The organism is Gordonia marina (assembly GCF_052036135.1).
In the GTDB taxonomy this organism is placed as follows: Bacteria; Actinomycetota; Actinomycetes; order Mycobacteriales; family Mycobacteriaceae; genus Gordonia.
On the sequence record NZ_JBPSDN010000034.1, the window covers coordinates 1 to 48,273 of the forward strand.

Annotated in this window: 38 protein-coding genes, 1 tRNA gene, 2 pseudogenes and 1 riboswitch; of the genes and pseudogenes, 25 read left to right on the forward strand and 16 right to left on the reverse strand. The window is 70.4% G+C overall.

Annotated elements, in window-relative coordinates:
* From ACSEEN_RS17380 to ACSEEN_RS17425, 10 genes and pseudogenes are all read left to right on the forward strand, one after another.
* Positions 1-120: pseudogene (locus ACSEEN_RS17380) on the forward strand (IS30 family transposase); the annotation flags it as partial.
* A gap of 639 nt (positions 121-759) precedes the next feature.
* Positions 760-1,533 (forward strand): peptidoglycan-binding protein, encoded by a 774-nt coding sequence (locus tag ACSEEN_RS17385; RefSeq protein ID WP_440713862.1) that lies wholly within the window; start codon positions 760-762, stop codon positions 1,531-1,533.
* Positions 1,534-1,592: 59 nt separating this feature from the next.
* On the forward strand, positions 1,593-2,501 hold the full coding sequence (locus ACSEEN_RS17390) for a peptidoglycan-binding domain-containing protein (RefSeq protein ID WP_440713863.1): 909 nt from the start codon (positions 1,593-1,595) through the stop codon (positions 2,499-2,501).
* Positions 2,502-2,519: 18 nt separating this feature from the next.
* A complete protein-coding gene (locus ACSEEN_RS17395; protein ID WP_440713864.1) occupies positions 2,520-3,374 on the forward strand; it encodes a hypothetical protein in 855 nt (284 codons plus the stop codon).
* Between the two features lie 16 nt (positions 3,375-3,390).
* Positions 3,391-5,412 (forward strand): DUF6603 domain-containing protein, encoded by a 2,022-nt coding sequence (locus tag ACSEEN_RS17400; protein ID WP_440713865.1) that lies wholly within the window; start codon positions 3,391-3,393, stop codon positions 5,410-5,412.
* Positions 5,412-9,170 (forward strand): hypothetical protein, encoded by a 3,759-nt coding sequence (locus ACSEEN_RS17405; RefSeq protein WP_440713866.1) that lies wholly within the window; start codon positions 5,412-5,414, stop codon positions 9,168-9,170. Before ACSEEN_RS17400 ends, ACSEEN_RS17405 begins: the two co-directional genes overlap by 1 nt.
* A gap of 25 nt (positions 9,171-9,195) precedes the next feature.
* Positions 9,196-13,887: a hypothetical protein gene (locus tag ACSEEN_RS17410; protein WP_440713867.1), complete on the forward strand. Its 4,692-nt coding sequence runs from the start codon at positions 9,196-9,198 to the stop codon at positions 13,885-13,887.
* Positions 13,887-15,620 (forward strand): hypothetical protein, encoded by a 1,734-nt coding sequence (locus ACSEEN_RS17415; RefSeq protein WP_440713868.1) that lies wholly within the window; start codon positions 13,887-13,889, stop codon positions 15,618-15,620. The genes ACSEEN_RS17410 and ACSEEN_RS17415 overlap by 1 nt, the downstream gene beginning before the upstream one ends.
* 17 nt (positions 15,621-15,637) lie before the next feature.
* Positions 15,638-16,558 carry a hypothetical protein gene (locus ACSEEN_RS17420; RefSeq protein ID WP_440713869.1) on the forward strand — a complete coding sequence of 307 codons (921 nt, stop codon included), beginning with the start codon at positions 15,638-15,640 and terminating at the stop codon, positions 16,556-16,558.
* A gap of 52 nt (positions 16,559-16,610) precedes the next feature.
* Positions 16,611-16,724, forward strand: a riboswitch (TPP riboswitch).
* Between the two features lie 86 nt (positions 16,725-16,810).
* Positions 16,811-17,587: a 3-oxoacyl-ACP reductase gene (locus tag ACSEEN_RS17425; protein WP_371306789.1), complete on the forward strand. Its 777-nt coding sequence runs from the start codon at positions 16,811-16,813 to the stop codon at positions 17,585-17,587.
* Between the two features lie 7 nt (positions 17,588-17,594).
* On the opposite strand, the gene ACSEEN_RS17430 is transcribed toward ACSEEN_RS17425, so the two are convergent.
* Positions 17,595-18,326, reverse strand: a complete 732-nt coding sequence (locus tag ACSEEN_RS17430) for a hypothetical protein (protein ID WP_440713870.1) — start codon at positions 18,324-18,326, stop codon at positions 17,595-17,597.
* Positions 18,327-18,421: 95 nt separating this feature from the next.
* Between ACSEEN_RS17430 and ACSEEN_RS17435 the strand changes: the two genes are divergently transcribed.
* Complete coding sequence (locus tag ACSEEN_RS17435; RefSeq protein ID WP_247864163.1) at positions 18,422-19,321, forward strand: VOC family protein; 900 nt, start codon at positions 18,422-18,424, stop codon at positions 19,319-19,321.
* Positions 19,322-19,392: 71 nt separating this feature from the next.
* Here the strand turns inward: ACSEEN_RS17435 and ACSEEN_RS17440 are convergent, their stop codons facing one another.
* Together ACSEEN_RS17440 and ACSEEN_RS17445 are read right to left on the reverse strand one after the other, a co-directional pair.
* The gene (locus tag ACSEEN_RS17440; protein ID WP_247864162.1) at positions 19,393-21,045 is read right to left on the reverse strand and encodes an MDR family MFS transporter; all 1,653 of its coding nucleotides are present in this window, start codon (positions 21,043-21,045) and stop codon (positions 19,393-19,395) included.
* Entirely contained in the window at positions 21,042-21,668 is a 627-nt protein-coding gene (locus ACSEEN_RS17445; protein WP_247864161.1) for a TetR/AcrR family transcriptional regulator, read from the reverse strand. The genes ACSEEN_RS17440 and ACSEEN_RS17445 overlap by 4 nt, the downstream gene beginning before the upstream one ends.
* A 49-nt stretch (positions 21,669-21,717) precedes the next feature.
* Here ACSEEN_RS17445 and ACSEEN_RS17450 point away from each other — a divergent pair, with 49 nt between their 5' ends.
* Together ACSEEN_RS17450 and ACSEEN_RS17455 are read left to right on the forward strand one after the other, a co-directional pair.
* The gene (locus ACSEEN_RS17450; RefSeq protein WP_440713871.1) at positions 21,718-22,269 is read left to right on the forward strand and encodes an MOSC domain-containing protein; all 552 of its coding nucleotides are present in this window, start codon (positions 21,718-21,720) and stop codon (positions 22,267-22,269) included.
* Positions 22,270-22,347: 78 nt separating this feature from the next.
* A complete protein-coding gene (locus tag ACSEEN_RS17455; protein ID WP_371306784.1) occupies positions 22,348-23,265 on the forward strand; it encodes a hypothetical protein in 918 nt (305 codons plus the stop codon).
* Between the two features lie 35 nt (positions 23,266-23,300).
* On the opposite strand, the gene ACSEEN_RS17460 is transcribed toward ACSEEN_RS17455, so the two are convergent.
* Entirely contained in the window at positions 23,301-23,891 is a 591-nt protein-coding gene (locus ACSEEN_RS17460) for a TetR/AcrR family transcriptional regulator (RefSeq protein ID WP_371306783.1), read from the reverse strand.
* Positions 23,892-23,972: 81 nt separating this feature from the next.
* On the opposite strand from ACSEEN_RS17460, the gene ACSEEN_RS17465 reads away from it, so the two are divergent.
* The 3 genes from ACSEEN_RS17465 to ACSEEN_RS17475 all read left to right on the forward strand — a co-directional run bounded on the left by ACSEEN_RS17465 (position 23,973) and on the right by ACSEEN_RS17475 (position 26,384).
* Complete coding sequence (locus ACSEEN_RS17465) at positions 23,973-24,752, forward strand: SDR family NAD(P)-dependent oxidoreductase (protein ID WP_440713872.1); 780 nt, start codon at positions 23,973-23,975, stop codon at positions 24,750-24,752.
* Positions 24,749-25,246 carry an SRPBCC family protein gene (locus tag ACSEEN_RS17470; RefSeq protein WP_440713873.1) on the forward strand — a complete coding sequence of 166 codons (498 nt, stop codon included), beginning with the start codon at positions 24,749-24,751 and terminating at the stop codon, positions 25,244-25,246. Before ACSEEN_RS17465 ends, ACSEEN_RS17470 begins: the two co-directional genes overlap by 4 nt.
* Before the next feature lie 124 nt (positions 25,247-25,370).
* Positions 25,371-26,384 (forward strand): DNA topoisomerase IB, encoded by a 1,014-nt coding sequence (locus ACSEEN_RS17475; RefSeq protein WP_371306780.1) that lies wholly within the window; start codon positions 25,371-25,373, stop codon positions 26,382-26,384.
* Between the two features lie 109 nt (positions 26,385-26,493).
* Here the strand turns inward: ACSEEN_RS17475 and ACSEEN_RS17480 are convergent.
* From ACSEEN_RS17480 to ACSEEN_RS17490, 3 genes are all read right to left on the reverse strand, one after another.
* Positions 26,494-26,566: transfer RNA gene (locus tag ACSEEN_RS17480), tRNA-Asn, on the reverse strand.
* Between the two features lie 84 nt (positions 26,567-26,650).
* Positions 26,651-27,343, reverse strand: a complete 693-nt coding sequence (locus ACSEEN_RS17485; protein ID WP_247864154.1) for a GntR family transcriptional regulator — start codon at positions 27,341-27,343, stop codon at positions 26,651-26,653.
* A complete protein-coding gene (locus ACSEEN_RS17490; protein ID WP_247864153.1) occupies positions 27,333-28,472 on the reverse strand; it encodes an acyl-CoA dehydrogenase family protein in 1,140 nt (379 codons plus the stop codon). The genes ACSEEN_RS17485 and ACSEEN_RS17490 overlap by 11 nt, the downstream gene beginning before the upstream one ends.
* A 130-nt stretch (positions 28,473-28,602) precedes the next feature.
* Here ACSEEN_RS17490 and ACSEEN_RS17495 point away from each other — a divergent pair, with 130 nt between their 5' ends.
* Complete coding sequence (locus ACSEEN_RS17495) at positions 28,603-29,418, forward strand: hypothetical protein (protein ID WP_440713874.1); 816 nt, start codon at positions 28,603-28,605, stop codon at positions 29,416-29,418.
* A 233-nt stretch (positions 29,419-29,651) separates the two neighbouring features.
* On the opposite strand, the gene ACSEEN_RS17500 is transcribed toward ACSEEN_RS17495, so the two are convergent.
* Positions 29,652-30,845, reverse strand: coding sequence for a TetR/AcrR family transcriptional regulator (locus ACSEEN_RS17500; RefSeq protein WP_440713875.1), 1,194 nt, complete (start codon positions 30,843-30,845; stop codon positions 29,652-29,654).
* A gap of 170 nt (positions 30,846-31,015) precedes the next feature.
* On the opposite strand from ACSEEN_RS17500, the gene ACSEEN_RS17505 reads away from it, so the two are divergent.
* The 7 genes from ACSEEN_RS17505 to ACSEEN_RS17535 all read left to right on the forward strand — a co-directional run bounded on the left by ACSEEN_RS17505 (position 31,016) and on the right by ACSEEN_RS17535 (position 38,403).
* Positions 31,016-31,816 (forward strand): enoyl-CoA hydratase-related protein, encoded by an 801-nt coding sequence (locus tag ACSEEN_RS17505; protein ID WP_298444567.1) that lies wholly within the window; start codon positions 31,016-31,018, stop codon positions 31,814-31,816.
* 46 nt (positions 31,817-31,862) lie between these two features.
* The gene (gene fadD5 / locus ACSEEN_RS17510; protein ID WP_371306775.1) at positions 31,863-33,458 is read left to right on the forward strand and encodes a fatty-acid--CoA ligase FadD5; all 1,596 of its coding nucleotides are present in this window, start codon (positions 31,863-31,865) and stop codon (positions 33,456-33,458) included.
* A gap of 130 nt (positions 33,459-33,588) precedes the next feature.
* Entirely contained in the window at positions 33,589-34,725 is a 1,137-nt protein-coding gene (locus ACSEEN_RS17515; RefSeq protein WP_247864149.1) for an NDMA-dependent alcohol dehydrogenase, read from the forward strand.
* Positions 34,726-34,892: 167 nt separating this feature from the next.
* Complete coding sequence (locus ACSEEN_RS17520; protein WP_247864148.1) at positions 34,893-35,855, forward strand: hypothetical protein; 963 nt, start codon at positions 34,893-34,895, stop codon at positions 35,853-35,855.
* A 26-nt stretch (positions 35,856-35,881) separates the two neighbouring features.
* Positions 35,882-36,694: a serine hydrolase domain-containing protein gene (locus ACSEEN_RS17525; protein WP_440713876.1), complete on the forward strand. Its 813-nt coding sequence runs from the start codon at positions 35,882-35,884 to the stop codon at positions 36,692-36,694.
* A 107-nt stretch (positions 36,695-36,801) separates the two neighbouring features.
* Entirely contained in the window at positions 36,802-37,869 is a 1,068-nt protein-coding gene (locus ACSEEN_RS17530; RefSeq protein WP_440713877.1) for a baeRF3 domain-containing protein, read from the forward strand.
* Between the two features lie 111 nt (positions 37,870-37,980).
* Positions 37,981-38,403, forward strand: a complete 423-nt coding sequence (locus ACSEEN_RS17535; RefSeq protein ID WP_247864145.1) for a hypothetical protein — start codon at positions 37,981-37,983, stop codon at positions 38,401-38,403.
* Between the two features lie 40 nt (positions 38,404-38,443).
* On the opposite strand, the gene ACSEEN_RS17540 is transcribed toward ACSEEN_RS17535, so the two are convergent.
* From ACSEEN_RS17540 to ACSEEN_RS17570, 7 genes are all read right to left on the reverse strand, one after another.
* Positions 38,444-38,962, reverse strand: coding sequence for a DUF3145 domain-containing protein (locus ACSEEN_RS17540; RefSeq protein WP_247864144.1), 519 nt, complete (start codon positions 38,960-38,962; stop codon positions 38,444-38,446).
* A 522-nt stretch (positions 38,963-39,484) separates the two neighbouring features.
* The gene (locus ACSEEN_RS17545) at positions 39,485-40,753 is read right to left on the reverse strand and encodes a KasA/KasB family beta-ketoacyl-ACP synthase (RefSeq protein WP_440713878.1); all 1,269 of its coding nucleotides are present in this window, start codon (positions 40,751-40,753) and stop codon (positions 39,485-39,487) included.
* Position 40,754: 1 nt separating this feature from the next.
* Positions 40,755-41,057, reverse strand: a complete 303-nt coding sequence (gene acpM, locus ACSEEN_RS17550) for a meromycolate extension acyl carrier protein AcpM (protein WP_440713879.1) — start codon at positions 41,055-41,057, stop codon at positions 40,755-40,757.
* Between the two features lie 110 nt (positions 41,058-41,167).
* On the reverse strand, positions 41,168-42,079 hold the full coding sequence (locus ACSEEN_RS17555) for an ACP S-malonyltransferase (RefSeq protein WP_440713880.1): 912 nt from the start codon (positions 42,077-42,079) through the stop codon (positions 41,168-41,170).
* Between the two features lie 206 nt (positions 42,080-42,285).
* Complete coding sequence (locus ACSEEN_RS17560; protein WP_247864139.1) at positions 42,286-43,551, reverse strand: PucR family transcriptional regulator; 1,266 nt, start codon at positions 43,549-43,551, stop codon at positions 42,286-42,288.
* Positions 43,552-43,626: 75 nt separating this feature from the next.
* A complete protein-coding gene (locus ACSEEN_RS17565) occupies positions 43,627-45,627 on the reverse strand; it encodes a protein kinase domain-containing protein (protein WP_298445440.1) in 2,001 nt (666 codons plus the stop codon).
* A gap of 66 nt (positions 45,628-45,693) precedes the next feature.
* On the reverse strand, positions 45,694-47,748 hold the full coding sequence (locus ACSEEN_RS17570; RefSeq protein WP_440713881.1) for a DUF222 domain-containing protein: 2,055 nt from the start codon (positions 47,746-47,748) through the stop codon (positions 45,694-45,696).
* Here ACSEEN_RS17570 and ACSEEN_RS17575 point away from each other — a divergent pair.
* Positions 47,747-47,962 carry a hypothetical protein gene (locus ACSEEN_RS17575; RefSeq protein ID WP_440713882.1) on the forward strand — a complete coding sequence of 72 codons (216 nt, stop codon included), beginning with the start codon at positions 47,747-47,749 and terminating at the stop codon, positions 47,960-47,962. The genes ACSEEN_RS17570 and ACSEEN_RS17575 overlap by 2 nt on opposite strands.
* Positions 47,963-48,167: 205 nt before the next feature.
* Here the strand turns inward: ACSEEN_RS17575 and ACSEEN_RS17580 are convergent.
* A pseudogene (locus tag ACSEEN_RS17580) lies at positions 48,168-48,273 on the reverse strand (IS982 family transposase); the annotation flags it as partial.

Genomic DNA, 48,273 nt, shown 5'->3' on the forward strand with positions numbered 1-48,273 from the left:
CTGTACCTCGAAGCGATCGCCCGCGAGCTCAACGAGCGGCCACGGCAGTGCCTGGGCTTCTACACTCCACGGGAAGTCTTCGAACGCCTACTGAAGGACAACGTTGCTTCCACGAGTTGACACCGCCGTCGTCCAGAGTTCGCGGAGCTGCCCGGGCAGCGCCCGATCACTCCAAACGCGCTCAACCTCGTCCCTGTCTAGCGGAGGATCGATACGCGTCACTGCAACGTACGGGTGACCTTTCACTATTTCATATTCGACTTCACGCGGGTACGAGTCGATGATCTCCACAATTGAACTACTATTCGATTCCAAAGTACCTAGGCCGATCTGTGAACAGGTGGTGATCGTCGACTATATCGGCGCTCACCGGGAAGAGTTCTCCGGTAGTCCCGATCTGCCCGTGTACCAGCACGGTATAGCGATCGGCGTGTTCTGAGCTGATCGACGTCGTCCGGACCCGGTCGTGGACCGGCAGGGCCGAGACCGAGCGCGAGACCGCGTTGCCGGCACTGGCACAACACCGAGCGTCTGCGCGCCGCAATCGGCTGCACCGGGCTGATGGGCGAGGGTGATCTCGACTCCGCTCGACCGGCGTGTACCTCGACCGGTATGTCGGCGGGCCGCCGACAACGCCACTCGATGCGCGGGGCCCGATGCCGCTGAAGATCGGGTAGTGCACTACTCGATCCGCCGGGGCCGGGGGATCCAACACTTGAACCAGACACGGCGACCACGCCAGGTTCGAGGAGGAATCTCATGCCCGCTTTCGAGATGCAGTTGTCGAATCCGATCCGCACGGGCGGCCGGACCCAGAACTACGGGGGTCCGGGCGTCGGCGGACACAGCTTCGCCGCCGAGTGGTACATCGGCTACGGGATGGACCTGGGCGCGCCGGGCGGGACGCCGGTGTACGCGGCGTTCGACGGGCACGTCACGCGGTTCAACACCGGGAACATCGATAAGACCTCCGGCAAGTTCTTCGGCGCGGAACTGTTCGTCCGCTCGCCCGACGACCGGATGGGCGGCTTCTACACGCACTTCCGGGAGGTACCCGCGGAGGTGAAGCCCGGCGCGACGATCTCTCGCGGCCAGTACCTCGGGACGCTGGTGCCGGTCGCGGGCTCCCCGCACGTCCACCTCGCGCTGGTCGAGATCATCGGCACCAAATACCAGGGCGTCAACCTGTACTCGTGGTTCGACCGGACGGTGGGGTCCGATGCGGAGTGCACGGTGACCTTTCACCAGGACGGATCGGCGCCGTCGATCGACGGAGAGGGTTCCGGCCCGTCGTCGGGTCCGACGCCGTCGTCGATCATCGACCTGCGGACCGTGCTGGGTGTGCAGCTGGCGCTCGTCGCGCTCGGCTACGACCCCGGGACGCCCGACGGCATCCCGGGCCCGCGGACGACCGCGGCGGTGCGCGCGTTCCAGTCCGGCGCCGGGCTCACCGCCGACGGCGTGGCCGGCCCCAACACCCGTGCCGCGCTGAGCGCGGCGCTCAGCGCCCGCGGCATCACCAGCCAGTCGTAGCAGCCCGACACAAGCGGCCGTCGCCGCGCAGAACCACCGAATTCCAGGAGGACCCCGAAATGGCTTCATTGCAGAGCAAGATCTTCGCCGGCGACCAGGATCTGGCCCGGGTGCTGGACGGTTCGCTCCGGCTCGCCGCGAAAGGCACCCCGCCGTCGCCGGCACCGGTGTTGTCGAGCGGCCCCGCCGTGACGAAGGTTCAGCAGGCGCTGATCGCCCTCGGCTATCCGATGCCGAAGTACGGCGCCGACGGCGGCTTCGGGGGTGAGACCGGCAGCGCCGTCGCCGCATTCAAACGGGACTGGCACCTGTCGCCCGCCGACCCGGTGGTGGGCCCCGGAACGATGGGTGCACTCGACCGGGAGATGGTCGCCTACGAGAAGTCGTCGCCGACGCCCGGACCGGTGAATCCGGTCAAGCCCGACGGCCCGACACCGTCCGGCACGTCGAAGACGAGCCATCTCTCCGACCAGTTCTTCACCGACCTCAAAGCGCTGTGCGCCGAGATGAACTGCTCTCCGGTCGACCTGCTCGGCGTGATGAACAGCGAGAGCGGGGTGAAGCCGTGGGCGCAGCATCCGACGTCGAAGGCCACCGGGCTGATCCAGTTCATGCCGGACCGACTCAAGGAGTACCAGTTCGCCGGAGGACCGGACGAGTTCAAGAAGCTGAGCGCGGTGGCCCAGCTCCCGTACGTGCGGCGCTACTACTGGGGCTACCGGAAGTACCTGACGTCGGCCGGCCGGATGTACCAGGCGACCTTCCTCCCGGCGACGCTCGCCGGTACCGACGAAGACGCCGCGATCTGCGGAAAGGCGGGCCCGTACGCGTGGGCGTACACGGCGAACCCGGGTCTCGACACCAACAAGGACGGCGTGATCACCGCCCGCGATCTCAGCGACCGGATCGGCAGCCTGCAGCGCGGGCCGTACTGGGACGAGCTGATGCAGCGGCTCGCCCGGGCCTGAGCGATACGGAGCCGACCGATGAACGCCACGCCGATCGAACGCCCCGAAGACCTGGGTGCGGTGGTGACCGACCTGCTGTCGTCGATCGCCGGGCAGGCGGCGCAGGCCCCCGACCGGGTCGCCGAACTGTTCGACGCGGCACGACAGGACGCCGAGAAGACCGCAGGCGACACCCTCCAGGCACTGCGCGACGCGGTGGAGCATCCGGACTGGGTGTCGTTGCTGATCCTGATTCTGGTGAAGGTCGCCGAACTCGACCCCGAGCACATGCGGGTCGAGGTGATCGACGGCGGCGACGTCGCCGGGACCGCCTGGGCGCGGGCCATCGGCATCACCTACACGCCGGACGACGTCGGGCCGGGCGGGGGGAGTGCCACGCTCGCGGTGGCGTTGCGCGAGACCTCGACTTCCCAAGCGGCGCAGGGGATCATCCTGCGTACCAGCGCGCAGATGACCGCCGGCGTGCCGCACACTGAGGCCCTGAGCGTCACGTGCAGCAGCACCGGAAAGGCGGAGTTCCGGTGGCCGTTCGGCGGTGCCCTCGCGGTGCCGGACCCCGGCGGAGACCTCACGGCGTCGATCTCCTGGACACCGCTGACCGATCCGATCAAGGCACCGCCGGACGTCGCGCACCTGCTCGTCGGCCCGCTTTCGGCCCGCGTCGCCCTGACGGCGGGCCCGGACGGCCCCGCGTACGCGGTGACGCTGGGCATCGGCGACGACCAGCACAGCGGAGTTCACGCCGACGTCGACCCGTCGGCGCTCCTGGGACCGTTCGGCTCGATGGTGAACATCGCGGCGGTCGACTACTCGCCGTCGCTGGAACTCGCGTCGCAACACTCGCCGAGGTTCTCCCTCGGCGCCGCCCACTGACGAGGAGAGACCGATCATGAGCGGATCACACGCACACGCCGAACTCGAACTGGGCGGCAGTGTCGCCGGGACGTCGTCGTCGCTGGAGGTGGCCCTGGTGGTCGGGGCCGAGGTGAACGAGATACCGGGGATCACCTTCGCCGTCGACCGGATGGGCGCGAAGGCGGTGCTGCTGCTGGTGCTCGACGACGACGGACCGCGGCTCGACGCCCGCGCCGAACCGATCTACCCGTCCGGGGCGCTGGCCTCGATCGCGCTGCCGCCGGTCACCGGTGGCGGCTACTTCAGCCACGACGGCGACACGTGGAGCGGGGCGCTCTCCGCCGACCTCGGCCCGCTCAGTGTCGACGGCTTCGGCATCCTGACCCTGCCCCACGACGGGGCCCCCTCGGTCCTGGTGATGCTGACCGGCACGTTCACCCCGCCGATTCAGCTGTCCTTCGGCTTCACCCTCGTCGGGGTCGGCGGCATCGTCGGCATCAACCGGCGCGCCGACCGCAACGCCCTGGAACAGGCGCTGCACGCCGGCGTCCTGGGCGACCTGATGTTCCCGCGCCACGCGGTGGCCGATGCGCCGCGACTCCTCCCGGCCCTGGGCACCTGCTTCCCGCCGTCGCCGGGCTCGACCGTCGTCGGGCCGATGCTCAAACTCGGCTGGGGCACCCCGACTCTCGTCTCCGCGTCGGTCGCCGTGCTGATCAGCGACGCGAACGTCTACCTCCTCGGCAAGGTCGCCATCACGCTGCCGCACGAGGACCTGGCGCTCATCGACCTGCGGGCCACGATCCTCGGCTCCATCACCGGCGCCGGCCTGTCGATCCAGGCCAGTCTCGCCGGTTCCAGCATCGTCGGACTCGCCGTCACCGGCGACCTGTCGCTGCGCATCCGCGGCGGCGACGACCCGCTCTTCGAACTGTCCGCCGGCGGATTCCACCCGCAGTACCGCGAACCCGGCCGCCCGGAACTGGCGCGGATCGGCGCGGAACTCTCACCCGGCCCGTTCCTGCGTGTCCGCCTCGGCGCGTACCTCGCGGTGACGTCCAACTCGGTCCAGTTCGGTGCCGCCGCCGACCTGCATGCCGGAATCGGCGGCTTCGGGATCTCCGGCGGATTCAGCTTCGACGCGCTGATGACGCTGAGCCCCTTCGCCTTCACCGCCGATCTCGAAGCGCACGTCAGCATCGATTGCGCGGACTTCAGCGTCGGCAGCGTCACGCTGTCCGGGCACTTCTCCGGGCCGGCGCCCTGGCGTATCCGCGGCCGCGCCAGCGTTCACGTGCTGTTCTGGAAGGTCACCGTCACCCTCCCGGAGATCACCTGGGGGTCGTCGACCGCCGACGCCCTGCCGCCCGGGCGCGACCCGCTCGCGGCCCTGCGCGACCAGGTCGGGGTGCCCGCGAACTGGACCGATCTGAGCACCTCCCAGCCCGAACTGGTGCAACGACGGCCCCGGCCCGCCGAGGCGGCGCTGCTGCATCCGATGACGACGCTGAACTTCCGGCAGAACGCGGTCCCGCTGGGCACGCCGATCACCCGGATGGACGGGCTACCGCTGCCCGAGGAGACCGTGCTGAACGCGCAGACCGCCGGTGACACGACGGTGAGCCACGGCAAGTTCGCGCCCGGCCAATTCCTGGCGCTCGACGACGACAAGCAGTTGACCAGTGCCGGATACGCGACCTACCCGGACGGCTTCGTGCTCAACCATCAGGAAGCGCGGACCGGGACGATGGTGGCGCGCGACGTCAGCACCGTCGAGACCGAGGTGCACGGCCTGCCGTCCGGCCTGCTGGCCTTCGACATGGTGGCGGTCGGCGTCGCTCTCCCGACCCGGCTCGCCGAGTCGGCCGGCACCTACCTGACCGTGCGGGATCCGGCGCAGTCGACGATCGCGAACAAGCACGATCTGGCGGCGGCAGAGCACCTCGCCACCGCGGTCACGACCCGCGACACGGCGAGCCTCGGTGCCGCACTGACCACGATGCCGTTCACCGCCGCAGCCCGGCTGCAGGTGGTCCCGATCTGGGAGACGCTGTGATGGAGACCTATTCGACGCTGCAATTCGGGTCGTGGTCCCGGCGTGGACTGGGCGCCGCCACGGATGCCGGGATCACCGCGAGCGGGGTGAACCGCCGGGTGCAGATGGCGGTCACCGTCTCCGCGCACGCCGGCCCGAGCGACCGCACCGATGTCGCGCAGTCGCCGTCGTTCGCGCTGCTCGGCCCGGCCGACGTGATCGGAGTGGCGCCCGGCCAGATCGTCCGCCGCACACCCGAGGAGGGGGATCAGCGCCAGGAGCCCAACTATCTCGCGGCCATCGAGTTCGCCCACCCGGACATGCCGTGGCTGCTCAGCCTGGCGCCGACCGGGCCCGCCGACGCGCTGACGCCCTGGCTGATGCTGATCGTGCTGCCGCGCGACCGGTTCGGGCCGATCGGGCCTGCACCCGTCGACGCCCCGTGCCGCCGGATGATCACCCTGCCGTCCGCGGACTCCGTTCCGGCACCCGCAGCGACGGCGGCCTTCGCGCACGTGCAGGCCAGAACCGAGAACGCCGACCTCGGACGGGGCGCCGACATGCTGTCGCGCGCGGAGCCGGGCGCCGCGTCCAGGATCGTCTGCCCGACGAGGCTGCTCCCGGACACCGAATACGTGGCGGCGCTGGTGCCCACGTACCAGGCCGGGGTCGCGGTCGGCCTCGGGATTCCGGGGACGCTGTCCGGCGACCTGTGGCAGCCGTCCGCGGGGCTGGAACTTCCGGTGTACGCCGAGTGGACCTTCCACACCGGCGCCGCGGGCGACTTCAAGACGCTGTGCCGCCGGCTCCACCCCGTCGGCTCCGCGGTGTCGGCACAGATCGGCACACGATCGGTCGCGATCGAAGCGGTGGCCTCCCGCATGTACACCGAGGCGCCGGAGGCCACGTTCGACGGCGTCGCCACGGTCCCGACCGTCCTGACACGCATCCCGCGCGATCCGGAGACGCACCAGGCGCTCGGGTCGATCCCGCGGTCGTCGTTCGATCCGCTCGCGGTGACGCCGCCGGCGTCGGCGCAGATCCTGCACAGCAAGCTCGCCGCCCTGGTCGACGTCGGCGCCGGCCAGACGAGCGACGATCCGATCGTCGGCCCGCCGCTGTACGGGCAGTGGGCGGCGTGCGCCACCGCCGTCCGGCAGTCGCCGCTGTCCGGTACTGCCGATCCGGCCGGACGGCCGACCTGGCTGGAACAACTCAATCTCGACCCGGCCGCGCGGATCGCCGCGGGCGTCGGCGTCGGGGTGGTGCGCCGCGACCAGGAAGAACTGATGACGCAGGCGTGGACGCAGTTGCAAAGCGTCGTCGACGCGAACCGGCTGGCGCGCTGGGCCGGGCTGTACGCGCTGTCGGCGGCGCAACTCCACCGCAGGGTCACCGCACTCCCGGAAGGTGAGGCGTTCGCACTGCTGTCGCCGGCCGCGGCCCGCATCCGCGTCGACGGCGGCGAGACCATGCTCGCCACCCTCGACAAGAGCACCGTCTCACCGGCACTGGTGTCGCCCGCGATGAGCCGCGTCGCCCGTTACGGCGTCGCCGCGATCGCGAAGACACCCGCGGCGGCCCTCTCACAGAACAGCATCGTGGTGGCGCTCGCCGGCAAGTTCGCCACCGGCGCCGACACGGTGCTGCCGGCCACGATCACCGGCACCCGCGGCATCGACCATCAGGTGCTGGTCGACCTCAGCGAAGACCCCCGGATGCGCGACGACTTCCGCAAGCAACTCGGCGGCGAGGATCCGCGAAAACTGGTCGACCAGGTCTTCGACGTCGCCGCGACCATCAAGGAACTCGGCGGCAAGATCAACCCGGCGGCGGAGCCGGGCCTCACGCCGTTCGCGCCGGGCATCGTGCTCACCGACGCGGTGAAGGACCGGATCGGCCTGGCCGGGATCACCGTCGACCGGTCACAGTTCGCGGTGCCCGACCTCTTCCAGCGGCCCGAACTGGCCGCCGCAGAAGGCTCCAGCGTGCTCACCAAAGTGGTCACCGTCAAGCTGGCCGGCGCGGCGAAGATCGACACGGCGCCCACCACGAAGATCGGGCACGCCGCGACGATCGAGACGGGGCACGTCACGAAGATCGCCGGAAAAGGGGCGTTCACGGAGGGGCCGGGGCTCACCGAGGGCGCGGGGTTCACCGAGGGTACGGGGGTCACCGGTACCGACAAGATCGGCACGAAGATCACCGGATCGCATGTGATGACCACCGGCCGGATCGGCACCGGACTCGACCTCACGCGCATCGGACCCAAACTCACCGACCTCGGTGCGTGGGAGTTCCCGACGTTCGCCGCCAGTCCGCTGGTCGGCATACACACCATCACCGGCTCGGGGCCGGTCCCGGCGTCGGGCATCTTCGATGAGATCATCGCGCAGGGCCAGGACGCCGACGCTTCGGTCGTCGTGGTCAAGGCCGGCGAGCACCACGCCGACACCGTCCAGCTCGACCTGGGCAAGGTGTCGCGGGCGCTCCGCTCGGTCCTCGACGGATCCGACGGCGACGCCCTGCCGGTCGCGCAGGTGGTGGCGCGGATCGACCGCGCGCCGGTCTCCGCAGCGGCGTCGTCGATCACCCGTGTCGCCTGGGGGGACGACTTCGACGAGCAGCTGTCGGTCAGCACCGCCCTGCAGTCGAGCGCGATGAGCCTGCTCGGCCTGCCCGACACCGAAACGCGCACGCTGGCGCTGCTTCCGCAGTTCGATGCCGGCACCGCTCGCCGGCTCGGGGACGCGGTCGCGAGCGTGGTGAAGTGGGACGTCGCCGCCGCCGCGCTCAGTCCCGGCATCGGCGACCTGGAGACGGTGACCCCGGTGTCGGCGGCAGCCACCCTCACCGCCGGGATGGAACCGCTCGCCGCCTACACCAAGATGATCGACTGGGCGGTCCAGATCGGCCCGGCGGACGGGGCGGTGCGCCGCGCCTCCGTGTTCCATCCGGCGCAGGCCGCGCCGCGTTTCGCCGACCCGGTCGCCGCACGGCTGACGGAACTCGACAAGAACTGGATGCTCGGCGGCGTCGACCAGGTGCCGTCCGATTCGGTGTCCCTGCTGGCGGTCAACACGCGGTTCGTCGAGAGCGTCTTGGCCGGTGCGAACCACGAAATGGCCCGTGAACTGCTGTGGCGCGGCTATCCGACGGACCAGCGCGGCACCTGCTTCCGGTCGTTCTGGCCGGGCGTCGAGGACATCACCGCCATGGACGGCTGGGGTGGTCGCGATCTGGGGGAGCATCGCGCGGGCGGAGGCGGCCCGCTGATCGCGGTGCTGGTCCGCGGCGAGCTGCTGCGCCGCTACCCGGGGACGCTCGTCTCGCTGGTCAAAGGCGAGGCGGCCGTGCACGACGGCTCGGCGGCCTTCACTCTCGCCGAGGAGATCCGACCGATCTCGTCCGGCCCGATCGGCGGTGACGTCTTCTACTTCGTGCTGCCGCTGGATCCCGCGCGGCTGACCGCCGAACAGAACTCGGTGAGCCCGACCGGCGCGGACGGCTGGTTCATCTCCCTGCAGGAACCGGCGCACGACGCCCGGTTCGGTCTGGTCGAGTCGCCGCGCGGTGCGCCGCACGTCGCCAACAAGCAGCGGGACACCGCCGCGAAAGACCCGTGGGAGAGGTCGGACGACTGGTCGTGGGCCGGGGTCGCCGGCCCACACCTGAGCAGCGGCGACGGCTTCCTCGGCGCCAGTAGCGCCGAGGTCGGCGCCGCGCTGTTCCGCAAGCCCTTCCGCATGCTGTTGCTCGCCACCCAGTACATCGCCTGACAACCGTCGATCCGAGGAGATCCCGATGAAGCCGACACCGCCCCCGGACGGACTGTGGACCGACCTGGACCCGGCCTATCCCGTCACGCTGCTGCCGATCCGCCTCGAGACCAGATTCTCGTCGCGCCTCGCCGAGGGTGCGTCGCCCGGTACCGCCGCGACGCGGACGCTGCTCGTCCGGATCTACCCCGACGACCTGACCGTCGCGCAGACCGGTGCCGGGTACTGGCCCGCCGAGGTGGCCGCCGGCCGCGAGTACTGGGACGCGCTCGGCGCCGCACCGGCCGTCGCGGAAGCCGAACTGACCGCGGCCGGTGCGCTCACCGGCCTGACCGACGCGGAGCGGGCGGCGCGCCTGAGCGTGGAAGCCGATGCCCTCGGTTTCCGGGCCTGGGAGGTCCTGGTCCGCCACGTCGGCCTCGAACGCGCGGTGCCGGTCGCCGAGGCCACCCGGGACGGCGCGGCACCCGTCGAGGAGCCGCGGCACGGTGCGCCCGTCGCCCGGCTGCTCCCGGACGCCTGGGTGATCACCGGTCAGGTGGACGGCCGGACGGTGTTCACGCACTACCTGCCACGCGTGCCGGGCGATCTGAAGACCGGTCCCGACCCGGAGGCGCCGGGCCTGTCGGCCACCGATCCCCGGCCGCTGGGCGACGACGAGGAGATCGCGTGGCTGGTCGACTTCCGGCGGGCCTGCGAGATCGGCATGGCCGCCGAGATCGACCTGCCCGATCAGTCGCCGGCCACCCGGCTGTCACGACTGACCGTCGTCGGCGTGGTCTCCGAGAGCCCCGACCGCGGGCCGGTCCAGCTCGCCGACGAACTGGCCGGTCTGCTGACCCGGGACGCCGCCGCCGGCCGCTGCGGACTGGTGCGGCAGGGCACGCCCACCAACCAGCTCGACGATCGCCGGTCCGGATACACCTCCACCCCCGACGTCTACACCGGACACCGGCTGCTGACGGGGCGGTCCGCGCCCGATGAGCGCGGCACCGCCGTCGTCACCGGCGACGGGCCCGACGGCCGGCGGCTCGAACGCGCACTCGGCCTCGACACCGGCGTGCTCAGCGGTGTCGACGGCTACGCCAACGCCGACGGGGACGCGGCCGGCGCGATGAACACGGCGCTCTTCCCGATCCTGCTGGGCGAGGCGATCGCTCACCTGGGCCAGCCCAACGCGGCGGGCAAGGGGAATCCCGTCCTGGCGCAGGGACGCCTCAACACGCTGCGCGACTTCGCCGCCGGACATGTGGCGCAGCACGTGCGCGCCCGCGGTCCGCTCCCGGTGGTCCGCGTCGGCGCGCAGCCGTACGGGGTGCTGCCGGTGCTGGCGCCGCGCCGCTGGGAGCCGCTGCCGTCCGACCCGGCCGAACTCGCCGGACTGGTCGCCCTGCTCAAGAAGTTGCGGTGGTTCTTCGAGCAGGCGGCTGCCCGGAGCCTGGTGACCGTCGCCGGGTCCGCGGCCGGGACCGGCGACGTCAGTGACCGCATCGCCCAGATCCTCGGCCGGTCGCCGGTCGCGCATCCCGGCGGATACCGGGTACGCAGCATCACCGACGGCATCACCGCGGCCTTCGGACAGGCCAAAGCGTCCGGGAGCGGCTCGGGCCTGGCCGCCGATCTCGCGAACCGGGACGACGTGACGGAACGGGTCCTCGAGGTCGCCCGGCGCTTCATCACCTCGCTGAACCTGCTCCCGATCCTCAACCAGACCCTGTTCGCACCCCTGCACGTCGGCCGTGAACAACAGATGATCCAGCACGTGGCGACCGGAGTCGACGAGGCGACGGACTCGCGGCCCGGAACTGCGGAGTACCTGCGGGGACTGCTCGCCCCGGCCGGGAAGGAGGGGCCGGCGTCGCCGGATCTGCTCTACGTGCTCGCCACCAAGGCACTCGACGTCGGCATGGGCCTGGACCTGATGCGGCTGGCCGTCGAACTGGTGGATCTGCCGGGTCTCGAACCGCTCAGCGACGCGCCGGCGGAACTGGTGACGACCTACGACCTGATCGGCGACCGCAGCGTGTACCGGCCGGTGGCCGCGGCGCCCGGTCACCCCGCGGCGATCGGATCCAGCCTGGCGTTGTCCGCTCACCTGAACGTCGACCTCACGCACCTCACCGCCGACCCCGAGATCCACCACGCGGCGGAGAAGTACGGGGCGTCGAGCCCCGCCGATCTGATCGACAAGGTGGCCCGCGCCACCGACGCGGTCGAGGTGGGAACCGCGAAGCTCGCGGTGAACAACGGCTCCTCGCGCCGGGCCCTGACCACGCTGTGCACGCTCGCCGAGGCGCACGGCTACACCACCGACGACTGGGAACGACTGGTCGGTGAGGCGCTGGACATCACCGCGACCCGGCTCGACGCCTGGTACACCTCCCTCGCGTCGGCCCGGCTCACCGCGCAGCGCGCCACCGCCGCGACCGGCACCCACCTCGGGGCATGGGGAGTCCTGCTCGACCTGGCCCCCGAGCCGGTGGTGCCGGCGACGGCACCGAACGGCTGGGCCGACCACCTCGCCGGTGGCGAACCGGCCGGCCCGGCGTCGCCGATGCGTGCGCCCCGTGCCGGCGCCGGCTTCGTCCACGCGCCGTCGATCCCGCAGGCGATCACCTCGGGAGTGCTGCGCGCCGGGGAACTGGCGGCATCGGACGCGGCCGACCCGCTCGCCAAGATCGACCTGACGTCCCGGCGTACCCGGCTGGCGCTCGACCTGTTCGATGCCCTCGCGCAAGGACAGAGCCTGGACGCGCTGCTCGGCTACCGCGCCGAACGCGTGCTGCAGGAGCGGAAGGCGTACGCGCTGATCGCCGACTTGCGTGCGCGATTCCCACGGACACCGCCGTCGGCCACCACCCCCGATGCGGCCCCGTCGGCGGTGCTCGACGGCCTCGCGCTGCACCGGGCCACCGATGCCGAGATCGCGGCGCTCGGCGGCGACCCGTCGTCGGCGGCCGCGCTGCGCGCGGCCCGCGCCGAACTCACCGAGGTGGTGGACTCGATGTCCGACCTGCTGCTCGCCGACGGCGTCTACCAGCTGGCCAACGGCCGGATCGAGAACGCGGCGGGGTCGTTCACGGCGCTGGCCCAGGGTGCCCACGCGCCCCGCCCGCAGGTCGCCGACGAGCCGCGATCGGGTCTCACGATCACTCACCGGGTGATCCTGGCCCTGGACCGCCCGGCGTCGCCGGACGATGCGGGCTGGCGCGACGACGCGCCGCGCGCCCGGCTGGCCGCGGAGACCGAGCGCTGGGTCCGCTCGATCCTCGGTGCCGCCACCGGGATCCCGATCACCCGCGGTACCGAACAGTCGACCCTCGACACCCTCGGCCTCTGCGCACTCGACGTGGTCTGCGAGTCGGTCCGCGGCGGTGAGCGGCGGCGGATCGCCGCGCGGGCCGAACTCCCGGAGACGACGCTGGCCATGGCCGAGGCGATCTACCGGACGCTGTCGACGGCCCGGCCGGTGATCCCCGCCGACGTGGTCCTGCCCGATCAGCCGGCGACCGCCGAGACGGCCGGCGTGGTGGCCGAGGTGCCGGGACCGGCCGTCGGCGAGCTGACCCGGATCGCCGGCGAGATCGCCGCGCAGGTGAGCGCGCTGGCGGCCGCGGCAGCGGCGGTGTCGACGGCCACCGCACCCGGCCCGGACGGACAGCAGCCGCCGCGGGTGCCCGTCGCGCTGATCGCGCCGCTGCGCGGCTGGGCGATCCCCGGAGCACTGCCCGCGGCCGCCGAGGCCACCGGCGGCACCGTCACCACCGAGGCCGCACTGACCTGCGCGATCGCCGCGCAGCAACTCGTTCTCGATGTGCTCGACGAGGTGCAGCGCGCCCAGCCGGACGCCGCGGCGCTGCCGCCCGGGGTGTCCCCGCTCGACCGGGCCGTCGACACCGCGAACGCGGCACGCGGCCTGGAACTCCTGGCCCACCATCCGTCGGCGCTGACTGTCCTCACCAAGATCGTGCGCAGGCTCGGCGGCGAGGCCGTGGTCCCGGCGATCGCGGTGGACCACGGGCTCGCGGAGCGCCGGGTGCCCGGCGTCGCGCCGCACGAGGTGAGCGAATGGCTCGCCCGCCTCGGACGGGTGCGCGGTCCGCTCGCCGCCTACGACGACCTGCGGCTCTTCCAGCAGGCCGCCGGGCGGGCGGCCGGTGGCCTGATACCGCATCACCTCCCGTGCGAGGACGGTCTCGCGTGGCTCGGCGGGCCGCTCGGGCCGGCCGAGAACGACGGCGACGGCCCGGTCAACGAGCTCCGCCGCTGGCGCCGTCCGGCCGAGCCGACCGCGCACGTCGTCGTCGCCGGCGATCCGGGACCCGGCACGCTGCACGGCCTGGTGCTCGACGAGGTGGCCGAGGTGCTGCCGGAACCGACCGTCACCACCGGGCTGGCCGTGCACTACAACGCGCCGAACGCGCGCCCGCCGCAGTCGATCCTGCTGGCCGTCCAGCCGGCCGCCGCCGGAAGCTGGGGGAGCGACCTGCTCACCGAGACCGTTCACGAGGCGATGGACCTGGCGCGGCTGCGGTCGGTGGATCTGACCGCGCTGGAGACCGTCGGACTCGACGCCTACCTGCCGCTCACCTACCTGCCGGTGGGCAACCCGGACCCGAGCATCGACTCGCTGGTGCCGACCACCTCCGGGCCGCTTCTCCGCCTCGACATCCCGAACGCGGTCCGCAAGGCCAATCTCCTGAAAGGAGTCCGGTGATGAGCTGGGCCCGCATCGAACCGCACTGCGCCACCACCGCCGTCGACGAGGGACTGGCCGCGGCCGTCGCCGATCCGCTCTGGTTCCTGCTCCGGCAGTGGCAACTGGGCGAGCTGACCGGCGACGACGGCGGCACCCCCGTTTCGCTCGACGTCCAGGCGAGCTGGTCGCCGTTCGCACGCTTCCGGGCGTCGGGCAGCGGCCCGGCCACGACGGTGGACCTCGCGGAGGACGGCGAACCCGTCGAACGGCTCGTGGAACGCCAGAACACGCTCACTCCCGACGATCCCGCGCGCACACCGTGGGCGGCGGCGGTCCGCGCGGGCCGGGCGCTTCTCGACCGCGTCGCCGAAGCCGATCCGGCCGCCGCCGAGCGGATCCGGGACTATCCGGCGTTCGCCTTCATTTCCGAGACCACGCGCCCGGCGGAGGCCGCCGGCCCCGATGACGACCTGTACCGCACCCTTCTGACCGGATCGCGGACCGTCGACGGCGTCCGAGTCCTCGCGTACCTCGACCAGCACGGCGGCCTGCCCCCGGAAGTGACCGGCGACAGCGGCGCCGACCTCGCGGAGGTGGTCGCGCGGTGGCGGACGGCGATGGACGCCGAATGGGGCATCGGTGCCGTCGCGGCGCCGGACAGCTGGATCGGCGACCGGCTGGAGTACTCGTTCGCGCTCGCCGCCCCGCCGCTTCCCGACGGCGGAACGGGGGTCGCCGAGCCGACCGGACCGGTCGTGCTCGCCGGAAGCGAATACGACGGCAGCGGAGTGTCGTGGGCGCAGGTCGACGCCGTGGATCCGGTGCCGGACTGGGCCGCCGACCTGACCGGCGGTCCCGGTACCGGGACGCGCATCGTGTCGCTGCTGCCGGCACCGCTGAGCTATCCGTCGATGCCCGCCGACCGGTTCTGGGAGTTCGAGGACCGCCGGGTGAGTCTCGGCCGGGTCGGTGGCGGGTCGACCGACCTGGTCAAGATCCTCGCCGTCGACTTCGCCACGGTGTTCAGCCCCGACTGGTATCTCGCACCGGTGGAGGTGCCGGTCGGGGCGGTCGCCCGGGTGGACTGGGTGGTGGTGCGCGACACTTTCGGGTTCGCGACCCTGGCCGGCACCGCGGCGGGCGAGCAGACGAGCCGCTTCGGGCGGCAGTACCGCGCCGAGCCCGACGGTGGGGCGGGCTCGGCGCCGTCGTACATCGCGGTGCTCCCGAGCGTGCTCGCCTCGCTGACCTCGGCGCCGAGTGAGGACGTGTGCTTCCAGCGCGACGAGGGGGCCAACCTGGCCTGGGCCGTCGAACAGGCGGTGCCGGGGCCGAGTGGACGGCCGGTGACCCGGGACTGGTCGCTCGCCGACTTCGAGCCACCACCGGCGAACAGCGCGGACGCCGAACTGGTGTGGCGGCTCTCGACGCCCGTCCCGCGGAGCTGGACCCCGCTGGTGGCGACCCAGCCGAACGACGGCCGGTTCCTGCTGCCCGCGCGGATGTTCGACACGGCCACCGACGAGCTGCGCTCCGCGTTCGGCGACCTGGTCGCCGAACTGCGTGGCCGCGGAATCCGGGACGAGGAGATCCCGCCGGAGGGCATTCGCGTCCGGGTGCAGGACCAGCTCTGCCGCACCCCGGACGGCCGGACCTGGGTCTGGCGGGGTCGGCAGAAAGACCTGTGGCGCGGGGAGGCCTCGTCCGGCCTGCGCTTCGACGACACCACACCGAACAACCGGAACAGCTGAATCACCAGGAGGAAGACATGACAACGATCACCATTGCGGGCAGCGTCGGGCGCGGCGGCAAGAACTTCCCGGCGGACGTCGAGAGCATCGGAGCGGCGTTGGCCGAGATCGGGCCGGATCGGGGCGGGGCGGCGGAGCAGCCGTCGACGCCCGATGAGCTGATCGCCGCGATCGAACGATTCCAGGAACTGCAGGACCTGCCCGTCGCGGACGGCCGGGTGGACCCGGGCGGAGCGACGCTCGCGAAGATCGGTGCGGTCATCGATGCGACGGGTCAGCCGCCCGTGCCGCTCGTGGCCGGCGATCACCTCTGGTACTACGACGGCCAGGGCAACGACCGGGCCATCGCGGGGCCGCAGGTCTGCACGGCGCGGAACATCCCGCGCCGCACCTGGTTCCCGACGTCCAACCCGGGCGACCGGAACGACTACTGCGACAACGGCAAGCACATCTTCAACGTCGTCCTGTACGACACCGAACTGCGCATGGGGCAGCCGCAGTTGCTCGGCGGGAAGGGGACCTACGCGTGGCTCAACAACAATCCGGGGAACCTGACCAGCGACGGGGGCTCGTACGATCAGTTCCCCGGCAAGCTGAACTGGCACGACTTCATGATCTTCCCGGATCACGACACCGGCTTCGCGGCGATCCGCCCGTGGCTGCAACGGAACGGCTACCTGCCCCGCACCATCGAGGCGACGTTCCAGAAGTACGCGCCGCACGGTGACGGCCGCAATTCGCCCGAGCAGTACGCGGCCGACGTCGCCGCTGCCGCGGGAGTGCCGGCGTCGACCGTGCTCGCCGACCTGTCGGACGACCAGTGGCAGTGCCTGCTGAACGGCATCGAGCGGGTCGAGGGCACGGTGGAGGGCACCCGGTTCACCTACGACGATCCGGACATCCCGGCGCTGATCGCCCAGGTGGCGCTGGAGGTCTGAGTTTCCGTGCGACCGACCGCCTTGTGCGACGGCGGCGTCCGTGATGGGATGGCGGAGCGACACGGGGTGCCGGTCGCGCTCTCTCCGGAGCGTGCATCGGCTGAGATGACACCCGTCGAACCTGATCCAGTTAGCACTGGCGAAGGGATTGTCACGTTCGGCGTTCCGCGATGATCTGCGGGTCGTCACTGCGGCCCGGTCGGCGCCGGGCGACACGGCAGTCTCTCGCCCGACGCCCGAGAGGCACCCGATATGGCATTCCCGGTACGGTCCCTGTCTGAACAGATCGTCGTCGTGACCGGCGGCGCGCGAGGACTCGGCGCCGCCCTGAGCCGCGCCTTCCTCCGCGAAGGCGCCCGCGTGGTGATCGACTACCACTCGTCGAAGCGTGCGGCCGAGGCGCTTGCCGCCGAGTTCCCGGCGTCGGCGCTGCCGGTGCGTGCCGACGTCCGCGACCGCGCGGACGTCGAGGCGATGATGGCCGGCGCGGCCGATCACTTCGGTGAACCGGTGACCACGGTCGTCAACAATGCTCTCGCCCACTTCACCTTCAACGGCGACGCCCGATCACCCGCGGACACCATCGGATACCCGGAGTTCGCGGCTCAGTTCGCCGGTTCCGTGGAAGGCTCGCTCAACGTGATTCAGTCGGCCGTGCCGGCTATGGCCGACGCGGGCTTCGGCCGGGTGATCAATATCGGCACCAACCTGTTCCAGCATCCCGTGGTGCCCTACCACGACTACACCGCCGCGAAGGCGGCGCTGCTCTCGCTGACGCGGACCTTTGCCGACGATCTCGGACCGCGCGGAATCACGGTCAACATGATCTCGGGCGGACTGCTCCGCACCACGGATGCGTCGGCGGCCACCCCGGAGCCGGTGTTCGATGCCATCGCCGCGGGCACCCCGCTGCGTACGGTCACGACGCCGGAACAGCTCGCCGACGCCGCACTGTTCTTCGCCTCGCCGTGGGCGCGCGGAGTGACCGGTCAGAACCTGATCGTCGACGGCGGCCTGGTGAAGGGCTGAGCCGGGTTCAGTGCGCTTCGGTGAGACCGAACGACGGGAAGAACACGTACGTGGTGCCGCCGCGTTTGACGGTGCCGTAGATGGCGCAGAGCACCAGGCCGGGACCGGTTTCGACGACGCCGCCGCGCACCCCGTTCGACGGGATCACCGCGAGGGCGCGTTTGAGGGCGCTGACGGGCGTGGAGTAGGCCGTCGCCGGGATCGGGGCGGCCTTGGCATGGCTGACGACGGCGTCGAGCACGGTGTCGATGAGACCGCCGAGCGGGGTGTCGAACCCGCCGCGCAGCGTGTTCAGGTTCAGCCAGGCGACATGGATGCCCGACTTGTCGCCGAAATCGGCGAAGATCCCGCCGACCGGCACGAATCCGCAGAGGATCTCACCGCGGCGGACCGCGTTGAGACTGAAACCGGCGACGCTGAGGTTGCCGACGCCCGGCGTGTACGGGCCGGCCACGGCGCCGCCGACGCCGATCGGGAGCGTCAGATCGGTGCTGAAACCGAGCGTGGGGGTGAAGGCGTTGATGCCGAGCTGGCGGAGCAGCTTGTTGGCGGCGCTCACGCCCTCGGCGGGAATCTGCGGCGGCTGCACCGGCGCGTAGGAGCGGGCCACCTCGAGGGCCTTGCTCGCCGGGCGCGCTGCGGCCTGGGTCGCCGCATCGGCGGCACGGTTGACCAGTGACGATGCCTGATCGGCGACGGCGGAGAGTCGTCGAGCCCCGAGGTCGGCCACGCTGCTCATGGCCCAAACGATACAACGAACGTTGGCATGATCGACAATCGGTGACGGCGGACACGCACAATGGAGACGCACACCACTCGAGCCCGGAGGCCGCCATGGCGAAGATCGTCCCGAACATCTGGTGCAACGGCACCGCCGAAGAGGCCGCGGCGTTCTACGCGTCCGTCTTCCCCCGCACGCGGGGCGCGGTGATCGCCCGCTACCCCGACGAGGGGCTGCCGGACTTCCAGCGCGAGATGGCCGGGAAACCACTGATGGCCGAGGTGGTGATCGACGGCTACCAGCTGATGCTGATCAACGCCGGGCCCGAATTCAGCCCCAACGAGTCGATCACCTTCCTGCTGAACTTCGACCCCGACCGCGACCCCGACGCCGCCGGCACGCTCGACGCGGTGTGGGCCGGCCTGGTCGACGGCGGCGAGGTGGTCCGGGAACTCGGCGAGTACCCGTTCAGCCCGCGCCACGGCTGGGTCCGCGACCGCTACGGCGTCACCTGGCAACTGCTGTTGAACAATCCCGACGGAGAGACGCGCCCGTTCGTGATGCCGTCGCTGCTGTTCTGCGGCCCCGCGCAGAACCGGGCGCGGGCGGCGATCACCAAGTACACCGGTCTGTTCCCCGATTCCGGGATCGGCATGGTGGTCGACTATTCGACGACCACCGGTGCGGTGCGCCCCGATTCGGTGATGTGGGGCGACTTCCGGCTGGCCGGCCAGTGGTTCACCGCGATGGACTCGATCGAGCCGCAGGACTTCTCGTTCACCTGCGGCGTGTCGTTCCAGGTGAACTGCGACGGCCAAGAGGAGATCGACCGGCTCTGGGCGGCGCTCTCGGCGGTCCCCGAGGCCGAGCAGTGCGGATGGTGCGCCGACGAGTTCGGTGTCAGCTGGCAGGTGGTGCCGGGCGACCTGGGCGAGCGGATGGTCACGCCGGAGGCGTACCGGGCGATGCTGGGCATGAAGAAGATCGTGCTGGCCGATCTCCCGCTTCCCTGAGCGCTTCGCCGGTATGACCGACGGCCGCGCGAGTCGGCGCGGCCGTCGGTCATGGGTGGTTCCGGGAGCCGTCAGACCCGAACGGGTTCGCGGGCGCCGTCATCGGCGGACGCGCCGGTCGCCGGACCGCCGAAGGCGGTGATGCCGTCGCCGTCGTCGACCATCTCCAGCAGCTGGCCCTCGGCGAGGGACTCGGCCGGCGCTTCCTTCTGCACGCTGGTGGCCAGCGGCTTCGGCTCGATGAACAGCAGCGCGATCAGTGCGATCACCGCGAGCGGCACCAGGCACAGGAAGATCGGCAGCAGCGCGCCGTTGTAGGCGTGGATGATCGGCTGGCGTACCGCCTCGGGCAGGCCGTTCACCACCGAGGGGGTGAGCTGCTTCAGGGTGCTCTCGCCGCCCTCGGCGGGCAACTCGCCGGAGGCCATCCGCCCCATGATGGCGTCGACCAGGCGCGAGGTGAAGATGGAGCCGACGATCGCCGAGCCCAGGGTGGCGCCGACCTGGCGGAAGTAGTTCATCGACGCCGTCGCGGTGCCGACGATCCGCAGTGGGAACGAGTTCTGCACGATCAGCGTCAGGATCTGCAGAGCGAGGCCGATACCGACGCCCAGAACGGCGAGGTAGGTGCACATCAGCCAGGTCGGGCTCTCGACGCGCAGGGTCGACAGCAGACCGAGGCCGACGGCGATGATCACCGAACCGACGATCGGGAACGCCTTGTACTTGCCGGTGGCGCTGACCACGCGGCCGGAACCGATGGAGGCCACCAGCAGGCCGCCCATCATCGGGATCATCAACAGACCGGCGTGTGTCGCGGTGACGTGGGTGACCATCTGGATGTAGGTCGGCATGTAGCCGAGCGCGCCGAACATGGCGACGCCGATCATCAGCGCGGCGATGGTGCTCAGGGTGAAGTTGCGGTCGGTGAACAGGGCCAGCGGGATCACCGGATTCTCGGCACGGGTCTCGGCCCAGCAGAAGGCCGCGGCCGCGGCGACGGTCGCCACGATCAGGCCGATGATCTGCGGGGAACCCCAGGCGTACTGTCCGCCGCCCCAGGTGCAGACCAGGACGAGCATGGTGGTGGCCGCGGCGATCAGGCTCATGCCGAGGTAGTCGAGCTTCGGGCGCTCGGTGCGCTCCACCGCGGGCAGCTTGAGGAAGACCAAGCAGGCGGCGAGAGCGAGGACACCCAGCGGGATGTTGACCCAGAACGCCCAGCGCCAGCCGGGGCCGTCGGTCAGCCAGCCGCCGAGCAGCGGTCCGGCGACCGAGGAGACGGCGAAGACGGCACCGATGGCGCCCATGTAGCGGCCGCGGTCGCGGGCCGGGACGACGTCGGCGATGGCCGCCTGCGACAGGATCATCAGACCGCCGCCGCCGAGTCCCTGCAGGACGCGGGCGGCGATCAGGACGTCGATGTTCGGCGCGAGGCCACCGACGATCGAGCCCACGATGAAGATGCCGATGGCCGCGAGGATCACCGGTTTGCGGCCGAGGAGGTCGCTGATGCGGCCGTAGACCGGCATCACGATGGTGCTGGCGAGGATGTAGGCGGTGATCACCCAGGTCATCTGCTCGACGCCGTTGAGCTGTCCGACGATGGTCGGCAGTGCGGTCGATAGCACGGTCTGGTTGAGGGAGGCCATCAGCATGGTGATCATCAGGCCGATGAAGAGGAAGAGGATGTTCCGGTTCTTGCCGGATACGGGCTGGGTCATGCGAGATCTTTCAGAGCGTTGCGGAAGGCGGTCATGGCGTTCTTGACGGCGGCGGGGTCGGGATCGTCGAACGGTCCGGGGTCGTCGCCGTGCGCGAAGCGGAGTACGGCGCCGGAGAGCAGGATCAGGGCGCGGGCGCTGTCGGCGGCGCTCGCCGGGCTGTGCTGCTGGGCCAGGCGCTCGGTGAGCGCGTCGACGAGCAGTTGTTGCGTCGCGTCGCGATGGGATCGGATCCGGTTGATGAGTTCCGGGTACCGGCCGACGATGACCGCGATGTCCTGACTCGGGCGGGGTCCGACGGAGGCCAAGGTGGTCACCGTCAGTTCGAGGGCCTGCGCGAAGCGATCGGCCCCCGCGTCGTCGCCGGCCGGGGGAGCCGGGTGGAGGAACGACTCCAGCGCGTGCGGTGGAATGCGCGGCTCCGAGATGCCGAGGACGGCGTCTTCCTTGGTGGGGAAGTAGTTGAAGAACGTACGACGGGAGACGCCGGCGCGTTCGGCGATGTCGCTGACCGTCGCGGCGGCGAGCCCGTCGCGCAGGGTCAGCTCGACGGCGGCGTCGTGAATGCGCCGGAGTGTCTCGGCGCGCTTCTGTTCACGCGGGCTGGTCGTAGTTTCTTGCACTAGTGCAGTATTGCACTAGTGCAAGAAACTGGCAAGTAGGCTGTTCGTCATGCCCGGATTGGTTCTCGACGTCTGCGTGGTCCATCGATTGCGGCCCGACCCCGGCGCGGTCGGCGTGACCGCCATCGACAAACAGCCGGTGACCGGGCCGGTGAAGGCCGGACCGTACGGCCTGTACGCGGACGTCCAGGCCGACCGCAAACACCACGGCGGGCTCGACAAGGCGGTGTACGCCTACGCGGCCGAGGACGCCGAGTACTGGTCCGGCGAGCTGTCGCGCCCCACGCCGCCCGGCTGGTTCGGTGAGAACCTGCGGGTGTCGGGCCTGGACGTGTCCGGTGCCCGGATCGGTGACCGCTGGCGGATCGGTGAGCGGCTGGTGGTCGAGGTGACCGGGCCGCGGATCCCGTGCCAGACCTTCGCACGTTGGGTCGGCGGCGCCGACGAGCGCGGCTGGGTCAAGCGATTCCTGCAGGCCGGGCGTCCGGGAGCCTATCTGCGGGTGGTCGACGCGGGGCCGGTCGCGGCGGGTGACGCGATCGACCTGATCGCCCGCGTGGACGGCGCGCCGACCGTCGCGGAGGCGCTCGTCCCGGGGTGAGTGCCGGATTCGGCTGACCTGCGCCCTACGCTGGGCAGAGGTGACCGGCGAGGCCGGGCGCGCGGAGAGGACGAGGGCGTGACCAATCCATACGGTGGACAGCCGGGGCAGTACGACCCGACGCAGCAAGCGGGGATCCCGTCGCAGCCCGGCTGGTCGAGCCCGCCCGGGCCCGCCGCGGGCGGCGGCTATCCGCCGATGGGCGGGCCGCCGGCCGGCCCGCCGATGCAGCAGCCCGGCTACCCGCAGGCCGGCTACCCGCAGCCCGGTTATCCCCAGCCCGGCTATCCCCAGGCCGGTTACCCGCAGGCCGGCTATTCCGCCGGGGGGCCGCCGCCGAAGAAGTCGCGCACCGGCTTGATCGTCACGGCGATCCTGGTGGTCGCGGTGCTGATCGCGGGCGGTATCACCGCGGCGATTCTGCTCGGCGGGGACAAGAAGAAGGACGATACGTCCGCGACGGGCTCGCCCTCGACCAGTGTGCCGACGAGCGGGTACCCGTCGTCGGAGTCCCCGAGTGCGTCGGTGCCGGTGCCGCTGCCGGGCGGCAAGTTCAGCTACACCGAGTTCGGGCAGGACTGGAATTTCCGGCTGGGTGACATGTCGGCACAGGCCGACTGGGTCCGGGGTACGGACTACCCGAGCTGCTCGGCCTTCGAAGAGGCCGGCAAGATGACCGACCTCGGCTGTCGCTATGGATCACTGCTGGTGTGGAAGGCGCAGGGCGGCGACCTGATGCTGACCCAGCTCGTGATGACCTTCACCGACTCCGCGGCGGCCTCCGCCTCGGACGGCAAGTTCACCGACGACGACCTGGATCTTCCGTCGGGCAGCTACCTGACCGGATTCGCCACCGGCAAGTGGCGCAACGGTGCCGCGCGTGAGTTCGTGGTGGTCACCGTGGCGACCGCGACGTCCGCGGTGCCCGTCGACACGGTGCAGAAGTACCTTCAGTACCGGCAGGCAGACACGATCGGCGCGCTGGCTCTGCGCTGATCTCTCGCGGGGATCTCTTCCGGGCTGCTCTCGGCTCAGTGCTGCGCGTCGGCGCCGAGCAGGGCGGTGACGATCAGGCGGGCGTCGTCGGCGGGCGTCGTCCGCCACGGCGCCTCCGGCTTGTGCAGGCGCAGCGAGGCGATGCCGTGCACGACGCTCCAGACCCGCAGGGCGAGGGCGTCGTCGGCGGCCGGGGCGACGGCGGCGAGGGCATCGCGCAGACGGCCCAGCAGATCGAGGCCGGGGCCGATGCCGGTGTCCGGCGGCGGGTCGGGGCGTTCGAAGAGTAGCTGATAGGCGCCGGGATGCTCCTGTGACCAGTGCAGATACGCGTCGATCATCGCGTCCAGGCGCTCTCTGGGTTCCGCGCCGGGGGAGTCGGCGGCATCGAGGGCCGTGCGGAGCCGGGCGAAGAGCTGGTCGACGACGGCGTACATCAGCTCCGCCTGCGAGGGGAAGTGCATGTACACCGCGCTCGGCGCGACGCCGCATGCGCGGGCGATCGCGCGGAGCGACGGCGTGCCCGTCGATGCGGGGTCGAGCAGCAGGGTGATCGCCGCGTCGACCAGTTCGGCGCGTAGACGCTCGCCCCCGCCGCGCTCGGAACGGCGCCGTGTTTCGGTCACCGGGAGTCCTCCTCTTGACAGCTCTATCTGAACGGGTGTTCAGTGTATATCACTGAACACCCGTTCACTTAGGAGGATGACATGTTGGATGTTCATGGTTCGACCGCGGTGGTCACCGGTGCGAGCAGCGGGATCGGTGCCGAGTTCGCCGAACGGCTCGCGCGCCGGGGAGCCGATCTGGTGCTGGTCGCGCGGCGCGAGGATCGGCTCCGGGCACTCGCCGCACGACTGGCCGCGGAGCACGGCGTCGGCGTGCGGGTGGTGGCCGCCGATCTCGCCGGCCCGGCGGGGCGGCAGATGCTGCTCGACGCGCTGGCGGGCACGGACGTCGACGTGCTGATCAACAACGCCGGTTTCGCCACGCACGGCGCCTTCGCCGAGCTGGATCCGCAGCGGGTGCACGACGAGATCGCGGTCAACGTGGTGGCCGTCGCGATGCTGACGCGCGCACTGCTGCCCGGCATGCTGGCGCGTGATCGCGGGGCGATCGTCAACATCGCGTCCACCGCGGCCTTCCAGCCGATCGCGCACATGGCGGTCTACGGGGCGACGAAGGCGTTCGTACTGTCGTTCACCGAAGCGCTGTGGGGTGAGACCGAGCGCGGGGGCGTCGACGTCGTCGCGGTGTGCCCCGGTGCGACCGACACCGAGTTCTTCGACGTGGCCGGCGAGTCCGCCAGCGTCGGCTCCCGCCAGACGCCGGCGCAGGTGGTCGAGACGGCGTTGGGTGCGCTCGACCGGCGCTCGACGCCGCCCAGCGTGGTCTCCGGCGCCGCCAACCGCTGGGCGTCGCGGCTGCCGCGAATCCTGCCGCGCCGCACCACGCTTCGCGTCACCCGCAACCTGGTGGCGCCGAAATGACCATGCACGGCCTCCGGCCCGCGTGCCTCGGCGACATTCCGGAGATGACGCACCACCTTCGCACCGAGCGCGTGGTCCGGGCGCCCGCCGACCGGGTCTTCGATGTCTTGGCGACGGGGGAGAATCAGCGGGAGTGGGCCGAGGGCTACCGCGCGACCACCTGGTACGGCACCGCGCCCCACGGGACCGGTTCGGTGCGCGACATCCACCTGCGATGGATCACCGTGCGCGAGCGCTTCCTGGTCTGGGAGCCGGGGCGGCGCTTCACCTTCGGCGCCGACGCGATGTCGATCCCGCTGGCGCGCCGGATGATCGAGGACATCAGCGTGGAACCGGCGGAGGCCGGGAAGTGCGTGCTCCGCTGGTCGGTGCATCTCGACGTCGCCGCCGCGCTCCGGCCGGTGGCCGGCACGATGGTGCCGAAGGTCTTCGCGCCGATGTTCGACGGCTTTGCGGCCGGGCTGGCGCACTATGCGGAGACTTCCCGGGACTGATCGTGGCTACGACCGGTGGGTGGGTCGCGGTGCAGAAGGCCTGCCGGTCGGCCGTCACGTGCGTGCGTTCAGCGCGGTCGGTGACGGCGTTCGGTCCTCGGATCCGCGTGGCACGATGAGGGCCGTGACTGAGGACACCTACCTGCATTGGCCGCCCGGGTTCCGGCGCCAGCCGGACGGTGGCTGGATCGACGACGACGGCGCCGCGGTCACCGATGCGGCGACGCTCGCTCGACTGCGCGCACTCGTTCTCCCGCCCGCCTGGCAGCACGTCTGGGTGGCCCCTGATCCGCAGGCGGAGATCCAGGCGCGCGGGATCGACAGTCGCGGCCGGGTGCAGTACCGGTATTCGGTCGAGCATACCGAACTCGCTGCACGGAATCGGTTCCACGACATGCTTCGATTCGCCGCCGGACTGCCGGACCTGCGCGCCGATGTGGCCATGCAACTGAGGCGACGTCCTGCCGAACCCGACGCCGGGCAACTCACCGCCCTCGCCGTGCGCATGCTCGATCTCGGCCTCTTCCGCGTCGGCCACGAACGCTACGTCCGTGACGACCACACCTACGGGCTCACCACTCTGACCACGGACCAGGTGAAGGTGCACGACCGGCAGATCCGCTTCGATTTCATCGGCAAAGAACACATCCGGCAGATCCACTCGGTCACCGATCCGCACGCCGCTCGAATCATGAACCGGCAGTTGGCGGTCCGGTCGGCCGATCCGACGGGACATCTGTTCGTGATCGGTGCCGACGGCAGCCGGATCAACTCGGCGACGGTGAACACCTACTTGCATTCGGTCGGTGGCGCCGCGGCCTCCGCCAAGGTCTTCCGGACCTGGGGCGGCACGATGATCGCCGCCTCGATCATGGGCGGTGCGACCCTCCCGGGCGGTCGGCCCCACCGTGATCCGGCATCGACAGCGTTCGATGCGGCGGCCTCGGTCCTCGGCAACACTCCGGCGATGGCTCGCAGTTCCTATGTCGATCCGGCGGCGCTCGACATCGGAGGGTCGGCGGACATCCGCAGCGCGGTGGCAGCCGCGGCACAGCTGGCAGGCACCGATCACGTCGACAGGGTCTTCACCGACCCAGAACTTCAGGAGACGGTGCGTACCGCCCTCGCTGGCCGGTGACGACGGCGACGGGTGCGGGGACCCATCGGTTCGCCGTCGTCAAGTCGCCACGGCGTCGAGATGCAGAAAGCCCGCCACCGGCGATCACGCTGGTAGCGGGCTTTCGTTGCTCCCCCAATTGGACTCGAACCAATAACCTGCCGATTAACAGTCGGCTGCTCTGCCAATTGAGCTATGGGGGATGGCGTGGCGATTCGGGCGAGTCACCTCTTTCCGAACCGAGATGAAACTCTAGCCCATCGGCCCCGGGCTCACAAAACGCGTGGTCAGTGCGCTTCGGGAGCCCAGATCGCGGTGGTGTCAAGGTGGGTGATCAAGCGTCGTGCGCCGTCGTCGAACTGCAGGCGGATGGCGGCGGCCGCCGCTTCCGCGTCGCCCGCCCGATAGGCCTCGATCAGCCGCTCGTGGCTGTCCAGGGCGACCTCACCCCACGCCGGGTCCGCCGCGTACATCTGGTGCGGGGTGTACCGGGTGGCCGAGAGCAGGAACCAGGCCAGCTTGTGGCTCTCGCTGATCCGGTTGTGGGTGCGGTGGAAGGCGAACTCGGCATCGGTGATCCCCGGGACGTCGCGGGCGTCGAGCGCCCGGCGCAGGCGGTCGTTGGCGTCGGCGAGGGCGGCAAGGCCGTCGTCGTCGATGAGGCCGGCGGTGCGGCGGGCGATCTTCGCCGCCGCCTCGCCCTGCAACCAGAAGATGTCCTCGACGTCGGTCCGGGAGAGCGCGGCGACGACGTAGCCGCGGTGCGGGGCGCTCTCCACCATCCCCTCACCGCGCAGGGTCAGCAGCGCCTCCCGCACCGGCGTCACGCTGACGCCGAGCTCCACGGCGGTCTCGTCCATCCGGATCGGCGCACCGGGCAACAGCCCGGCGGTCATGATCTGGTGCCGCAGAATGGCGGCGACCTCCTCGGACAGCTGCGGGCGGCGCCGCAACTGGGCGACGGGGGAGTCAGAGGCCATAGGTCTTTCCGATGATGTCGCGCTGGATCTCGTTGGTGCCGCCGTAGACGGTGGAGATGATAGCGCCGCGCATCAGCCGCTCGGCATCGAACTCCGTGGCATAGCCGTAGCCGCCCATCATCTGCATGCCGTCGATGGTCATCGCCTTGCTGACCTCGGTGGCCTTGAGCTTCACCATCGACGCCTCGCGCGGCATCATCTTGCCGGGATTGGCGTCGCTCGCCTGGGCGAGCGCGTAGATCAGCTCCTTGGTGGCGGCGATCTCCGTGGCGTGGTCGGCCATCCGGTGCCGTAGCGCCTGGAAGGTGCCGATCGGACGGCCGAACTGCTTGCGCTCCTTGATGAAGGCGAGAGTGTCGTCGAACGACCGCTCCGCCACGCCCAGCTGCATGGCGGCCAGGATCAGCCGTTCGGTGTTCAGGCCCGCCATCAGCTGGGTCCAGCCGTTCCCGACCTGGCCGACCACCGCGGAGTCGGGCACGAAGCAGTCGGTGAAGTAGAGGTCGTTGACCTCCTTGCCGCCGAGAGTCGAGATGCCGCGGATCTCCAGGCCCGCCGTGTCGCTGGGGACGTGGAACTGGGTGAGGCCCTCGTGCTTGGCGCCGGAGGCGTCCGTGCGGGCGATCAACAGGATGGACTTCGCGAAGTTGGCGTTGGAGCACCAGGTCTTCTGGCCGTTGATCTTCCAGCCGCCCTCGACCTTCTCCGCGCGGCAGGTCAGCGCGCCGACGTCCGAGCCGGCTTCCGGTTCGGACATGGAGATCGACAGCGAGTCACCGGCGACGACGCCCGCCAGCACCTCACGCTTGAGGTCCTCGCCGGCGAACTTCTCGTAGGCCGCGGCGGTGATCAAGGTCGGGCCGACGCCGCCGATCGGGGCCTGCCCGCGCATCGCCTCCTCCAGGAAGATGCACAGCTCGACGTTGCCCGCGCCGGCGCCGCCGTACTCGTCGGCGACGTTGATGCCGGCCCAGCCGAGTTCGGCCATCTTGCGATAGAGCGGCTCGGAGTGATTCAGCGTTCCGCCGTCGGTCCAGGCGTCGCGCTGCGCTCGCGTACCGGTCTCGCGTTTGCAGAAATCCGCGACCGAGGCGGCGAAGTCGGACTGTTCGGGGGTGAAGGCGACCATCGGGGTGTGCTCCTTGGTGTCATCGATGTGGGACGTTCCGTTGCATCTGTTCCTATCACATATATGTGATAGGAAGGCGATCGGCAAGGCTTCACGGGATTCTCGCGGTCGCGGCGCTAGATTGGTGCGCATGCCGACGAGCCCCGACGACCAGCCCGACGTGCCGACCGGAGAGGTGCCCGCGGACGCGGACGCCGACAGCGGCGCCACCGTCGCGGACTCCGGTGACGCCGACGCGACCACGGCACAGGTCACGACGATGTCGCCGGAGCAGCGGGCCGAACTGCTCGCCGACAACCGGAAGACCCGGGAAGAACTGCGCGCCCGCGAGACCGCGAAGGACGCCACCGACGACGAGTCCGACGGCGAGTCCGGTGACGAGCAGCCGGCCGCCGGCCCGGTGGATCCCGCGCGTGTTCCCGGCCGGGTGCCGAACCGGCCGGCCGGCCGGCCGAAGAAGCTGGTCGGAGTGCTCGTCGCGCTGGTGGTGGCGCTCGCGGTCGCCTGCGGGGTGCTCGGCTACCTCTATGCCACCGCCGACCAAGGCGGCGAAGGCATCGATTCGGCTGCCGCGAAGTCCGCGCTCGCCGACGCGAAGAAGTACGCGGCCGAGGTCGTCACCTACTCGCCGGGGAACTACTCCGATCTCGACCGGCGGATCCGGGAGATCTCCACCAAGGAGTTCGCCGACCGCTACGTCGAGTCCTCGCAGGACGCGCGCCGCGGGAACGACGAGGCCAAGGCGTCCTCGGTCGGCACCGCGGTGAACGCGGGCCTGACCTCGCTGACCAGCGATCAGGCGGTGGTCCTGGTGGCGCTGGACCAGAAGGTGACCTCTCCCGAGGTCCAGAGTGGGAAGGACGGCATTCCGTACCAGACGCGGGTGCTGCTCACCCTGAAGCGCGACGGGGATCGCTGGCTGATCGCCGATCTGGAGACGATCTAGGCGACCGCTTCCCGGCGCGGTCGTCGGCGGGGGTCCGGCGCGCGGCTGCTCGGAGTTGTCGAGGGCGGTGGCTTCGACTCGGGTCGTCACTTCGTTCCTCACCGGCTCACCCTGCTGAACCGGGTCGTCACTTCGTTCCTCACCGGCTCAGCCGGATAACGGGGAGCGGACGGCCGAGGCCGGCGGAAGCGGGACGGTCCGGCTGGCGAGGGAGGCGGGCTCGGCCGGCGGGTTCAGGCCGGGGTGTCGCGAAGGACGGCCAGGGCGATCACCGCGGCGGTGCGCGGGTCCGTCGCGTGCGGGCTGCACGTCAGATCGGTGATCACGTCCAGCGCCGCGTGGACCAGGAAACGCGCTGCGCCGCTGGATAATTCGGGCCGGGCGTCGCGGAGCCAGGTGGCCCACTCGTCGACGTTGATCCGCTGCTGACGGCGCAGATCGGCGCGCTCCGCGTCGCCGAGCGCGCCGACGCAGCGGCGATAGACGGTGATGATCGCGGGGTCGCCCGCGCAGAGGCGCGCGTACTGCTGGGCCAGGCCGGTGAGCGCCTGGTCGCGCGAATCGGTGCGCGCCAGTCCGGTGGCGACGGCGGCCGTCGTACGCTCGGACGCCCGGTGCAGCGCCGCCACCAGGATCGCCTGTTTGGACCCGAAGTGCCGGTACACGCCGGACGGCGGCAGGTCCGCGGCGGCGGCGATCTGCTCGATGGTGACCTCGTGGAACCCGTGGTCGGCGAACAACCGCACGGCCTCGGTGAGGACGGTCTCCCGGCGGGCCGTGGGTGAGAGACCCGGTGGCGGGACCGGGACGGTCGCCGGTTCGGGCAGTTCGGCGGCACCGGCGGTGAGTGCGGCGTCGCGGATCAGCATCTCGATCTGCTTGCGGGGCAACGACACCCGGTGGTTCGACGGGCTCGCCGCCACCGCGAAGACGGCATCGGTGAGCACATCGGCATCGCGCTTGCCGAGTCCCGGGCGGGTGGCGCGCAGCAGGCCGCGGACCCGTCGATGCAGGGCGAGCCGGATCTCGCGGATGAACGCGCGATCATCGGGGCTCAGCGCGCGCCACTCCCACCGGTACAGGTCCCCGGTTTGCCGCTGTGTCAGCACGCCGGCGGTGAACGCTTCGAGGAGCGCGGTGAGCTCACCGGCCGGGTCGTCCGGCCGCGGTGGAACCGAGTCGAGGATCTCGGCGGTGCTGACCGCCATCTGCCGTGTCACGGCACTGAGCAGGTCCGATTTGCCCGCGAAATGCCGGTACAGCGCGGGTGCGGAGACCCCGGCATCGTCCGCGATCTCGGTCAGCCGGGCGCCGTGGAAGCCGTGCCGGCTGAACGCCGAAGCGGCGGCGGCCACGATGCGGTCGCGCCGGTCCGGCGGGCGCACCCGCGGATCCCGGGCCGCCGACGACACGCGCGCGGAACTCATGAAGGGCCATGCTAGCGGAAGACGGTAGTGGTGTCGTCGTTTGCCGAATCTGGTCATAGTCCCAGCTGGCAGGCTTCTCAACAACACATAAGTTAATCAGGATTCACATGACACAGATCACGTTCAGTGTTACGGTGGCCCGCAATGACGGTCTCCGCGGAGAGGAATCGATGACGCTGCACGACGAGGTGGACGGGATCCGGAGCGGGATCGACGACGCCGGGGTGGCCCGGTTGGTGATCGACCGGCCGGGCCGGATGAACGCCCTCGACGGAGCCGCCTCCCGGCGCGTCATCGGCCTCTGCGCCGACTGGGCCGCCGACGATCGCGTGCGGGTGGTGGTGCTCTCCGGCCGCGGCGGGGCGTTCTGCGCCGGTGCCGATGTCGCCGGGATGGCCTCCGATTCCGCCGCTTCGGGCGGGTTCGACGAGGCGGCGTCGCGGGCGATCATCGAGAACGGCTCCCGCCTGATCGGTGCCGTCCGGGCGCTGCCGATGCCGGTGATTGCCGCGGTCGACGGTCCCGCCGTCGGGATCGGGGCGTCGCTCGCGGTGGCTGCGGACCTGATCTATGCGACCGCCCGCAGCTACTTCCTGCTGAGCTTCGTCGGTATCGGGCTGATGCCCGACGGTGCCGCGACCGCCACCTTCGCGGCCTCGTTGGGCCGCGCGCGAGCCAACGCCATGGCCCTGCTCGGCGAGAAGCTGTACGCCACCGAAGCCGCGGAGTGCGGCCTGATCAACGGCTGCGCCGAGGAGGCCGAAGGGCTCGCGTGCGTCGTCGACCGGGCGACGGCCCGGCTGCTCGGCTCGTCGCCCCAGGCGTTGGCACTCACCAAGGCGGCTCTCGACGGGGCCACGCTCGCCCAGTACGACGCCGCCGTCGACCGCGAGATCGCCGGTCAGACGCGGCTGCTCCAGTCTCCCCAGTTTCAGGCGGCCATCGCCGCCTTCGCCGCGTCCGGCCGCTGACGGCGGCATGTCGTTTCCACCCGCAGACCCATCCGAAGGAGAATCCGTGACCAACGCCCTGGGCCTCGAGCCGAACTCGGAGCCGATCCGATCGCGCCGGAACCACTGGAACAACCAGGTGCGCCGCCACGCGGCGATGACCCCGGACAAGCCGGCCCTCAAGTTCCTGGGCGAGGTGACCACCTGGAAGGAACTCGACGACCGGACGCATCGGCTCGCCGCCGCGCTGCGCCGCCGCGGGGTCGGCTTCGGCGACCGGATCCTGGTCGTGATGCTCAACCGCCCTGAGTACGTGGAACTGGTCTTCGCGGCGAACCTGATCGGCGCGATTCCAGTGCCGGTGAACATCCGGATGACGCCGCCGGAGGTCGGGTTCCTGGTGCAGGACTCCGGCGCCGAGGTGATCGTCACCGAGACGCTGCTGGCGCCGCTCGCCGACGCCGTCGCGGGGATGACCGGCGGGATCCGGGATCTCATCGTGGTCGGGGAGACGCAGAACGACGCGCACCTGGCGTACGAGGATCTGGTCGCCGAGGAATCCGATCTACCGGAGATCGACATCCCGGAGGACACGGTCGCGCTCATCATGTACACCTCGGGCACCACCGGAAAGCCCAAGGGCGCCATGCTGACCCACCAGAACATGCAGTCGCAGGCGCTGACCACCATCCAGGCGCTGTCCACCAATCCCGACGACGTCGGCTCGTGCGTGGCGCCGCTGTTCCACATCGCCGGCCTGGGCGCGATGGCGCCGTTGTTCCAGACGGGTGCGCTGTCGGTGATCCACCCGCTGGGCGCGTTCGACCCGGATCAGCTTCTCGACGTCCTGGAAGCCGAGGGGACGACGTCGATCTTCCTGGTGCCGGTCCAGTGGCAGGCCGTCTGCGCGGCGCAGCAGGCGCGGCCGCGCGACCTGAAGCTGCGGGTGATCTCATGGGGCGCCGCACCGGCGTCGGACACGGTGCTGAACGCGATGAACGAGACCTTCCCGGACGCGGTGAACGTCGCGGTCTTCGGGCAGACCGAGATGTCGCCGATCACCTGCGTGCTCGAAGGCAAGGACGCGCTGCGCAAGATCGGGTCCATCGGCAAGGTGGTGCCCGCGGTGACCGCGCGCATCATCGACCCGGCCGGTGAGGACGTGACTCCCGGAGAGGTGGGCGAGATCGTCTACCGCGGCCCGAATCTGATGGCCGGGTACTGGCGGAACCCGGAGGGCACCGCGGAGGCGTTCCGCGGCGGCTGGTTCCACTCCGGCGACCTGGTGCGGCAGGACGAGGAGGGCTTCCTCTACGTCGTCGACCGGGCGAAGGACATGATCATCTCCGGCGGCGAGAACATCTACTGCGCCGAGGTGGAGAACGTGCTGTTCGGGCACCCGTCGATCCTGGAGGCCGCGATCATCGGCCGCCCGCACGCCAAGTGGGGCGAGGTGCCGGTGGCCGTCGTGGTCCTCATGGAGGGCGTCGAGTCCCTGACACTGGCGGAGATCGAGCCGTACCTGAACGAGAATCTGGCCCGTTTCAAGCACCCGAAGGATCTCGTCGTCGTCGATGAGCTGCCCCGCAACGCCGGCGGCAAGGTGGTCAAGCCGAAGCTCCGCGATGCCTACGGCGGCAAGGACGAGGGGCTCGCAAACTAAGAACTGGAACGTGTTCCAATTTCGGCGCGCGGTGACTACGCTCACAAGGAGAGCGGGTCACCGCGCGTTTCGTATCGGTGCCGCCGGATTCGGAGTTCGGCGGCAAGGACATTCGAGTGAGGTCGGGAAGTTGAAGACTAAGGGTGCAATCCTCCGGGAACTGAACACGCCGTGGCGGATCGAGGAGATCGAGATCGGCGACCCGAAGGCGCACGAGATCAAGATCCGGATGGAAGCGGCCGGGATGTGTCACTCCGATCATCACCTGATGACCGGCGGCATCCCGATGGCCGGCTTCCCGATCCTCGGTGGTCACGAGGGCGCCGGCGTGGTGGAGCAGGTGGGCGAGGGCGTCACCGACTTCGCGGTGGGCGATCACGTGGTGCTCAGCTTCATCCCGTCGTGCGGCAAGTGCGCGTCGTGCCGGGAGGGCGTCGCCAACCTCTGCGACATGGGCGCCATGCTGCTCCAGGGCGAGGCCGTGTCCGACCACACCTTCCGCATCCACACCGCCGCCGGTGAACCGGTCTACCCGATGACCCTCCTCGGCACGTTCTCGCCGTACATGGTGGTGCACGAGGCGTCCGCGGTGAAGATCGACGACGACATCCCGTTCGAGGTCGCCGCGCTGTGCGGCTGCGGCATCCCGACCGGCTACGGCAGCTCGACGCGCAGCGGCGACGTGCGGCCGGGGGAGGACGTCGCCATCGTCGGTGTCGGCGGCGTCGGCACCGCCGCGCTGCAGGGCGCGGTGATCGCGGGGGCACGCAACGTGTTCGCCATCGATCCGGTGGAGTGGAAGCGCGAGCAGGCCCTCAAATTCGGGGCGACCGCCGCGTTCGCGTCGGTCGAGGAGGCGATGGGGGCGATCGGCGAGGCCACCGGCTGGCGGATGTGCAAGAAGGTGATCGTGACGGTCGGCGAGGTGCACGGGTCCGACGTCGACACCTGGATGAGCATCACCGCCAAGAACGGCACCTGTGTGCTGACCGGCATGGGCAACATGGCCGAGAACCAGGTGACGCTGAACCTGTCCATGCTGACCCTGCTGCAGAAGAACCTGCAGGGCTCGATCTTCGGCGGCGCCAACCCCAAGCTCGACATCCCGAACCTGCTGTCGATGTACCGGATGGGCAAGCTCAACATCGAGGACATGATCACCCGTCAGTACACGCTCGACCAGATCAACGACGGGTACGCGGACATGCTGGAGGGGCGCAACATCCGCGGCGTGATCAGGTACACCGACGCCGATCGCGTCGGCTGAGCTCCATTGCCGGCTGAGCTCGTCGAAGCCCCCGCCCCGCCGGCTGAGTTCGTCGAAGCCTCCGGCGGCGCGGCCGGGCGGTGTTCCGGGGCTTTCGCGAAGTGCGGGTCGAGGGGTGGATTTCGCGGGCATTACGCTGATCGGCGACCACCGACCTGGAGGAAGAGATGGCCGAAGAGAAGAAGCCCACCCGATCACGCGCCCAGCGGGGCGCGGACATCGCCAAGCAGAACAAGACGACCGGGGGCGGCGGCTTCGAGGCCTCGCCGGAGGCCAAGTCGACCGCGCTGAAACTGCGCATCGTCGCGATGGTGCTGTGGCTGGCCGCGATCGGGCTGGAGATCTTCACCATCGTCTGGGCGCTGCTTCCGGACAAGCCGGTCAACACCTGGCTGATCATCGGCCTGATCGTCGCGATCGGTGCGCTCACCCTCGGCGGCTCGCTCCTGTGGAAGAAGGCCAACCGCTACGACCCGGCCTCGGAGAAGGACAAGACCAGGTTCTTCATCCAGAACCAGCTCGGCGTCATCATGACGGTGCTGGCGTTCTTGCCGCTGATCGTCCTGATCTTCCTCGACAAGAACATGGACGGGAAGCAGAAGGGCATCCTCGGCGCGGTCGCGATCGCGGTGGCGATCATCGTCGGCGTGTTCTCCTACGACAAGGATGCGCCGTCGAAGGAGCAGTACTCGGCCGAGATCAACATCGTGGAGCAGCTGACCGACAAGAACGAGGTCTGGTACTCGTCCAAGGGCGGCACCGTCTTCCACGTCTGCAAGGAGGCCGCCCTGGTCACCGGCCAGATCAAGCCGGAGAACCTCGTCTCCGGCACCGTCCAGGACGCCCACGCGGCCGGGATCGATCAACTCACCACGCGGTGGGTGGGTGAAGCGCTCAACCGCTGCGATGTCCCGCCGGAGCGGGTGAACGCGATTCTCGACGGCGACGTCAAGGACCTGCCGGCGGATGTGGTGAAGGGCACCGTCGACGATCCGGAGCTCGTCAAGGAACATCCGGAGGAGACGGTCGAGTCCTTCGAAGCGCCCGCCGGATCGACGGTGGCGCCCGCCGCCCCGGCCACCACGACGCCCCGCGCGACGACCCGGACTCCCGCGACCAGCACCCGCTGACACCCGCCGCGGGTAGGGTGCGCAGCGTGGAGGCTCTGCAGCAACTCGCCGACTGGCCCGTCGACCACGTCGCGGCGGCGGTGATCGCACTCGGCCGGGAGGTCGCCGCCTACGGTGACGCCGATCGCGTGTTCGCGCTGGCGTCGGTGACCAAACTGCTTGTCGCGCAAGCGGTTCTGGTCGCCGTCGAGGAGGGTGCGCTGGACCTGGACACCCCCGCCGGGCCGCCGGGCGCGACCGTCGCCCATCTGCTGTCGCACGCGTCCGGGCTTGCATTCGACCGGCGGGACGCCGTGGCCGAGCCGGGGACACAGCGGATCTACTCGTCCGCCGGCTACGAGGTGCTGGCCGAGACCGTCGAGGACGCGACCGGCATCGCGTTCGGCGACTACCTGCGCGAGGCCGTGTGCGAGCCACTCGGGATGACCCGGACGTCCCTGACCGGGTCGGCCGGGCACGGGGCGTCGTCGTCCGTGGCCGATCTGACCCGCTTCGCCGCGGATCTGCTGACTCCCCGGCTGCTGTCACCGCGGACCGCGGACCGCGCCCGCGAGGTGTGGTTCCCGGGGATCGACGGCTTCACGCCCGGTTACGGGAAGTTCCGGCCGAACGACTGGGGGCTGGGCCCCGAACTCAAGGGGACGAAGAATCCGCACTGGACGGCCCCGTCGCACTCTCCGGATACCTTCGGGCACTTCGGCCAGGCGGGGACCTTCCTGTGGGTCGATCCGGTGCGGAACGCGGCCGCGGTGGTGCTGACCGACCGGCCCTTCGGCCCGTGGGCCAAGCCGCTGTGGAGCGAGACCAATGAGGGCATCCTGGCCGATTTGTCCGCTTGACCCGGCGGTACTCTGAGGATGCGGTCAGGATCGGCCCGCGGGGCCGGAAATGGCAGCTCAGCGGGCTGAACGGTGCTCGCTGGTCACCGCACTAGGAGGCACGTCTCGTGGCACGTTACGAATTCCCGACCACCGCCGAACTGCTCGAGATGGGGGAGCCGAGGCAGGACGCGATCACCGTGTACCTGCCCGCCACCGCCGCCGAGTACGAGGTGGCCCGCACCACCGTGAAGAGCTCGATGGATCAGGCGATCCGGACCCTCCGCGAGCGCGGTGCCGATAATGCGATTCAGGAATCGTTTCACGCGATCACCGAGTGGATCCTGAACGACGACTGCTGGGACGTGCTGTCGCAGTCGCTCGCGATCTTCGCCACCGCCGACGGCGCCGAGATCTTCGTGCTGCCGAATCATCTCGAGCAGCAGCTGCAGGTGGGCAAGTACTGGGATCTGGGACAGATCGTGCGATCGGTCGCCAACCCGCAGCGCGCGTACGCGGTGACGCTGTCGGCCAACGAGTGGCACCTGTGGGCGGCGTCGGGCACCACCGAGGCGCACGAGCTCAAGGTCGCCGACTTCGGCGACGCCCGGGCGCACGGCGACGACCGCACCCAGACCCTCGAGGCCTACGTCAAGCGCGTGGTGGCCAAGGTCGAGTCCGTGCTCACCCACGCCGATCCGAGCGGCGAGCGCCCGCTCTTCCTGTTCGCGACCGACCCGCTGGAGGGGATGTTCCGCGAGTACTACGGCGGGCGCCGCGAGGTGGTCGTGGTTCCGGGCAACCCGGACGAGTTGCGTCCGGACCAGGTCGACGCGGCGATCCGGGCCGGTCTGGCGGAGATCAACGCGCGCCGGGCCACGGCGACGGTGAACACCATCGCCGACGGCCTGGGCAAGGGGCTGGTGGCGACCGATCTGGCCGACATCGGGCGCGCCGCGGTCGCCGGTGCCGTCGACACCCTCGTGTACGACTTCACCGTCGACACCCTCGGCCGACTGGACGGGGTCACCGGAGAGGTCGTCTACGCCGACGACGGCTACGACCTGATGAGCAGGCTCGCGGTCGTCGTGCTCGGCAGCGGCGGCACGGTGGTGCCGGTGCGCTCGTCGGAGATCTCCGCGGAGATCTGGAACGACGTCGCCGTCGCCCGCCTGCGGTATCCGCTGGCCCGCTGAGCGAGTCCGGGGGAGGCGCTTCGGGTGACCGGTCCGGTCGGTTAAGGTCGCGCTGGGCCGGTCGCCGGACCGGCCCAGCGGCGCGCCGTCCGCACACACGAGGGAGAGCCGATGCGTGACCTGACCCCCGACGATTTCGGCATTCTGCTGTCGCTGTTCGCGGTGCTGCTGCTCGCGTTCGCCGCGAACTTCCAGTTCTCCAGCAAGGCCGTGCGGCGTCACCGGAAGGTGGCGATCGCCTTCGTGGTGGTCAACTTCATCGGGGAGATCTCGACGGTGATCGCCCTGCTGCTGACCTGGGTGGCGCTGTGGAGCCCGAAGGCGTGGGAGCAGATCGACGACCTGCTGGTCCTGGTGCCCGGTTCGCTGGCGATCGTCTGCGGCGTGGTCCTCACGATCGAGTCGGTGATCGCGCGGGCGCTGCACATCATCCACGCCGAGCGCAAGGCCCGGGAACAGGATGAGACCGAGCGCCGGGCCGGGCTTCCCGTGGACCCCGAGCGCAAGCACAAGGGCGGACTGCCGACGCGCTGATCCCGCCCTCGCCGGGCCTCCGGTCCGGCCGGGGCCCGGGTCAGCCGACGCGCTGGCGCAGCCAGGTGACCTCGGCGCCGACGCCGCCCATCCGGTACGACTCCAGCGCCTCGTCCCAGGCGGTACCCAGCGCGGCTTCCAGCTCGCCGGCCAGGCCGAAGCTGTCGGGCTGGGCGTCGATCATCGCGCGCAGCTGCAGCTCGCCGAGGATCACGTCGCCGTTGGCGCTGGTCGACCCGCGCCACAGGCCGAGGCCGGGCACGTACGCGAAGCGCTCACCGTCGACGCCCTCGCTCGGGTTCTCGGTCACCTCGAAGAGGAGACCGGACCATTCGCGCAGCGCGTTGGTCAGGCGGGCACCGGTGCCGACCGGGCCCACCCAGTCCACGGTCGCACGCATGCGGCCGGGTTCGGCGTCCTGCGCGGACCACTTCAGGTCCGCGCGGGCGTTCAGCGTCGACGCCAGAGCCCACTCCACATGCGGGCACAGCGCGACGGGTGCGGCGTGGACGTAGACCACACCGCTCGTCAGGTCCGCAAACTGGTTCAAGTTGCGCACTTGTCATCACCTCCGGTTCGACGAGGAACGTCTTCCCCAACGCCTTGTCGTCCGGATAGCACACTGTTGCTACAAAGTATGCCTTGAGTGACGTGTGTTGCGCCAGTAGTTCATCGGGATTGTCGGCGTGTCGTGCGTCGGGTGTGTCATGGCGAGATGGTAGTCGAGTGACTAGTGGGACAAAAGTGCCTCAAGTTGCGATGGCATTGGAGGTGTGGTTTCGACACACGCCTCGCCCTGGCGGGCTCGGCGTGGCTCAGCCGGCTATGCGAAGTCGGCGACGTTCGGCCAGTGGCGGAGAGTTGGCGTCGCTCGGCACGGAATCGGTGTGAAGAGAGACGGGCGCGGCCCTCCGTAGCAGCCCGGAAGCGCAAGAACTCAGCTGAAGCGAAGATCGGGACGGCCTATGGCAGCTCGTTGAGCGAGAACGGAGCGTTAGCGGAGTTCTGTGTCGAAACGCCGCGACAGACGACTCGCCGCCCGCCTCCGAGTGGAGACGGGCGGCGAGGGTGCTGCGGTGGCTCAGGCGCGCCCGAAGGCGAGCGCCACGTTGTGGCCGCCGAAACCGAACGAGTTGCTCAGCGCGTAGTCGATCTGCCCGCGGCGAGCCTCACCGTGCACGACGTCGATGTCGCCGCACTCGGGGTCGAGGTTCTCCAGGTTGAGCGTCGGCGGGATCACGCCGTCCTCGACGGCCTTGATCGTCAGGATCGCCTCGAGGGCGCCGACGGCACCGATCGAGTGACCCAGGGCCGACTTGGGCGCGTAGATGGCCGCGTGGTTGCCCACGGCCGCCTGGATGCCCAGTGCCTCGGCGGTGTCGCCGATCGGGGTCGACGTCGCGTGCGCGTTCACGTGCGCGATGTCCGACTTGGCGAGGCCCGCGGTCTGCATCGCGCGGAGCATCGCCCGCGTGTTGCCCTGACCGCTGGGATCCGGGGCCACCAGGTGGAAGCCGTCGGACGTGATGCCCGCGCCCATCACACGTGCGTGGATGTGCGCACCGCGCGCCTTGGCGTGATCCTCGCGCTCGAGGATCATCATCGCCGCGGCCTCGCCGAAGACGAAGCCGTCGCGATCCTTGTCGAACGGCCGGGAGGCCGCCGCCGGATCGTCGTTGCGGGTGCTCATGGCGCGCATCATCGAGAACGCCGCGATCGGGATGGCGTCGATGTGGCCTTCCACGCCACCGGTGACCACCATGTCGGCGTCACCCATGACGATGTGCCGCCACGCGTGCGCGATCGCCTCGGCGCCCGACGAACACGCCGAGACCGGGGTGATGACGCCGGCGCGTGCGCCCACGTTGAGGCCGGCCACGGCGGCCGGGCCGTTCGGCATGGCCATCGAGACGGCCAGCGGCGACACCTTGCGGTAGTTGCCGGAGGTCTCGATCGCCTTGACGGCGTCGACCATGGCGTCGCCGCCACCCTGTCCGATGCCGATCACGACAGCCAGGCGCTCCGGGTCCACCTCGGGCTCGCCGGCCTGCGCCCAGAGGCGCTTGCTCATCACGTGGGAGATCCGCTCGACGTACGCCATCCGGCGCGCCTCGACCCGGCTGACCTCATTGGCCGGATCCTCGATGAGGCGTCCGCCGATGCGGCACGGCAGTTCGCCGTACTGGGTGACGAAGTCGTCGGTCAGTTCCCGGATGCCGGACTCACCGGCCACGAGCTTCTCCCAGGTCGAGTCGAGATCGACGCCCAGGGAGGTGGTGGCGACCATGGAGGTCACGACCACACTGGGGAAATCTCCACCGCGGGTGGAGAAGTCACGCAGCTCGGTCATATCAGGCCTTTTCGGCCTCGATCTGGGCCGCGATGGCGGCGGCGGCCTCGGGGTTCTCGGCCTCGAGCTTCTGGATGTAGGCGATGGTGTCGCCGACGGTGCGCAGGCTGGCCAGGTCCTCGTCCGGGACCTTGATGCCGTACTTGTCCTCGACCTGCACGGCGATCTCGACCATCGACAGCGAGTCGATGTCCAGGTCGTCGACGAACGACTTCTCGACGGTGACTTCCGACGGCTCGATGCCGGTAACCTCTTCGATGATCTCGGCGATGCCGGCGATGAGCTGTTCCTGAGTGGCGGCCACGGGGGTCTCCTTCGTAGTTGTGACGTGTCTTGCTGTCCGGATGCGGCCGGTGGGCCGCGTTGGACGGAGCCGCGGGGTTGCGGCTCTCCGGAGGGTCGGGTTACCGACCGCTATCCAAGTCCTGGGAGGTCCTCCAGATCGGCGGGGACCTTGACGGCGCGCGTGGGCACGCCCTTGAGCTCGCGCTTGGCGATACCGGCGAGCGTTCCGCCGGGAGCGAGTTCGATGATGGCGGCGACGCCCGCGTCACGCATGGTGGCCGAGCAGAGGTCCCAGCGCACCGGGCTGGTGACCTGGGAGACGAGCCGGGCGAGGGCCTCGGCGCCCGAGGTGACCGGCCGGCCGTCCGCGTTGGACAGCAGGGCCAGCGTCGGGTCGCTGGGCGTGATCCGCGCGGCCGCGGCGGCGACGGCCTCCTGTGCGGGGGCCATGAAGTGGGTGTGGAACGCGCCCGCGACCGGGATCCGGCGGACCCGGGCCTTGTCGGGGGCGTTGTCGACGAGCTTGTCGATGGCTTCGACAGCACCCGCGGCCACGATCTGGCCGACGGCGTTGCGGTTGGCCGGGATCAGCTCGTACTCGTCGAGGCGCTCGAGGACGGCGGCCTCGTCGCCGCCGAGGACGGCGGCCATGGTGGTCGGGATCAGCGCGCAGGCCTTGGCCATCTCGGCTCCGCGGATGGCGGCCAGGCGGACGGCGTCGTCGTCGGAGATGACGCCGGCGATCGCGGCGGCGGCCAGTTCGCCGACCGAGTGCCCGGCGACGAGGGTGTCGGCGGGCAGATCGCCGTACACGCCGCGCAGGCGGTCGTACGAGAGCAATGAGGCGGCGACGACAAGCGGCTGGGTCACCGCGGTATCGGTGATCTCCTCGGCCGTGGCCGTGGTGCCGAGCGTCACGAGGTCCAGGCCGATCGCGTCGGACCAGGCGGTCACGCGTTCGGTGGCCCCGGGCTCGGTCAACCACTCGGTCAACATGCCGGGCTTCTGTGAACCCTGTCCGGGCGCAAGCAACGAAAGCACGTGATCAGAGAACACCGTCGGAGGCCCTCCGCGGGGTGTTGAGCCGTCTGAACCTTTCGGCCAGATTTTGTAGGGTTCCTACAAATGGGCGTTGGGTGACCCCCGGGCGTTGCCCCCATCGTTGCCGCGCCGAGATCCGTTACCGAATCGTTGCCAAATCGCCTCTGCCTGCACAAATGGGGGACAAGGTCTGCAACGACTGTGACTCACGGGGTTACTGAGGGTGATTCTTGGCCGAATCGTGTCAATCGGCCGACGGTGGCCGCGACACGCAAGACGTAGGCGTCACGCGGGTTACTTGGATCACGTCCGGTCGCATCCGCGATCTTTTTCAAGCGATAGCGGACCGTATTGGGATGAACGTACAACGCGCGGGCGCACTGCTCGATCGAGCATCCGGCGTCCAGATAGGCGTCCAGAGTCTCCGACAGAGTGCCCGCGTCGTCCACCGGCAGCACGAGCCCGTCGGTCAGCGTGCGGACCGCGCTGCGGTCGCCGTTGAGGGCTCGTTCCGGGAGCAGATCGGAACTGAACGCGGGCCGCGGAGCGCCCGGCCAGCCGACGACGGCCTCGATCCCGGCGATCGCCTCGGTGGCGCTGATGTGCGCGCTCGCCAGGTTCGGCATCGTCGGCCCGACGACGACGGGGGCGTCGGCGAAATGATCGAGGAGATCGGAGAGGAACCGGTCGGTGGGCGTCAGCGCACCGGACACGATCGCGACGAGGCGCCGCCCCTGCACCACCGAGAGGGCGGCGCGGTCGTACCGCTTGGCGGTGTTGTGGATGGCGAGCGGCACCGACACGTTCTGTTCCGGGGGCGGCGATCCGACGAGAACCGTGGCGGGGGCGGACGCGTCCCAGCTGAGGGCGGCGGCCCGGGAGACCATCTCCGGACCGGTGTCGCCGCGGACCACGCCGTCGACCACCAGCGCTTCGAGACGGGAGTCCCAGGCGCCGCGCGACTCCGCGGCGGAGGCGTAGATGGCGGCCGCGGCGAAACCGATCTCGCGGCCGTAGCGCAGCACCGATTCGGTGAGCGCACGCAGCTGCGCGTCGTTCCGGGCCAGCAGGGGCAGCCACTTCTCGAAGAACTCCATGGCGACGCGGACCATCTCGACGGTCTGCAGCAGCGTGACGCGCCGCGCCAGGTCCTGCGGGACCACCTGGAACGCCTGCACGGTGAACTTGACGTTGCCCTCGGGGTCGGAGATCCACTCGACGAAGTTGACCACCGCGGTCTGCACGACCAGCTGGACGCTGGCGCGCTGGGCGGCGTCGAGGTCACCGAAGTAGGGGAGCTGGTCGGACATGGAGTGCACGGCCTCGGTCGCCAGCCGCCCGCTGTACTGCTTGATGCGGCGCAGCAGCGTGTCGGGCAGCGCGTCGTGCACGGACGACGACGTCGGGATGTGCGCCCCGCGCTCGCCGATCAGGTCGGCGACTCGCTCGGGGCTCAGTGGATCATCGGGCACCTGTTCAGGGTAACTGGCCTGGGGATTCGTGCCGCGGGTGACGGAGACCCGTCTCCCGGTGTGGCCGCGAGGGGATCAAGCGGGGAAGCCGACCTCCACGGGGGTGTCGGCGGGGTGGTTCGTGCCGTCCCCGACGTCGCCGAACACGTTACTGCCCCAGCACCAGGCGGCGCCGTCGGAGATGACGCAGGCGGTCATGAGTCCGTTGACGGCGCCGACGCTCAGAGACGTCACGCCGTTCGGGGCTCCGTTCACCCGCGCGGGTGGGCGCGAATACCTGCCCGTGCCCCAGCAGAAGACGTCGTCTCCGGCGACAGCGCACACCCTGGACGAGACGCCGATCGCCGTGACATCACCGTTGAGGGCGCTGTTCACACCGGGAGTGCTCGGCCGCCGGGTGTCGGTGTTCAGACTGGTCCCCCAGCAGTAGAGCCGCTTGGCCGAGATCGCACAGGTGGTACCCCAGCCGGTCCGAATCGCCTGTGCGGTCGGGAGGTCTTTCACGTGGACCGGGCGCGGCCGGTTCTCCGTGGTTCCGTCGCCGACTTGGCCTGCGAGGTTGTCACCCCAGCAGTACGGTGCACCGTTTGCGATCGCGCAGACCGTCGAACCGTCCTCGGATGCTCCCTCTACGGAGACGTCGGTGACGCGACTCAGGCCGGCGACGCGCGCGGGAGTCGATCGGGCCGCCGTGGTGCCGTCGCCGAGCTGGCCGCGGGTGTTGCCGCCCCAGCAGTAGAGACCTGCATCGGCGATAGCGCAGGTGGTGGAACCGTCGGTGCTGATCGCGGTGACGTGGCCGGGCAGGCCCGGTACCGGGGCAGGCTCGGCGCTCGGGGTGGTCGTGCCGGTGCCGCCGCCCCAGCAGTAGGCCTTTCCGTGGTCGACCGCGCACGCCGTGCCGCCGGATACGGATACCGCGGTGGCGCCGTTCAGCGTGCCGATCCGGGCGGGCGTCCGGCTGCCCCCGCCCCAGCAATAGACCTCGCCACCGCGGATCGCGCAGGTCCGCCCCTGATCGGTGCTGATCATCGATACGCGTGGATCCGCGGCGCGGGAGCCTCGCACGAGGAAGTACCCGGCGACCCCCGCGGCGATCAGCGCGAGGACGACGATGGCGACGATTCCGGCGATCAGCGGCCCGCGCCCGCGGCTCGAGGAAGGGGGGTGGGGCGCCGGGGCGGAGGGATGCCGGACCGTCGGTGCTGCCGTTGCCGGAGTGGCCGCCGTGACCGGTGGCTCGAGCGTGGGCGCCATCGTCGGTGAGGATGCGGCGGCGCCGAGCGCGGTGGCGAAGGTGCGGCAGTCGGGATAACGCTCGGCGGCGTCCTTGGCGAGGGCACGACCGAAGACCGGGTCGAGACGGGCCAGATCGGGGCGGCGGCTGCTGATCGGCGGCACCGGCTTGTCGGCGTGGGCGCGCATCAGGGCGATCGGCGTGGGTCCGGTGAACGGCGGTGCACCGGTGAACAGTTCGTAGAGGGTGCAGGCGAGGGAGTACTGGTCGGCGGCGGCAGTGGGTTCGCGGCCGTCGATCGCTTCGGGTGCGCTGTATTTGAGGGTGCCGATGAACATGCCGGTGCCGGTGAGGCCATCCGCATCGTTCGGGCGGGCGATGCCGAAGTCGAGGACGGTGGCCGTCTCGATCTGGCCGCGGGTGTCGCGGGTCAGGAAGATGTTGGCGGGCTTGATGTCCCGGTGGATCACGCCGTGATCGTGGGCGTAGTCGAGGGCGGCCGCCGCGTGCTGGGCGACGGTGAGGATCTCGGTGTCGGGCAGGCGGGCGCCGTTCAGGTCGTTCCCGTCGAGGTGACGCATCGTGAACCAGGGGACGCCGCCGGTGACGCCGTAGGCGTAGACGGTGATGATCGACGGGTGGTGCAGGCCGGCGGCGATTCTGGCTTCGCGGGCGAAGCGTTCGGCGAAGTCGGGTGAGGCGCCCGCGGTCACCACCTTCAGGGCCTCGCGCCGGCCGAGCGCGGGATTCTCCACGAGGTACACGTGTCCCATGCCGCCGCGACCGAGGAGGGAGATGACGGTGTACCCGGCAAAGGCGGTTCCGGGCGTCAACTCCACGGTGGGCGTCCTTAGCGTCGGTCGAGTACGGCCGGCTCAGTGTATCCGGCGCCGGGCCGGGGTGGGTTAGAAGGGCGGGTCCCCGAGGGAGTCGAGCCACGCTTGCCCGGCCTCGTTGCGGACCTGTTCGTCGGCTTCGGCCTGTGCGGCGGCGGACTCGGTGGCTTGCCGGTTTCGGCGGTTGCGGGCGCGTTCGGCGCGGCGGCGGGCGTGCTTGGCCTCCGTGCGGGCCATGGAGCGCTCGGGGGCTGGGCCGTCTGAGGGAGTCGCTGTCCCCGCGTGCCGGGGGTGTCGGCAGTGCCAGAAGGCCAGTTGCGGGATGAGCCACTGGTTGGGGGCGACGGTGTCGGTGGTGAGGCCGCCGGGCAGGGTGGTGGTCGATCGGTAGTGGCCGTTCTGGTCGATCCACAGGTCGTCGATGAATCCGTCGAGGAACGTCTTCTGCAGGTGATGCAGGCGGCAGCGGGGGAACAGGTTGCACAGGCAGGTGGGGCCGCCCGATGCCGGGCAGGTGTGGTCGAATTCGGCACAGTGATCGAGATCGCACGAGTAGGCGGGCCGCCCGCAGCCGGGGGTCACGCAGGTGTGCCAGAGGAACCGGACGGTCAGGTCGGTCAGGGCCGTCGGGCGGTAGGGGTCGCCGGGCTGAGCGGTGTTGACGATCGACGGCGGCGGCTGCTCGGCCGTCGTTTCCGGCTGCTGGCTCGGGTCCGCTTCTCGCGCAGCGTATTCCGCCGATAGTGCGGTTAGGGCGGTGTCCCAGTCGTCGAGCCATTCCGGTGGCGGCCCGGGCGGTCGATGCTGTCCATCCCGGTCGGGGTCCGGGCCGTCAGGGTTGGCGCGGTGGTGTGCGCCGGGTTTCGACTCGGCCTCGGCTGGCGCCTCGACCGGCTCAACCGGCGAAGTGGCCGGAACGTCGGCTGCTGGTTCTGTGGGGTTGGCGCGGTGGCGCGGGGCGGGTTTCGACTCGGCCTCGGCTGGCGCCTCAACCGGCTCAACCGGCGAAGTGGCCGGAACGTCGGCTGCTGGTTCTGTGGGGTTGGCGCGGAGGCGCGGGGCGGGTTTCGACTCGGCCTCGGCTGCTGTCTCGGGGCCGGTGTCGAGGAGTTGGTTCAGGTCGTGGAGGCGGACCTTCGCGTCCGGGCGGGCGGCGAGTTCGCGGACGTGGGCGGCCGAGACCGGGCCGTGTCCGTCCATCACTCCGCATTTCTGGCTGCTGCCGTCCAGGGTGGCGGCCTGGCACAGAACGTGCACGATCACCCGTGCCGCCCGGCCCGCCAGTTCCTCGGGACTGATCTGCGCCGTGCAGTCGGCGCGGGCGCACAAACAGGCGAAGGGGACGCCGTGGAGGCCGGCGATTGCCGCATCCGCGCGCGCCGCGGCTTTCGTTCGCGGATCGTGCGGGCACAGGCCGGCGACCTGGGCATCGAGCCAGCGGTCGGCGATGCGGATGTCTTCGGCGGTCGCGGTGACCGTCATCTGTGCCATCCCGTGCTCCAGCACCCGGGTCCGCACGCACCGGCCGGCTTTGGCGTCGTCGCGGGCACGCCGGACCGCGTCGGGGTCGATTTCGGCGACGTGGCGGGCGGCGAGGTCGACGACCTGTTTCTCCGGCAGGGCGGTTCCGGCGCCGAGTGCGGTGATCTCAGCGTGGATCGACGCGTCCACCAGCGCCAGCTTGAGTGGGTCGAGGATCAGATCGGTCGCGACCACGATCTTGTGGAATCGGCGGCGGTCGATCCGCCCGGTCCGCAACAGCGACGCGCAGAGCGGGAGGCGGTCGCGGGCGGCGAACGCGTCGTCGAGGAGCATTTCGGCGAAGTACCGGGTGGATTCGAGGGCGAACTGCAGCTGCAGGGCAGTCTGGGCATACACGTCGAGAACGCTGCGCTCGACGGCCGCCAGCTGGGATTCGCCGACGGCGGTTCGCACCCGTTGGTACACGGCGAGGGCGAACTCCAGTTGCCGCCAGTCCAGGAACGCGATCCCGTTGCGGCAGGCGTTCAGCCCGCGCGCCAGGTCGACCAGGGTGCCGCCGTGTTCGGTGGCGGTGCCTTCGGCGCAGATGCCGACGCCGGTCAGGTCGGCGTCGGGCCAGGTGGAGACGAGGAGTCGTTCCATGCCGGTCACCTCCCCCGAGGTTGTTGATCACTTGCTGATCGCTGCTGTGTTCTATATCTCTTTCAGGATAGCTCGCCCCGACGCATTCGCGCAAGTGTTCGATGAGGGCAGTTCTTGCGGGTTTCTGGGCGTGTCGCGCCGGGTTGTTATTGCAGGTCAATGCTGGTTTTGTGGCGCGTGTCTGGGTTGTGGTTTCGACTCGTTCTCGCCCTAGCGGGCTCGAACGGCTCAACCAGCTAACAGGGCTCGAACGGCTCAACCAGCTGACAGGGCTCGGGCGGCTCAACCAGCTGACGGGGCTCGGGCGGTTCAACCAGCTAGCGGGGCTCGGGCGGTTCAACCAGCTAGCGGGGCTCGGGCGGTTCAACCAGCTAGCGGGGCTCGGGCGGCTCAACCAGCTAGATGAGTGATTCCTGGGGTTAGTGGTCGTAGGCGGTGAGTGATCGGCGGATTTTGGCGGCGATGGTGTCGTTGTGCCAGATCGCTGCGGTCATGGCGAGGATGCGTTGGGCGATCCGGGTGCAG

Excerpts from the sequence above, each read along its gene's own strand:
- ACSEEN_RS17385 (WP_440713862.1), top strand. The coding sequence starts at position 760 with ATGCCCGCTTTCGAGATGCAGTTGTCGAATCCGATCCGCACGGGCGGC.
- ACSEEN_RS17390 (WP_440713863.1), top strand. The coding sequence starts at position 1,593 with ATGGCTTCATTGCAGAGCAAGATCTTCGCCGGCGACCAGGATCTGGCC.
- ACSEEN_RS17395 (WP_440713864.1), top strand. The coding sequence starts at position 2,520 with ATGAACGCCACGCCGATCGAACGCCCCGAAGACCTGGGTGCGGTGGTG.
- ACSEEN_RS17400 (WP_440713865.1), top strand. The coding sequence starts at position 3,391 with ATGAGCGGATCACACGCACACGCCGAACTCGAACTGGGCGGCAGTGTC.
- ACSEEN_RS17405 (WP_440713866.1), top strand. The coding sequence starts at position 5,412 with ATGGAGACCTATTCGACGCTGCAATTCGGGTCGTGGTCCCGGCGTGGA.
- ACSEEN_RS17410 (WP_440713867.1), top strand. The coding sequence starts at position 9,196 with ATGAAGCCGACACCGCCCCCGGACGGACTGTGGACCGACCTGGACCCG.
- ACSEEN_RS17415 (WP_440713868.1), top strand. The coding sequence starts at position 13,887 with ATGAGCTGGGCCCGCATCGAACCGCACTGCGCCACCACCGCCGTCGAC.
- ACSEEN_RS17420 (WP_440713869.1), top strand. The coding sequence starts at position 15,638 with ATGACAACGATCACCATTGCGGGCAGCGTCGGGCGCGGCGGCAAGAAC.
- ACSEEN_RS17425 (WP_371306789.1), top strand. The coding sequence starts at position 16,811 with ATGGCATTCCCGGTACGGTCCCTGTCTGAACAGATCGTCGTCGTGACC.
- ACSEEN_RS17430 (WP_440713870.1), bottom strand. The coding sequence starts at position 18,326 with ATGAGCAGCGTGGCCGACCTCGGGGCTCGACGACTCTCCGCCGTCGCC.
- ACSEEN_RS17435 (WP_247864163.1), top strand. The coding sequence starts at position 18,422 with ATGGCGAAGATCGTCCCGAACATCTGGTGCAACGGCACCGCCGAAGAG.
- ACSEEN_RS17440 (WP_247864162.1), bottom strand. The coding sequence starts at position 21,045 with ATGACCCAGCCCGTATCCGGCAAGAACCGGAACATCCTCTTCCTCTTC.
- ACSEEN_RS17450 (WP_440713871.1), top strand. The coding sequence starts at position 21,718 with ATGCCCGGATTGGTTCTCGACGTCTGCGTGGTCCATCGATTGCGGCCC.
- ACSEEN_RS17465 (WP_440713872.1), top strand. The coding sequence starts at position 23,973 with ATGTTGGATGTTCATGGTTCGACCGCGGTGGTCACCGGTGCGAGCAGC.
- ACSEEN_RS17470 (WP_440713873.1), top strand. The coding sequence starts at position 24,749 with ATGACCATGCACGGCCTCCGGCCCGCGTGCCTCGGCGACATTCCGGAG.
- ACSEEN_RS17485 (WP_247864154.1), bottom strand. The coding sequence starts at position 27,343 with ATGGCCTCTGACTCCCCCGTCGCCCAGTTGCGGCGCCGCCCGCAGCTG.
- ACSEEN_RS17490 (WP_247864153.1), bottom strand. The coding sequence starts at position 28,472 with ATGGTCGCCTTCACCCCCGAACAGTCCGACTTCGCCGCCTCGGTCGCG.
- ACSEEN_RS17495 (WP_440713874.1), top strand. The coding sequence starts at position 28,603 with ATGCCGACGAGCCCCGACGACCAGCCCGACGTGCCGACCGGAGAGGTG.
- ACSEEN_RS17500 (WP_440713875.1), bottom strand. The coding sequence starts at position 30,845 with ATGAGTTCCGCGCGCGTGTCGTCGGCGGCCCGGGATCCGCGGGTGCGC.
- ACSEEN_RS17505 (WP_298444567.1), top strand. The coding sequence starts at position 31,016 with ATGACGCTGCACGACGAGGTGGACGGGATCCGGAGCGGGATCGACGAC.
- ACSEEN_RS17520 (WP_247864148.1), top strand. The coding sequence starts at position 34,893 with ATGGCCGAAGAGAAGAAGCCCACCCGATCACGCGCCCAGCGGGGCGCG.
- ACSEEN_RS17535 (WP_247864145.1), top strand. The coding sequence starts at position 37,981 with ATGCGTGACCTGACCCCCGACGATTTCGGCATTCTGCTGTCGCTGTTC.
- ACSEEN_RS17545 (WP_440713878.1), bottom strand. The coding sequence starts at position 40,753 with ATGACCGAGCTGCGTGACTTCTCCACCCGCGGTGGAGATTTCCCCAGT.
- ACSEEN_RS17575 (WP_440713882.1), top strand. The coding sequence starts at position 47,747 with ATGCCGGTCACCTCCCCCGAGGTTGTTGATCACTTGCTGATCGCTGCT.
- ACSEEN_RS17570 (WP_440713881.1), bottom strand. The coding sequence starts at position 47,748 with ATGGAACGACTCCTCGTCTCCACCTGGCCCGACGCCGACCTGACCGGC.